The sequence below is a fragment of the Streptomyces sp. NPDC007095 genome, assembly GCF_040634475.1.
In the GTDB taxonomy this organism is placed as follows: domain Bacteria; phylum Actinomycetota; class Actinomycetes; order Streptomycetales; family Streptomycetaceae; genus Streptomyces.
This window is the reverse complement of the sequence record NZ_JBEYFS010000064.1, coordinates 1-54446: the sequence shown is the minus strand read 5'-3', so window position 1 is coordinate 54446 and position 54446 is coordinate 1. Positions and strand designations below refer to the sequence as shown.

The following is a 54446-nucleotide window of genomic DNA, read 5'->3' as shown; positions in this document are numbered from 1 at the left end:
GCGGGGTGGCCGCTGCCGCGTCCAGGAGCCACAGGGTGCGGGAGCGGCCGTGGGCTCCGGCCGCCGGGGCCTGCACCTCGCCCGCGCCCGAGAGGGCGATCGCCGCGGCCTGCGCCTTGTCCTCGCCGGCCGCCAGCAACCAGACCTCACGGGCGGAGCGGATCGCGGGCAGGGTGAGCGTGACCCGGGTCGGCGGGGGCTTGGGGGCGCCGTGCACGCCCACCACCGTCCGCTCCGTCTCACGGACCGCGGGCAGCTCCGGGAAGAGCGAGGCCACGTGGGTGTCCGGGCCGACGCCCAGCATCAGGACGTCGAACGAGGGCACGGAACCGTGGTTCTCGGGGCCCGCGGACTTCGCGAGCTCGGCCGCGTACGCCTCCGCCGCCGCGTCCACGTCGGCACCGTAGGGACCGTCGGACGCGGGCATCGGATGCACCCGCGCGGGGTCCACCGGCACCGAGTCCAGCAGCGCCGCACGGGCCTGGGTGTCGTTGCGGTCCGGATCGCCCTCGGGCAGGAACCGCTCGTCACCCCACCACAGGTCGATACGGCCCCAGTCGACGGCGTCCCGGGCGGGCGCGGCCGCGAGCGCCGCGAGGAGCCCGTTGCCGTTGCGCCCGCCGGTGAGGACCACCGAGGCGTAGCCGCGCGAGGCCTGCGCGTCCACGACCTTGGTGATCAGCCGGGCCGCGGCGGCCTGGGCCATCAGCTCCTTGTCGCGGTGCACGACGAGCTGCGGAGTGTTCACTTGGCGGCCGCCTTCTTCGCAGGGGCCTTCGCAGGGGCCTTCTTCGCGGGCGCCTTGGCGGCGGCGGTCTTGGCGGCCGCCTTCGCCGTGGCCGGCTCCTCCCCGACGGCGTCGGCCGCCGCCCCGTTCAGCCGGTCCACTCCGTACCGCAGCGCCGACGCGTAGGTGTCGTCCGGGTCGAGCCGGCGCAGCTCCTCCGCGATCAGCTCCGAGGTGTCGCGGCGCTTGAGCGCCACCGCACGGTCGGGCTGGCCCTCGATGGAGAGGGTCGCCAGGGTGCCGTCGGCGCGGTCCAGCGTGATCGGGCCGCAGCTCGTTTCCATACGGACGGCGGTGAGGCCGGGGCCGGAGGACTTGGACCGCTTGACGGGGACGTCCAGCCGGTCCGCGAGCCACATGGCGAGCAGCTCCACGCTCGGGTTGAACTCCTCGCCCTCCACCTCGACCGCGTTCACGTCACAGATGACCTGGTCGAGGGCGGCGGCCAGCATCGAGCGCCAGGGCGTGATGCGGGTCCAGGAGAGGTCGGTGTCCCCGGGGGTGTAGGCGTCGGCACGAGCGTTGAGCTCGCGTACGGGCGCCTCGGCGGCGTAGGTGTCGGTGACGCGGCGCTGGGCCAGCTTTCCGAGCGGGTCGTTGGCCGGGTCGAGCGGCGCGCTCACCGGCCACCAGACGACGACCGGCGCGTCCGGCAGCAGCAGCGGCAGGACGACCGAGTCGGCGTGGTCGGCGACCTCGCCGTACAGCCGCAGCACGACCGTCTCGCCGGTGCCCGCGTCCGCGCCGACCCGCACCTCGGCGTCGAGGCGCGACTTCGTGCGGTCGCGGGGCGAGCGGGAGACGCGCTTGATGACCACGAGGGTGCGCGAGGGGTGCTCGCGGGAGGCCTCGTTGGCGGCCTTCAGGGCGTCGTAGGCGTTCTCCTCGTCGGTGACGATGACGAGGGTGAGCACCATGCCGACGGCGGGGGTGCCGATGGCGCGGCGCCCCTGCACCAGCGCCTTGTTGATCTTGCTGGCCGTGGTGTCCGTGAGGTCTATCTTCATGGGCGACGCCAGCTCCGTCCGTCTCGCTCGAGCATTTCGTCGGCCTCGACGGGGCCCCACGTGCCCGAGGGGTACTGCGCGGGCTTGCCGTGCTTGTCCCAGTACTGCTCGATCGGGTCGAGGATCTTCCAGGACAGCTCGACCTCCTCGGTGCGCGGGAAGAGGTTCGAGTCGCCCAGCAGGACGTCCAGGATCAGGCGCTCGTACGCCTCCGGGCTCGACTCCGTGAAGGACTCGCCGTAGGCGAAGTCCATGGAGACGTCCCGGATCTCCATCGAGGTGCCGGGCACCTTGGAGCCGAAGCGGACCGTGATGCCCTCGTCGGGCTGGACGCGGATGACGATCGCGTTCTGGCCCAGTTCCTCCGTCGCCGTGTGGTCGAAGGGGGAGTGCGGGGCGCGCTGGAAGACCACGGCGATCTCGGTGACGCGGCGGCCCAGACGCTTGCCGGTACGCAGGTAGAAGGGGACGCCCGCCCAGCGGCGGTTGTCCACCTCGACCTTGATCGCGGCATAGGTGTCGGTCTTCGACTTGGGGTCGATGCCGTCTTCCTGGAGATAGCCGACGGCCTTCTCGCCGCCCTGCCAGCCGGCCGCGTACTGCCCGCGGACGGTGTCGCGGCCCAGGTCCCGGGGGATCCGGACCGCGCCGAGGACCTTGGTCTTCTCGGCGGCGAGGGCGTCCGCGTCGAAGGAGGCGGGCTCCTCCATGGCGGTCAGGGCCATCAGCTGCAGGAGGTGGTTCTGGATGACGTCCCGGGCGGCGCCGATGCCGTCGTAGTAGCCGGCACGGCCGCCGATGCCGATGTCCTCGGCCATGGTGATCTGGATGTGGTCGACGAAGGACCGGTTCCAGATCGGCTCGAACATCGTGTTGGCGAAGCGGAGCGCCAGAATGTTCTGGACGGTTTCCTTGCCGAGGTAGTGGTCGATGCGGAAGACCTGGTCCGAGGAGAAGACCTCGTGCACGATCGCGTTGAGCTCCTCGGCCGACTTCAGGTCGTGGCCGAAGGGCTTCTCGATGACCGCGCGCCGCCAGGAGCCGTTCGACTGGTCCGCCAGGTGGTGCTTCTTCAGCTGCTGGATGACCACCGGGAAGGCGGACGGCGGCACGGAGAGGTAGAAGGCGAAGTTGCCGCCCGTGCCCTGTGCCTTGTCCAGCTCGTCGATCGTGGCGCGCAGCCGCTCGAACGAGTCGTCGTCGTCGAAGGTGCCCTGGACGAAGCGCATCCCCTGGATGAGCTGCTGCCAGACCTCCTCGCGGAACTCCGTACGGGCGTGTTCCTTGACGGCGTCGTGGACCTCCTGGGCGAAGTCCTCGTTCTTCCACTCGCGGCGGGCGAAGCCGACGAGCGAGAAGCCCGGCGGCAGCAGCCCGCGGTTGGCGAGGTCGTACACGGCGGGCATCAGCTTTTTACGTGACAAATCGCCCGTGACGCCGAAGATGACCAGGCCCGACGGCCCCGCGATACGCGGGAGCCGTCGGTCTGCGGGGTCACGCAGCGGGTTGCTGCTTGACAAGGTTTCAGCCCTCCGAAGGGGCGAGGCGCTTGAGCTCCGCCTCTGTGGACTTGAGCAGGTCGTTCCAGGACGCCGCGAACTTCTCGACGCCCTCGTCCTCCAGGAGCTGGACCACGTCGTCGTACGAGATCCCGAGCTTCTCGACCGCGTCGAGTTCGGCGCGGGACTGCTCGTACGTACCGGCGATGGTGTTGCCGGTGATGTCGCCGTGGTCCTCGGTGGCCTGCAGGGTGGCCTCCGGCATGGTGTTCACCGTGTTCGGCGCCACCAGATCGTCGACGTACAGGGTGTCCTTGTACGCCGGGTCCTTGACGCCGGTCGACGCCCACAGCGGGCGCTGCTTGTTGGCCTGCGCCTTGTCGAGGGCGGCCCAGCGGTCGGAGGAGAAGACCTCCTCGTACGCCTCGTAGGCGAGCCGGGCGTTGGCGAGAGCCGCCTTGCCGCGGGCTGCCTTGGCCTCGGGGGTGCCCAGGGCGTCGAGCCGCTTGTCGATCTCGGTGTCCACGCGGGACACGAAGAAGGACGCCACCGAGTGGATCTTGGAAAGGTCCAGGCCCGCGGCCTTCGCCTTCTCCAGACCCGCCAGGTAGGCGTCCATGACCTCGCGGTAGCGCTCCAGCGAGAAGATCAGCGTGACGTTGACGCTGATGCCCCTGCCGATGACCTCGGTGATCGCGGGCAGGCCCGCCTTCGTCGCCGGGATCTTGATGAGCGTGTTCGGGCGGTCCACCAGCCAGGCCAGCTGCTTGGCCTCGGCGATGGTCGCCGCGGTGTTGTGGGCCAGGCGCGGGTCGACCTCGATGGAGACCCGGCCGTCCTGGCCCTGCGTCGCGTCGAAGACCGGGCGCAGGATGTCGGCGGCGTCACGGACGTCCGCCGTCGTGATCATGCGGATGGCCTCGTCGACGGTGACCTTGCGGGCGGCGAGATCGGTGAGCTGCTGCTCGTAGCCGTCGCCGCTGCTGATCGCCTTCTGGAAGATCGACGGGTTGGTGGTGACGCCCACGACGTGCTGCTGGTCGATCAGTTCGGCGAGGTTGCCGGACGTGATCCGCTTGCGCGACAGGTCGTCCAGCCAGATCGCGACGCCTTCCTCGGAGAGGCGCTTGAGTGCGTCTGTCATGGAAATTGCATCTCCTACGTGTCGTATATCAGCGTCAGCGCTGGGCTGCGGCGATCGATTCCCGGGCGGCGTCGGCGACGTTCTCGGCAGTGAAGCCGAATTCACGGAAGAGGACCTTGCCGTCGGCCGAAGCACCGAAGTGCTCCAGCGAAACAATGCGTCCCGCGTCCCCGACGAACCGGTGCCAGGTCAGACCGATACCGGCCTCGATCGAGACGCGCGCCTTCACCGACGGCGGCAGGACGCTGTCCCGGTACCCCTGGTCCTGCTCCTCGAACCACTCCACGCACGGCATGGACACGACCCGCGTCGGGACGCCCGCGGCCTGGAGCTGCTCGCGCGCCTCCACCGCCACGTGCACCTCGGAACCGGTGGCGATGAGGATGACCTCCGGCTCGCCGCCCTCGGCCTCGAAGCGGACGTAACCGCCCTTGACCGTGTTCTCGTCGGCCTCGTACGTCGGCACGCCCTGACGGGTCAGCGCGAGGCCGTGCGGAGCGCCCTTGCCGAAGACCTTCGTGTAGCGCCTCAGGATCTCGCGCCAGGCGATCGCGGTCTCGTTGGCGTCCGCGGGACGGACGACGTTGAGGCCGGGGATGGCACGCAGCGAGGCCAGGTGCTCGACCGGCTGGTGGGTCGGGCCGTCCTCACCGAGACCGATGGAGTCGTGCGTCCACACGTACGTCACCGGCAGGTGCATCAGCGCGGACAGACGCACGGCGTTGCGCATGTAGTCGGAGAACACCAGGAAGGTGCCGCCGTAGACACGGGTGTTGCCGTGCAGCGTGATGCCGTTCATCTCCGCGGCCATGGAGTGCTCGCGGATGCCGAAGTGGATCGTGCGGCCGTACGGGTCGGCCTCCGGCAGCGGGTTGTCGGCCGGCAGGAACGAGGAGTTCGGGTCGATCGTCGTGTTGTTCGAGCCCGCGAGGTCGGCGGAGCCGCCCCACAGCTCGGGGATGACCGCACCGAGAGCCTGCAGCACCTTGCCGGACGCGGCACGGGTGGCGACACCCTTGCCCGCCTCGAACGCCGGGAGCTTCTCCTCCCAGCCGGCCGGCAGCTCGCACGCGGCGATCCGGTCGAACTCGGCGGCACGCTCGGGCTGAGCGGTGCGCCACTCCTGGAAGCCCTTCTCCCACTCGGCCTTCGCCTCACGACCGCGGTCGAGAGCCTGGCGGGTGTGCGCGAGAACCTCGGCGGCGACATCGAAGGACTTCTCCGGGTCGAAGCCCAGGACGCGCTTGGTGGCCGCGACCTCGTCCTCGCCGAGCGCCGAGCCGTGCGCGGCCTCGGTGTTCTGCGCGTGCGGAGCGGGCCAGGCGATGATCGAGCGCATCGCGATGAACGACGGCTTGTCCGTCACCTTCTTCGCGGCCTCGATGGCGTTGTAGACGGCGTGCGGGTCGATGTCGCCGTCCGGCTTCGGAGCGACGCGCTGCACGTGCCAGCCGTACGCCTCGTACCGCTTGACGGTCTCCTCGGAGACCGCCGTCTCGGTGTCGCCCTCGATCGAGATGTGGTTGTCGTCCCACAGCAGGACCAGGTTGCCGAGCTTCTGGTGACCGGCCAGGGAGGACGCCTCGTGCGAGATGCCCTCCTGCAGGCAGCCGTCACCGGCGATCGCGTAGATGAAGTGGTCGAAGGGGGACTCGCCCTGCGCCGTGTCCGGGTCGAACAGACCGCGCTCGTAGCGGGCGGCCATCGCCATGCCCACCGCGTTCGCGACACCCTGCCCGAGCGGGCCGGTCGTCGTCTCCACACCCGGAGTGTGTCCGTACTCCGGGTGGCCCGGAGTACGGGAGCCCCACGTCCGGAAGGACTCCAGATCATCCAGCTCCAGGCCGAACCCGGCCAGGTAGAGCTGCGTGTAGAGGGTCAGGGACGAGTGGCCCGCGGACAGCACGAAGCGGTCACGTCCGGTCCAGTCGGGATCCGCCGGGTCGTGCCGCATCACCTTCTGAAAGAGGGTGTACGCGGCAGGCGCCAGACTCATGGCCGTACCGGGATGGCCGTTTCCGACCTTCTGTACGGCATCGGCGGCCAGGACGCGGGCGGTGTCGACGGCCCGCTGGTCCAACTCGGTCCACTCGAGGTCTGTGGTGGTCGGCTTGGTGCTCACCCTGGGTCAGGGCTCCTCTCCACATGTCACGCATGTCGAATGCCGGTGCACTGGGCGCCCACCGGCCGTTGTCGAGCCTACCCCCGTAGGTACGCGCGTTTTTTCGAGTCATTCCAGACTGCCGGGACTCTCCGGGATCCGCCTCCCGACTGGTCCGATCCGTGTTCGGCAACTGAATACGGAGCCGCTCGTAAGAGTGCTCAATCGAGCTCCGTCACGCCCGTTGTGCAGGCTCTCTTCCCTCGCTGGTGCGGCCGCTCCCAACACGACCCCACCCCCGCGAAGGCCGAGGTATAGGCAACGTCTACAGTGGCGTGGTACGCGCGAGCCTTTACGGGGAGTTCACACCCGGGGCTTGCTGGGATGTCTCTGTCAGGGGTGTGCGTGACGGCCGTCGAATCCCGTCCAGCGGGGGTGCTCGGGACGAGCAGCAGCCCAAGCCACCGGCCGTTCGGGGCCCGTGTCAAGGCGTTCGTGGCGCTGACCAAGCCGCGAATCATCGAACTGTTGCTGATCACCACCGTTCCGGTGATGTTCCTGGCCCAGCAGGGTGTACCCGACCTCAAGCTGGTCCTGCTCACCTGCCTCGGAGGTTTTCTGTCGGCGGGCGGCGCCAACGCGCTGAACATGTACATCGACCGCGACATCGACGCTCTGATGGAGCGCACCTCGCAGCGCCCGCTGGTCACCGGCATGGTCAGTCCACGCGAGTGCCTCGCCTTCGGGATCACGCTGGCGGTCGTCTCGACCCTGCTGTTCGGACTGACCGTCAACTGGCTGTCCGCCTGGCTGTCACTCGGAGCGCTCCTTTTCTACGTCGTCGTTTACACGATGATCCTCAAGCGGCGCACCTCCCAGAACATTGTCTGGGGCGGCATCGCCGGCTGCCTTCCGGTGCTCATCGGCTGGTCGTCCGTCACCAACTCCATGTCGTGGGCGCCGGTCATCCTCTTCCTCGTCATGTTCTTCTGGACGCCGCCGCACTACTGGCCGCTGTCCATGAAGGTGAAGGACGACTACGCGCGCGTGGGCGTGCCGATGCTCCCGGTCGTCGCCTCCAACAAGGTGGTCGCCCGCCAGATCGTCATCTACAGCTGGGTGATGGTCGCGGTCTCGCTGCTGCTCACCCCGCTCGGCTACACGGGCTGGTTCTACACGCTGGTCGCGCTCGGCGCGGGCGGGTTCTGGCTGTGGGAGGCGCACGGTCTGCAGAACCGCGCCAAGGCCGAGGTGACCGGCGGGAAGCTCAAGGAGATGCGGCTGTTCCACTGGTCCATCACCTATGTGTCGCTCCTGTTCGTGGCGGTCGCGGTGGACCCCTTCCTGCGCTAGGACGGCTCCCTGCTCCTTGACGGGCGGGGTACGTGGGCTAAGCCACGTACCCCGCCCGTCGCCGTTTGATCTACCCGTCGGTAGCATCCTGGCCATGGCAGACACGCAGCAGGTTGACGAGACCACCGGCGCCGCCCAGGACGTCAAGGCCGAGCGCAAGGCGGCCAAGCTCGCCCAGCGGATCAACGCCTTCGCCAAGGAGCACGGCGGGACCGAGGGGCACGTCGAGTACATCGGACAGCGCGGCGCCCGGATCGTCCTCGTCGGTGCGGACGGTGCCTGGGGGGACGTGGTGGCGCCGACCTACACGATTGCCGAAGAGGCCGTGAAGAAGGCCGGGATCACTGTTCACGAGGCGTTCGACGGTGAGTTCGCGGCGAAGGTCAGGACGGGGCCGTACGAGTGGAAGAGGATGGCAGGGATCCAGCTTGGGGCGCCGAGTAACGGCTGACAGTATCTGTTATCTGTCACCTGATAGTTGATATCCGTCATCTGATATCCGCCGGCTGATATCCGTCAGCTGTTGTACGGCTTGCGCTTCACCAACACCTGACGCCCGCCTCACCCGTTAGGACCTGAAGAACGCAACGGTCCAGTCGCGGGGAGTCCGGATGATCGAAACGCCGTCCCTGGTGGACCAGTACTGCCACGGCGTACTGAGGACGGAGCTGGGCCTCGGCACCTTCGAGGCCCACCTCGCCAGAACCGAGGGCCCCCCGGCCCCCGGCACCACCTTCTTCGACACCCAGACCGGCTTCGCGGTACGCCGTTGGTGCCCGCCCCTGCTCGGCCTGGAACCGCACTGTCCGCCTGCCCGCTATCTGGCCAGGCGTCGCGAACTCGGCGTCCTGGAGTCGGGGCGCAGACTCCTGCGTGGTAGCGGCATCACGACGTATCTCGTCGACACGGGGCTGCCCGGGGACCTGACGGGACCGGGCGAGATGGCCTCGACCGGCGCGGCCCACGCCCATGAGATCGTCCGCCTGGAGCTGTTGGCGGAACAGGTCGCGGACACCTCGGGCACCGTCGAGTCCTTCCTCGCCAATCTCGCCGAGTCCGTCCACGGAGCCGCCGCGAACGCTGTCGCCTTCACGTCGGTCGCGGGGGGACGGCACGGTCTGGCGCTCGCACCCGAGCCGCCGGGACCCGGAGAGGTGCGGGGCGCGGCGGGCCGCTGGCTGGCGGGCCGCCGGGTGGGCGGGACGCTGAGCGACCCGGTCCTGCTGCGGCACTTACTGTGGATCGCGGTCGCCTCGGGCCTGCCTCTCCAGCTCCACGCTGGCCTGGGCGAACCCGGTCTGCGCATCGACCGCACCGACCCCGTCCTGCTCACCGACTTCGCCCGTGCCACGGCGGGGCTCGGCACGGATCTCGTCCTCCTGCACGGCTACCCGTACCACCGTCACGCGGCGCACCTCGCCGGGGTCTTCCCGCACGTCTACGCAGACCTGGGTGCGGCCCTGGTGCGTACGGGAGCCCGGGCGGCGGCCGTCCTCTCCGAGATCCTGGAGCTGGCCCCCTTCGGCAAGCTCCTGTTCTCCAGCGGGGCACACGGCCTGCCCGAACTGCACGTCGTCGGCGCCCGCCTGTTCCGCGAGGCGCTCGCCCGGGTGCTGGGCGCCTGGGTCGCCGAGGGCGCCTGGTCGCTGATGGACGCGCAGCGGGTGGCGGGACTGATCGCGGCGGGGAACGCGCGGCGGGTGTACGGAGTGGAGTGAGCCGGTGCCGGATTCCCTGCTACAACCGGCCTACGCGCGCGTGAGCGCCGATTCCGCGGCCGGCCCCGGCAGCTCCGCCGCGTTCTCAGGGCGTTCGCGCAGCGACAGCAGGACCCGCAGCACGCCGATCCACACCAGGCAGGAGCCGAACATGTGGAGGCCGACCAGGGCCTCGGGGAGGTCCGTGAAGTACTGGACGTAGCCGATGACGCCCTGACCGAGCAGGATCAGGAACAGGTCGCGGGTGCGGTCGAGCGGGCCCTTGGGGGCGTCGACGGCCTTGAGGACGAACCACAGGGCGAAGGTCAGCGTGACCACGATCCAGGCCAGCACGGCGTGCAGCTTGGCGACGCTCTCCCAGTTCACGGCCATGCGTTCGACCTCGCTGGAGTCGCCCGCGTGCGGACCCGCGCCGGTGACCACCGTGCCCACCGCGATCAGCAGGATGGCGGCGGCGACCAGGCACCACACGAGCTGCTGCACCGCCTTGCCGACCAGCGGGCGCGGCTCGGCGGAGCCCTCGCGGGTGCGCTGCCACATCACCGTGGCCACCGTGATGAGCGCCGTGGAGAGCAGGAAGTGCGCGGCGACCGTGTAGGGGTTGAGGCCGACCAGGACGACGACGCCGCCGAGGATCGCGTTGCTCATGACGATCCAGAACTGCGCCCAGCCGAGCCGGGTGAGGTCACGCCGCCACGGCTTCTCGGAGCGCGCGGCGATGATCGCCCAGCCGACCGCGGCGCACAGCACGTAGGTCAGCATCCGGTTGGTGAACTCGATGACTCCGTGGAAGCCCATCGCGCTCGTCGTGGTGAGCGAGTCGTCGGTGCACTTGGGCCAGGTCGGGCAGCCGAGGCCCGAGCCGGTCAGCCGGACGGCGCCGCCGGTGACCACGATGACCACCGACATGACGAGCGCGGCGAGGGCCGCTCGTTGCACCGTCCGGGAGGTCGGGGTCCAGCGTTCGGCGATGAGGGCGAGCGGGTTGCGCGCGAAGGCTACGGCGTCGGCTCGGGTCACGTTTGGCACGGGCCCCATCGTAGGCCGCCGCTTGTGCACGCCTTCACGAGGCCCCCGCACCTACGCAAATCGCCACCTCAGCCCGGGAGTCACTCCCAGCGGAAGAACCTGCCCGCCGCTCCCAGGCCCACGACCGCCCACACGGCCAGGATCCCGAGGTCGCCCCACGGCATGCCCGCCCCGTGCTGGAGCACGTCCCGCAGCCCGTCCGAGAGCGCCGAGATGGGCAGCAGGCCGAGCACGTTCTGGGCGCCCGCGGGGAACTTGTCCATCGGGACGATCACCCCGCCGCCCACCAGGAGCAGCAGGAAGACCAGGTTCGCGGCGGCGAGCGTCGCCTCCGCCTTGAGCGTGCCGGCCATCAGCAGGCCCAGGCCCGAGAAGGCGGCCGTGCCCAGGATCAGCAGGAGCAGGACGGCCAGTGGGTTGCCGTGCGGCGACCAGCCCAGCGAGAAGGCGATCACTGTCAGCAGGACGACCTGGAGGACCTCCGTCACCAGCACGGACGCCGTCTTCGCGGTCATCAGGCCCCAGCGGGGCAGCGGGGAGGCGGCGAGCCGCTTCAGGACCCCGTAGCGCCGTTCGAAGCCGGTGGCGATCGCCTGCCCGGTGAAGGCCGTCGACATCACGGCGAGCGCCAGGATGCCGGGGGCCAGGAAGTCGACCGACTTGCCCTTGCCGGTGTCGACGATGTCGACCGAGCTGAAAAGGGCCAGCAGGAGTGTCGGGATGATCACCGTGAGGAGGAGCTGTTCTCCGTTGCGGAGCAGCATCTTCGTCTCGAGCGCGGCCTGCGCGCCGATCATCCGGGGCAGCGGGGCCGCCCCCGGCTTCGGGGTGTAGGTACCGGCGGTGGTCACGAACGCAGCTCCTTGCCGGTCAGTTCCAGAAACACGTCTTCCAGGGTGTGGCGTTCGACGGAGATCTTCTCCGGCATCACGCCGTGCTGCGCGCACCAGGAGGTGACCGTCGCCAGCAGCTGCGGATCGATCTTGCCGCCCACCCGGTACGAGCCGGGCGTCAGCTCCGCGGCCGTACAGTCGGCCGGCAGGGCCTTCAGCAGGGAGCCGACGTCGAGCCCCGGACGGCCGGTGAACCGCAGGGTGTTCTCGGCGCCGCCGCGGCACAGCTCCTCGGGGGAGCCCTGCGCGATGACCTTGCCCGCGTCGATGATCGCGACGTCGTCGGCGAGCTGCTCGGCCTCGTCCATGTAGTGCGTGGTGAGGATGACCGAGACGCCGTCGGCGCGCAGATCGCGGACGAGGTCCCAGGTGGCGCGGCGGGCCTGCGGGTCGAGGCCCGCGGTGGGCTCGTCGAGGAAGACCAGTTCGGGGCGGCCGACCACGGCCATCGCGAGCGCGAGGCGCTGCTGCTGGCCGCCCGAGAGCCGCCGGTAGGTCGTGCGGCCGCAGCTGTCGAGGCCGAGCCGTTCGATGAGCGCGTCCACGTCCAGGGGGTGGGCGTGGAGCTTCGCCACATGGCGGAGCATCTCGTCGGCGCGGGCACCGGAGTAGACCCCGCCGGACTGGAGCATCACGCCGATGCGGGAGCGCAGTTGCCCGGACTGTCTCACCGGGTCGAGGCCCAGGACGCGTACCGTGCCGGAATCCGGCTTCCGGTACCCCTCGCAGGTCTCGACCGTGGTCGTCTTGCCCGCCCCGTTGGGGCCCAGTACGGCGGTGATGCCCGCCTCGGCCACCAGGTCGAGGCCGTCCACCGCGGTCTTGTCGCCGTACCGCTTCACCAGGGCCTGGACCTGGACCACGGGCTCGCTTCGCATGAGGCGCAAGTCTAGGGAGCCGGTCGGGTGATCGGTCGGGCGGGGTTCAGGAGGCGGCCCCGGGCATGACCCATTCCTCCCGGGGGCGGTGCAGCGCCAGCCAGCGCTCCGCGTACGCCACCGCGTCGGCCACCGGGAACAGCCGTACGTCGGCCGCGCCCACCCGGCCCCGTACGACGGGGCGGTCCCGTTCGAAGTCGGAGCCCAGTTCGTCGAAGCGGTCGGAGTCGACGGAGACCTCGGTGACGACCTCCCAGCGGGTCGCTCCCTGCGGGGTGCGCACCGGGCGTCCCACCTCGACGAGCGGGGACGGTATGCGGTATTCGGCCAGGTGGAAGCTGGTGCACGTGTCGTAGCCCGCGCCGAGCAGGAGCACCCGGGCACCGAGGGACTCCAGGCGGGCCAGTGGGCTGCGCTCACCGAGCCGGCAGTCGGGGGCGTGCCACTCGACGATCTCCGCCGCGCGGGGGCCGAGGGCCGCGAAGGAGGTCTGCGGATGGGCGCTGCGCAGGGCGCCGGGCCAGGTGCGGACGGTCTCGGGGACCACGCCGACCCCGCGGCTGGGTGTCACGAGGGGGTCGTACGCGGGCATCGTCGCCCGAATGGGCGACCACCACTCCTCGGGTACGGGCGGATTGCTCCACAGCGCCGGGTCGGAGAGGTCCCCGGACTGGGTGGGGACGACCAGGGTGCCGTCGGGACCGAGGGCGTCGAGCAGTCCCTGGACGACGGCGACGGCGCCGCCGTTGACCCAGCCGAGGGAGCTCAGGGAGGAGTGCGCGAGAAGCGTTTCTCCGGGCTGGACGCCCAGCTCCAGGAGCTGGGCGGCGAGGGTGTCCCGTGTGACGAGTGGGCCGGTCGGAGGGGGTGTCGGCATGGTTCCCGAGTCTTGCGGAGAGCCGGTCCCGAAGCCAGTGAATTGATCGATCAAAGATCGTTTCCGCAGGTCACCTTAGGTAGACCTAAGTGACGCAGCGCACCGCCCCCCTCCGGGGACGCGGCTTGTCAGTCTCTGAGGAATTACGCAACAATGGCGTTGTGAAAAACGTTGGCGAGGCTCGGGAGACCCCCACGGGGGCCCCTCAGGAGGAACTCGCGACCGGTGAGCGTTCGACGCGCAACCGTGTCGCGCGGTCCATCCTGGACCACGGCCCGTCGACCGTGGCCGACCTCGCGGGGCGGCTGGGGCTGACCCAGGCCGCCGTGCGCCGTCATCTCGACGCGCTGGTCGCCGACGACGTGGTGGAAGCACGGGAGCAGCGGGTCTACGGAGCGCGTACGCGCGGCCGCCCCGCCAAGGTGTTCGCCCTGACCGACTGCGGCCGGGACGCCTTCGACCAGTCCTACGACAAGCTCGCCGCGGACGCGATGCGCTGGATCGCGGCGCGCGAGGGCGGGGACGAGGCGGTCGTCGCCTTCGCCCGCGCCCGGATGGCCGCCCAGGCCGAGGCGTACCGCAAGGCCGTCGAGGCCGCCGCGCCGGAGCAGCGCGCCGAAGCGTTGGCCAAGGCCCTGAGTGCGGACGGGTACGCTGCTGCAGCGCGTAGCGCACCGGTCGGCGAGCAGCTCTGCCAGCACCACTGTCCGGTCGCTCATGTCGCCGAGCAGTTCCCGCAGCTGTGCGAGGCGGAGACCGAGATCTTCTCCCAGCTGCTCGGCACCCATGTTCAGCGGCTGGCCACCATCGCCCACGGCGACGGTGTGTGCACCACGTTCATCCCCAAGATTTCCAAGATTTCCGAATCCACCCATAACGCATCTGCAAGTACCGCCGGGAGGAACCCCGCATGACGCTCCCCATCGAGGAGACTGCCCACCCTGAGCTCGAGGGTCTGGGTACGTACGAATACGGCTGGGCCGACTCCGACGTGGCCGGTGCCTCTGCCAAGCGCGGTATCAACGAGGACGTCGTCCGCGACATCTCCGCGAAGAAGAACGAGCCGGAGTGGATGACCAAGCTCCGCCTCAAGGGCCTGCGCCTCTTCGAGAAGAAGCCCATGCCCAACTGGGGCTCGGACCTGTCCGGGATCGACTTCGACAACATCAAGTACTTCGTGCGCTCCACGGAGAAGCAGGCGGAGTCCTGGGAGGACCTGCCCGAGGACATCAAGAACACGTACGACAAGCTCGGCATCCCCGAGGCGGAGAAGCAGCGCCTCGTCGCCGGTGTCGCGGCCCAGTACGAGTCCGAGGTCGTCTACCACCAGATCCGCGAGGACCTGGAGGAGCAGGGCGTCATCTTCCTCGACACCGACACCGCCCTCAAGGAGCACCCGGAGCTCTTCAAGGAGTACTTCGGCACCGTCATCCCGGTCGGCGACAACAAGTTCGCGTCGCTGAACACCGCCGTGTGGTCCGGTGGCTCCTTCATCTACGTGCCGAAGGGCGTGCACGTCGAGATCCCGCTCCAGGCCTACTTCCGTATCAACACGGAGAACATGGGCCAGTTCGAGCGGACGCTGATCATCGTCGACGAGGACGCCTACGTCCACTACGTCGAGGGTTGTACGGCGCCGATCTACAAGTCGGACTCCCTGCACTCCGCGGTGGTCGAGATCATCGTGAAGAAGGGCGCCCGCTGCCGCTACACGACCATCCAGAACTGGTCGAACAACGTCTACAACCTGGTCACCAAGCGCGCCGTGGCGTACGAGGGCGCGACCATGGAGTGGATCGACGGCAACATCGGCTCCAAGGTCACCATGAAGTACCCGGCCGTCTACCTGATGGGCGAGCACGCCAAGGGCGAGACCCTCTCCATCGCCTTCGCGGGCGAGGGCCAGCACCAGGACGCCGGCTCCAAGATGGTCCACATGGCGCCGAACACGTCGTCGAACATCGTGTCGAAGTCCGTGGCGCGCGGTGGCGGTCGTACGTCCTACCGCGGTCTGGTCGAGATCGGCGAGGGCGCCCACGGCTCGAAGTCGAACGTGCTGTGCGACGCGCTGCTCGTCGACACCATCTCCCGCTCCGACACCTACCCGTACGTCGACGTCCGTGAGGACGACGTGTCCATGGGCCACGAGGCGACCGTCTCCAAGGTCTCCGAGGACCAGCTCTTCTACCTGATGAGCCGCGGTCTGACGGAGTTCGAGGCGATGGCGATGATCGTGCGCGGCTTTGTCGAGCCGATCGCCAAGGAACTGCCCATGGAGTACGCGCTTGAACTCAACCGGCTGATCGAGCTGCAGATGGAAGGCGCGGTCGGCTAAGACCCGCCGCCCGGAAACAGCTGGTGGCCCGCCCCTTCCGGCGGGCCCGAGGATCTCAACTGACGCAGGAAAGAGAGCAGACCGACAGCCATGGCTGAGGCTCAGAACATCCCGGTGGGGTCAACCACCGCCGGTCAGATCGCGGTGGCCGCCGAGTCGACCGTCGCCACGCGCATGAGCGCGCCCCCGTCCTTCGACGTGGCGGACTTCCCGGTCCCCCACGGCCGCGAGGAGGAGTGGCGGTTCACCCCGCTGGAGCGCCTGCGCGGGCTGCACGACGGGACCGCGGTCGCGAACGGCGACGGCCTGAAGGTCGACGTGGAGGCGCCCGCGGGCGTCGTCGTGGAGACCGTCGGCCGTGACGACGCGCGCCTCGGCAGGGCGGGCACCCCGGTGGACCGCGTCGCCGCCCAGGCGTACTCCGCGTTCGAGAAGGCCGGCGTGATCACCGTCCCCAAGGAGACGGTGCTCACCGAGCCCATCCGCGTCGCGGTGCACGGAGAGGGCGGCGTCGCCTACGGCCACCAGGTCGTGGAGCTCGGAGCCTTCGCCGAGGCCGTCGTCGTCATCGACCACACCGGTGACGCCGTGCTCGCCGCCAACGTCGACTACATCCTGGGCGACGGCGCCAAGCTCACCGTCGTCTCCGTCCAGGACTGGGACGACAAGGCCGTGCACGTGGGCCAGCACAACGCGCTGATCGGCCGGGACGCCACGTTCAAGTCCTTCGTGGTCACCTTCGGCGGCGACCTCGTGCGCCTGCACCCGCGCGTGGCCTACGCCGGCACCGGCGGTGAGGCCGAGCTGTTCGGTCTCTACTTCACGGACGCGGGCCAGCACCAGGAACACCGTCTGCTGGTCGACCACAACACCCCGCACTGCAAGTCGAACGTCGCCTACAAGGGCGCGCTCCAGGGCGACGGCGCGCACGCCGTGTGGATCGGTGACGTCCTCATCGAGGCCAAGGCCGAGGGCACGGACACGTACGAGATGAACCGCAACCTGGTTCTGACCGACGGCGCCCGCGTCGACTCCGTGCCGAACCTGGAGATCGAGACCGGCGAGATCGTCGGCGCCGGACACGCCTCCGCGACCGGCCGCTTCGACGACGAGCAGCTCTTCTACCTGATGGCCCGCGGCATCCCCGCCGACGAGGCCCGCCGACTGGTGGTCCGCGGGTTCTTCGCCGAGCTCGTGCAGCAGATCGGTGTCGACGACATCGAGCAGCGCCTTCTCGTGAAGATCGACGAGGAGCTGGAGGCGTCGGTCTGATGACCAGCACCTTCGTACGCGCCTGTGGGCTGAGCGAGCTGGAGGAGGACACCCCGAAGCGGGTGGAACTCGACGGCACGCCGGTCTCGGTCGTGAAGACCGAGGGGGAGGTGTTCGCGATCAACGACATCTGCTCGCACGCGAACGTCTCGCTCTCCGAGGGCGAGGTGGAGGACTGCCAGATCGAGTGCTGGCTGCACGGCTCCGCGTTCGACCTGCGCACCGGCAAGCCGTCCGGCCTTCCCGCGACGCGCCCCGTCCCCGTATACCCCGTAAAGATCGAAGGGGACGACGTACTCGTCTCCCTCACCCAGGAGTCCTGAGGAACCCATGGCAACGCTTGAAATCCACGACCTGCACGTCACCGTCGAGGCCGACAACGCCACGAAGGAGATCCTCAAGGGCGTCGACCTGACCGTGAAGCAGGGCGAGACGCACGCCATCATGGGCCCGAACGGCTCCGGCAAGTCGACCCTCGCCTACTCCCTCGCGGGCCACCCCAAGTACACGATCACCGGCGGCACCGTCACCCTCGACGGTGAGGACGTCCTGGAGATGTCCGTCGACGAGCGCGCCCGCGCGGGCCTGTTCCTGGCGATGCAGTACCCGGTCGAGATCCCCGGTGTCTCCGTCTCCAACTTCCTGCGCACCTCCGCCACGGCCGTCCGTGGCGAGGCCCCCAAGCTGCGCACCTGGGTGAAGGAGGTCAAGGAGACCATGGAGCGCCTCTCCATGGACCCCGCCTTCGCCGAGCGCAACGTGAACGAGGGCTTCTCCGGCGGTGAGAAGAAGCGCCACGAGATCCTCCAGCTGGAGCTGCTCAAGCCGAAGATCGCGATCCTCGACGAGACCGACTCCGGCCTGGACGTCGACGCCCTGCGCGTCGTCTCCGAGGGTGTCAACCGGGTCCGCGAGACCGGCGAGGTCGGCACCCTGCTGATCACGCACTACACGCGCATCCTGCGCTACATCAAGCCCGACTTCGTCCACGTCTTCTCCGGCGGCCGCATCGTCGAGTCCGGCGGCGCCGAGCTCGCCGACAAGCTGGAGAACGAGGGCTACGAGGCTTATGCGAAGCACGAAGTCGACACGAAGGGTGGCGCATCCGCGTGACACAGCTGCCGGGCCTCCTCGACACCGAGGCGATCCGCAAGGACTTCCCCATCCTGGACCGTCAGGTCCACGACGGCAGGAAGCTCGTGTACCTGGACAACGCGGCGACCTCGCAGAAGCCGCGCCAGGTGCTGGACGCCCTGAGTGAGTACTACGAGCGCTACAACGCCAACGTCCACCGCGGTGTGCATGTGCTCGCCGAGGAGGCCACGGCGCTGTACGAGGGCGCGCGCGACAAGGTCGCCGCGTTCATCAACGCGCCGAGCCGCGACGAGGTGATCTTCACCAAGAACGCCTCCGAGTCGCTCAACCTCGTGGCCAACATGCTCGGCTGGGCCGACGAGCCCTACCGGGTCGACCACGAGACCGAGATCGTCATCACCGAGATGGAGCACCACTCCAACATCGTGCCGTGGCAGCTGCTGGCGCAGCGCACGGGCGCGAAGCTGAAGTGGTTCGGTCTCACCGACGACGGCCGCCTCGACCTGTCGAACATCAACGAGATCATCACCGAGAAGACGAAGATCGTCTCCTTCGTGCTGGTGTCGAACATCCTGGGCACCGTCAACCCGGTCGAGGCCATAGTCCGCCGCGCCCAGGAGGTCGGCGCGCTGGTCTGCATCGACGCCTCGCAGGCCGCGCCGCACATGCCGCTGGACGTCCAGGCCCTCCAGGCCGACTTCGTGGCCTTCACCGGCCACAAGATGTGCGGCCCGACGGGCATCGGCGTGCTGTGGGGCCGCCAGGAGCTCCTGGAGGACCTGCCCCCGTTCCTCGGCGGCGGCGAGATGATCGAGACGGTGTCGATGCACTCGTCGACGTACGCCCCGGCGCCGCACAAGTTCGAGGCGGGCACCCCGCCGATCGCGCAGGCGGTCGGCCTCGGCGCGGCGATCGACTACCTGAACGCGATCGGCATGGACAAGATCCTCGCCCACGAGCACGCGCTCACCGAGTACGCGGTGAAGCGGCTCGGCGAGGTCCCCGACCTGCGGATCATCGGCCCGACCACGGCCGAGGACCGCGGCGCCGCGATCTCGTTCACCCTGGGTGACATCCACCCGCACGACGTGGGCCAGGTCCTGGACGAGCAGGGCATCGCGGTCCGGGTCGGACACCACTGCGCGCGCCCGGTCTGCCTGAGGTACGGAATTCCTGCGACCACGCGAGCGTCGTTCTATCTGTACTCCACGCCGGCCGAGATCGACGCGCTGGTGGACGGCCTGGAGCACGTCCGGAACTTCTTCGGCTGAGGGGCTGGCTGAGACGTGAAGCTTGATTCGATGTACCAGGAAGTCATCCTGGACCACTACAAGCACCCCCATGGGCGAGGCTTGCGGGATGGCGATGCCGAGGTGCATCACGTCAACCCGACGTGCGGCGACGAGATCACGCTGCGCGTGAAGTACGACGGCGAGCAGATCGCGGACATCTCGTACGAGGGCCAGGGCTGCTCCATCAGCCAGGCCTCGGCGTCCGTGCTGAACGAGCTCCTCGTCGGCAAGGACGTGTCCGAGGCGCAGAAGATCCAGGAGACCTTCCTGGAGCTCATGCAGTCCAAGGGCAGGATCGAGCCCGACGACGCGATGGAGGAGGTGCTGGAGGACGCGGTCGCGTTCGCCGGTGTCTCCAAGTACCCGGCCCGGGTCAAGTGCGCCCTCCTGAGCTGGATGGCGTGGAAGGACGCGACGGCCCAGGCTCTGGGCGAGAGCGCCGAGAGGAAGACGGCATGAGCGAGAACGAGACCCTGACGACGAAGCCGGCCTCGGAGGAAGAACTCCGTGAGGCGCTGTACGACGTCGTCGACCCCGAGCTGGGCATCGACGTCGTCAACCTCGGCCTGATCTACGGCATCCACATCGACGACGCGAACATCGCGACGATCGACATGACCCTGACGTCCGCGGCCTGCCCGCTGACCGACGTCATCGAGGACCAGGCCAAGTCCGCCACGGACGGCATCGTCAACGAGCTGCGCATCAACTGGGTCTGGATGCCGCCGTGGGGCCCGGACAAGATCACGGACGACGGACGTGAGCAGCTTCGGGCGCTCGGGTTCAACGTCTGAGTCCGCGCACACCTCCGCAAACGTCTGTGGCCCCCGGCAGCTCGCCGGGGGCCACAGGTGTTCCTGGGGTCAGGACCAGCCGTTCACCACACGGAACGCCGAGTCCGCGCGGAAGAGCTGACTGTTGTCGTCTCTGTCCAGACGGAGCTGGAAGTTGCGGTGGCGCAGATAGCGGCCCGGGTAGTTGATCGACTCCAGCATGACGGCGCCGGTGTACGGGGATGTCCGGGGACAGAAGGTGGCGTCCTTGCGGAAGAGGTCGGAGCCGTCGTTGCCGTCGGCGCGCAGAGAGAAGTTGCGGTGGCGCAGATAGGCGCCGTCGGCGGTGGTGAAGGAGTAGCAGTTGGCGTTGCCGAGCCCCGCCACCACCTTGAAGCTGGCGTCCCGCTTGGTCGCGCCCGAGCTGCCCGAATCCACCGGATCGAGCCGTACGAAGCCGTCGCTCAGATGCCAGTAGCGGTTCGGGTAGTTGACCGACTGGAGCGACTTCCGCGAGGAGACGGGCTTGGACTCGGGAGGCTTGCTGGACGAGGCGTTCTTCGACGGCTCGGTGGTGCCGGCGACGGGCTTGTCGTCGGACCCCTGTTCCGAGGGCCCCGGCGAGGCCGAGTCCGACGCGGTGGAGGTGGAGCCGGAGCGCCGCGGGGAGGACAGGGCGTTCTTGCCCGCCGGGGCCGTGGTGCTGCCGTCGGCCGAGCCGGAGACGCCGGGTATGAGCGGGACGTCCGTGTCGGAGGCGGTGTGGTTCGCCCGGTTCAGCGACGCGGCGTCAGTCTTGCTGTCCAGTACGGCGATCGCGGTCGCGGTGGCGATGAGCACCGCCACCGCGAGGCCGCCGGCCATCCACAGCCGTCGGGTTCCGGGCAACCGACCCTCGTCCGGGAACTCCCCGGACTCCCAGGGCACCGGCGGCTCGACGAAGGGAGGCAGTTCCCCCGGATAGGGAGTGCCTTGGGGGGTGGGGCGCCAGGCGGGTTCCTCCGAAGTGGGCACGGGCTGGTCGGCCCCGGGCTCGGGTTCGGGCTCTGGCGTTGTTTCTGGCATGCGCGTTCCTCCAGCGTCGCCCAAGGCGCACGCGGATTCGTCTACTGGTCTCAGCACAAGAGGGGGGCGCAGGCACACGGAACGGCGGTAGCCGTGGAAACCCGGTGCGCGACTGGTGAAACAGTAGTGGACTTGGTGACTTCTGAGCAGCCGTTTCCCCCACTGATCCCGTGGCCCCACGGGGATTCATGGGGGTTCATGGGAATTCATGGGCGTGGTGGCTTCACATTGCATTCTCAGTGCGATCCAAGTCCGGGCTCATCGGGGCGCGACAGCGTGAGGTCGTGTCCGCTTCTGTGCAACCCGCCCCCACACGTGCGGCGTTCGTCCTCGGCTGCCCCCGCTCGGGAACCACGCTTCTCCAGCTGATGCCGCACGCGCATCCACGGATCGCCCTGCCGCCCGAAACACTCCCCCAAAGCCTTAAGAGCATGGGGGACCCCCAACGTGCTTCCCGCCTACGAAGGACGGCTGGCCTTCGGCGATCTGGCGGAGCGCGACAACCGGGCCGGGCTCGCGCGCTGGATCACATGCCGCAAGGAGACCCGCTTCCATGAGCTCGGACTGGACGCCGGGCGAGTGGCCGAGCGGATCAACGACGGGCCGCCGGCCCTCGGTTCGGCCCTCGGGATCGCGCTCCGGGCCTGTACCGAGGAACACGGCAAGGTGCGCTGGGGCGACAAGCGGCCCGCGTACGCCCTGCACGTGGCGGAGATCCTGCGGCTGTTCCCCGACGCGCAGTCCGTCCACCTCGTACGGGACGGCCGGGACCGCGTCGCCTCGCTGCTGCGGATGCCCTGGTGGCACCGGGGATTCCATGAGGCCGTGGCCGCCTGGGCACAGGTCGTGGACACCACCCGCAAGTGCGCGCGCGAACTGGGCCCGGGCAGCTGGTACCGACTTCGCTTCGAGGACCTCGTGGCCGGTCCCGAGGGCCAACTCCGGGGTGTGTGCGGGTTCCTGGGCGAGGAGTACGCCCCCGGAGCGACCGAGCCGCACCGTGTCGCCGGGATGGCCGTACCCGCCCGCAAGACCTGGCACCGGTGCACCCACGGCGTGCTGGACACCGCCCGGGCGGACACCTGGACCACCGGACTGACGCCCGATCAAATACAACTGCGCGAGGCCGTATTGGGCGGACGGCTGACCTCGTACGGCCGCGAACTCGCCGGTGCCGTCCGCCCCGACCCCGCCGAACTGCTGCGCTACCGGCGGGTGGAGGTGCCGCGCCGGGCCACCCGCGCCGAGCGGCGGACGCTGGACCGCCTGGCGCGGGTGCGTGAACCGGGGCCGGTGGCCTGCCGGCCGGTCACGGGGTGAGCTGCGGCGAGGGGCTCGCGCTCTTTGCGTACGGGCGTACGCATCGATGCGTACACTCGTACACATGGGATACGTGCTGCTCTCCGGAGCCATCGCCTCCGAGGTGGCCGCCACGACCGCCATGAAGTACAGCGAGGGCTTCAGCAGGCTCTGGCCCTCGCTGGTGACCGTCCTCGGATACGTCATCGCCTTCGTGCTGCTCGCGCAGTGCCTGAAGACCGTCCAGGTCGGCACGGCCTACGCGATCTGGGCCGGCGCCGGCACCGCCGTCATCGCCGCGATCGGCATGGTGTTCCTCGGCGAGGCGCTCAGCTTCACCAAGGTCGCCGGGATACTGCTGATCATCGGCGGGGTCGTGGTGCTGAACCTCGGCGGGGCCCACTGATGGCGGCGCGCCGCTACGACCCCCAGCGGCGGCAGCGGATCATCGACGCGGCGATCCGGGTCGTGGGCGCCGAGGGACTCGCAGGGCTGAGCCATCGCACCGTGGCCGCCGAGGCCGATGTGCCCCTCGGCTCCACCACGTACCACTTCAAGACCCTCGACGAGCTCATGGTCGCCGCGCTGCGCCAGGCGAACGAGGGCTTCGCCAAGGTGATCGCCGCACGCGGCGCGCTGGAGGACCCCCGGGCCGACCTCGCCGGCGAACTCGCCGGGCTGATGGGCGAGTGGCTGGCGGGCGACCGTACGGGGGTGGAGCTGGAGTACGAGCTCTACCTCGCGGCGCTGCGCCGCCCCGCCCTGCGCCCCGTCGCCGCCGAATGGGTCCAGGACCTCGCCGAACCCCTCGCCCGTCGCACCGACCCCGTCACCGCGAGGGCGCTGGTCGCGCTGGTGGACGGGATCTGTCTGCAGGTGCTGCTGACGGGGGTGTCGTATGACGAGGGGTATGCGCGGGAGGTGTTGGGGCGGGTGATCGGCTGAGGGGGAGGGTTCGGTGCGGGGGATGTGCGAAGGGAGAACGGGGTCCCGCGAGGGGGCGTACGGGGCGCCCGGCAGGTGAGATGGCGGGTGTACCGGTTCGCTCGTGCGCCCCGCGCCGCGTTAGGTTTCACCCATGACCGACACGACTGCTACTCGCACCACCGGCGCCGTCGCCGCCGGCCTCGCCACCCTCACGGCCGACGGCACCGTCCTCGACACCTGGTTCCCCGCGCCCGAGCTGTCCGCCGAGCCCGGCCCGGCCGGCACCGAGCGGCTGTCCGCCGAGCGTGCCGTCGAGCTGCTCGGTGAAGGCGCCGCCAAAGCCATCGGGCCCGACGCCCGCCGGGGCGTCGAAGTGGTCGCGGTCCGCACGGTCATCGCCTCGCTGGACGAGAAGCCGATCGACGCGCACGACACCTACCTGCGCCTGCACCTGCTCTCGCACCGCCTCGTGCAGCCGCACGGCCAGAGCCTGGACGGCATCTTCGGTCATCTCGCCAACGTCGCCTGGACCTCGCTCGGCCCGGTCGCGGTGGACGACGTCGAGAAGGTGCGCCTCAACGCCCGCGCCGAGGGCCTGCACCTCCAGGTGACGTCCATCGACAAGTTCCCGCGCATGACGGACTACGTCGCCCCCAAGGGCGTCCGGATCGCCGACGCCGACCGCGTCCGGCTCGGCGCGCACCTCGCCGAGGGCACCACCGTCATGCACGAGGGCTTCGTGAACTTCAACGCGGGCACGCTCGGCACGTCGATGGTCGAGGGCCGCATCTCGGCCGGCGTCGTGGTCGGCGACGGCTCCGACATCGGCGGCGGCGCCTCCACCATGGGCACCCTGTCCGGCGGCGGCAACGTCCGCATCACCATCGGCGAGCGCTGCCTGATCGGCGCCGAGGCGGGCGTCGGTATCGCCCTCGGCGACGAGTGCGTGGTCGAGGCGGGGCTGTACGTCACCGCGGGCACCCGCGTGACCATGCCCGACGGGCAGATCGTCAAGGCCCGTGAGCTGTCCGGGGCGTCGAACATCCTCTTCCGCCGCAACTCGATGACCGGAACCGTCGAGGCGCGGCCGAACAACGCGGTGTGGGGCGGCCTGAACGAGGTTCTGCACAGCCACAACTGATCATCGGCGGCCATGACCTGCGGCCGCCTCATCGATCAATGCTCTGACCTGCTGCTGACCTGCTGCTGCCACTCACAGGCTCTGCAATCCAGCCTCCGACGGCTCCCGCGGCGGAGCCGCAGATGTCGCAGCCCCCGCGCCCCTACCGGGGCGCGGGGAGCCGCTTCATGAGCTCGTGAGGACGACGAGTTGCCGGGTCGCTCGGGTCATCGCGACATAGCGGTCGACCGCTCCTTCGACGCCCTCGCCGAACGTCTCCGGGTCGATGAGGACGACCAGGTCGAACTCGAGCCCCTTCGACAGCTCCGGGGTCAGTGAACGGACGCGGGACGTCGCCCGGAATGCGGGGTCGCCGATGACACAGGCGATGCCGTCCGTATGCGCGGCGAGCCAGGTGTCGAGGATCGAGCTCAGATCCGCGGTGGATCCGTGTACGACGGGAACGCCGCCGCTGCGGATGGAGGTCGGCACATTGGCGTCCGGGAGCACGGCCCGGATGACCGGCTCGGCCTCCGCCATGATTTCTTCCGGCGTCCGGTAGTTGATGCTCAGGGAGGCCGACTCGATACGGTCGAGCCCGATCCGCTCGAGCCGCTCCCGCCACGACTCCGTGAACCCGTGCCTTGCCTGGGCACGGTCCCCGACGATGGTGAAGCTCCGGGACGGGCAGCGGAGCAGCAGCATCTGCCACTCCGCGTCGGTCAGCTCCTGAGCCTCGTCCACGACGATGTGCGCGAACGGACCGGCGAGCAGGTCCGGTTCGGTGCCGGGCAGTGCGCTCTCGTCGACCAGGGTGTCCCGCAGGTCCTGTCCGTGCAGCATGCCCAGCGCGCCCTCGCTCTCGTCGATCACGACGTTCTGCAGCAGGCTGTCGATGACGTCGGCCCTGCGTGCTCGTTCGGCGGCGACGGCGGCTTCGTCACGACGCTTGCGCCGCGCCGCCTCCGGGTCGCCGAGCCGCTGCCGTGCCGCGTCCAGGAGCGGCAGGTCGGACACCGTCCAGGCCTGGGCGTCCTCGCGCCGCAGCCGCCGAACCTCGTCGACGCCGAGCCAGGGAGCGCACTTGCGCAGGTAGGCGGGTACCGACCACAGGTCCGAGACGAGGTCGGCCGCTTCGAGCAGCGGCCAGGCGCGGTTGAAGGCCGTGAGCAGGTCCCTGTTCCGCAGCAGCGACGTACGGAGCAGATCGGCCGAGACGTCGCCGTCATGCGCCGAGGCGTCGTCGTGCTTGTCCACCAGGATCGTGAGCACCTCCTCCCAGACCTGGTCGCGCGCCTCGTTGTGCGGAGTACCGGGCTCCGCCGCTTCGAACGCCATGGCCCAGTCGTCGGCGCTCAGCCAGATGTCGGACCAGTGGGTCGTGACCGTCATCCCCTTGGTGGGCGGCTCCTCGTAGAACCTCACGGCTGTCTCGATCGCCTTCACCAGATCGGCGGACGACTTCAGGCGAGCCACCTCCGGGTCGGCCTCGATCGTCGCGGCGGCTCCCTCGGCGACGAGATCCCGCAGGATGCAGGTCTGCACGCCCTCCTCTCCGAGGCTGGGCAGGACGTCGGCGACGTAGGCCAGATAGGGCCGGTGCGGACCGACGAACAGCACGCCGCCCCGGCGATGACCGAGGCGCGGGTCGGAGTAGAGGAGGTAGGCGGAGCGGTGCAGAGCGACGACGGTCTTGCCCGTACCCGGACCGCCGTCGACGACGAGAGCGCCGCGGGACCCCGCGCGGATGATGGCGTCCTGGTCGGCCTGGATGGTGCCGAGCACGTCGCGCATCCGCGGCGACCGGTCGCCGCCCAGGCTGGCGATGAAGGCGGACTGGTCGTCGAGCGCGGCGTGGCCGGCGAATCCGTCCGAGGTGAACACCTCGTCCCAGTAGTCGCCGATCCGGCCTCGGGTCCAGCGATACCTGCGGCGGCTCGCCAGACCCATCGGGTCGGCGTGGGTGGCTCCGAAGAACGGCTCGGCCGCGGGGGAGCGCCAGTCGAGCAGCAGCCGACGACCCGTAGTGTCCGTGAGGCCGAGCCGTCCGATGTACACGGGCTCTGAGTCGTCCGCGCCGACCATGTGCCCGAGGCACAGGTCCAGGCCGAAGCGACGCAGGGCGCGCAGGCGAGCGGTCAGCCGGTGGATCTCCACGTCCCGGTCCATCGCCTGCCGGCCCGCACCGCCGGGCGCCCTGCGCTCGGCGTCGAGGAGGTCGGTCAGCTCTGCGATCGACTGTTCGAGGCACTCCGCGATGGCCGCGAAGTGCTCTTCGTCGCCCGCGATCAGCGTCGGGTCGGCCTTGGCGGAGAGGCGGTCGGGAAGGTCGAACGCGCTGGTGGTCAGGGGGTTCACGTCGTTGGCTCCGAATGTTCCGAAGGTGAGGTCGCTCGTGACCCTTGCGCGCGGCAAGGCGTCCGGACCGGCGTGTGCGGGTTCTTGTGTCCGGGGTCCCGGCCGGACGGGTCCCGTAGGGTTCACGCGGATGTGCGCGGCTCCTCCCGGCTGATCATGTCGAGGAGAAGCTTCGCGGCCACCGTCGTCCCGTCGGTGCGGATCGTGGCGGCCACGGCGGTCGCCCGTGCGCGGGTCTCGGGGGCCAGGGCCGTGCCGAGCGCGGCCGACAGGGACTCGAAGGTCGGAGTCGGACCGCCGTGGGCCGCGCCGATGCCCAGCTCGGCGACCCGGGCTGCCCAGTACGGCTGGTCCACGATCTGGGGTACGACCACCTGGGGCGCGCCGGCCCGGGCGGCCGTCGTCGTCGTGCCCGCGCCGCCGTGGTGCACGACGGCGGCCACCCGGCCGAACAGCGCCTGCTGGTTGACCTCACCGACGACGAAACAGTCGTCGACGTCGTCGATCGGGGCCAGGCCGGCCCAGCCGCGGGCAAGGAGTACGCGGCGGCCCCGCGCGCGGCTCGCTTCGATGGCCACCCGGGCGATGTCCTTCGGGGCGTGCGCGGCCATGCTGCCGAAGCCCACGTACACCGGTGGTTCACCGGCGTCCAGGAACGCCTCCAACCCGGCCGGGAGCGGGCGTTCGTCCGGCAGGATCCACGCCCCGGTCTGTACGAGGCCGAGATCCGTCAGGTCCTGCCACGGGCCCAGGACGGGGTCCGCCGCCAGCCACGGCCGGTCGGTGACCGCGTAGTCACGGACGTTGTCCACCGGTGGCAGGCCGATCACCGCCCGGTGGCTGTTCTCCGCCTCGCCGTACAGCTCGTTCACGCGCTGGGCGTCCTGCTCCCACAGCACCTTGAGGTCGGTCTCCTCCCGCGGGGACGGCCGGCCCGGCCGCGACTGCGGAGGGAAGTGCTGCGACGGCAGTCCGAACGGATGGAAGCACGCGAACACGTAGCGGATGCCCAGTTTCTCGGCCACCGAGCGCGCGCCGGCCGGCATCAGGCCGGTCGCCAGCAGCGCGTCACACCCCTCGGCCGCCGCGGTGAGCGTCTCGTACCTCGCCGCGACCAGCTCGGGCGCGAGCCGGAACGCGGCCGTTGTCGACGGCGGCCTCTCGCCGGTCACCACCGAGCGCACCGACGGGCCGAGCGGCACCAGCGGCACGCCGACCCGAGCCAGCAGCGCCACGAATTCCTCGTCCGGAGGCGCGCACACCCGCACCTCCGCGCCGAGTTCCCGCAACCGCAACGCGAGTCCCGCCAGCGGTTCGACGTCCCCTCGCGATCCCCATGTCGACAACACCACACGCACTTTGCGACTCCCCGGTTCGGCAGATTCTGGCTTCGGCCGGTGATTCTGCGGCACGACGGGGGCCTTGCCGCAAGCCCCCCGGTGCGCTATAAGTTGAGAGTGGCAAGGAGTGGGTTATCACCTCCTTGCCTTTTCTCTTGCCGTCCGCTGCCGTCCGCTGTCGGCCCCTGTGGAATTGAGCGTGGCCCGGGCACCGGCAAGGACGACGTGCGCCCGGCGAACGTCCTGAACGAGAACGACATCATCGCCCACCCCGGCCAGACCCCACCGCGCGACCTGATCGCGGCCGGGGGAGTCGCGCTGGCCGCGTACTACACGGAGACGAACGTCAAGCTGTCGGCCACGCACCACACCGACGTCCGCACGTACTGGCTCCTCGACGCGCGCACCCGTAAGTACGTGAAGACGAAGTGGTCGTTCGTGGCGGTCGCCCCCGGTCTGCGGACCGCCGCCGTCCTGGAGCGGACACTGCCCGCCAGGCGGATCGGTCTGCTCGACCTGCTCACCGGCAAGGTGGAGCGCTGGATTCCGGTCGACCACACCGTCGGAGCGGTCGCGTTCTCGCCCGACGGCCGCAAACTCGTCGCGACGACCTACAAGAAGAACCCCGATCTGCATGTCACGCCGAAGGACGGTCAGGGCAGCCCCTGGCCGAACTTCCAGGAGCCGGGCCGGACCGGCTTCTACGTCGTCGATGTCGCTTCCGGTAAGGCGGCGGCCTGGAACGCGGTGTCGCCCGGCGACGGCAGCGGCCTCAACGACCGCCAGGACTTCGGCTTCAGCCACGACGGAAAGCTGGTCTACACCGGGTTCACCACGACACCGGGCCAGTACTTCTACGACTTCCGGGGCTACCAGGTTCAGGCACCCGCGAACGAGAAGCACCTGCTCTGGTACGTCGACGCGCGGCTGTCCCCGGACGGCAGGCACGCCGCGGGCGACTTCGCGGGCGGCGCGCAGAACACCGCCTCCGCGATCCTGGACCCCGTCACCGGCAGGCGGATCACAACCGTGCGCGGGCAGGAACTGCTCGCCTGGGCCGACAACAAGCGCCTGATCGCCTGGGACATCACGCCCGGCTCGAACGAGTTCCACAACCGGCTCGTGGTCGTCGCCCTGGGCAGCGGCAAGGAGGTAGCGCTGAGCGGCTTCCGCGGCGGCAACGACGGCGCCGCCGGGCGCTGGACACCGGTGTTCGCCCGGCGCTGATCAGGCGGCCGCCAACTCCTCGTACGCCGCCAGCAGTCCGTCGGTCACCTCCCGGCCGGCGGGCCGCAGCGGCGCACGGACCGGACCCGCGGGCAGGCCGAGCCGGCCGAGCAGGGCCTTGGCCGTGACCGTGCCGGGCAGTCCTGACGACATCATCAACTCGACGATCGGGACGGCGCGTTGTTGCCGACGGGCCGCCTCCGCCGTGTCCCCCGCCTCGAACGCGTCGAGGATCGCGCGGAAGGGGCCGGGGGCCGCGTTCGCCACCGTGCTGATGTACCCGGTCCCGCCGACCGCCCGCAGTGCGAGCACCTGCTCGTCACAGCCCGCGTAGTACGCCAACTCCGTGCGGGCCAGCACCTTCTGGGTGCCGAGGAGGTCGTACGCGCAGTCCTTGACGGCCACGATCCGGGGGTGCTCGGCGAGCCGGATCAGGGTGTCGGGCTCGATACGGGTGCCGGTGCGGCCGGGAATGTCGTACAGCGTGAGCGGCAGTCCGGTGGCGTCGGCGATCTCCCGGAAGTGCGCCTCGACGGCGTCCTGCGGAGGCCTGCTGTAGTACGGCGTCACGACCAACAGACCGTCCGCGCCCGCCTTTTCGGCCGCCAGGGCCAGTTCGACGGTGTGCCGCGTGTCGGCGGTGCCGACGCCCGCGACGATCGCGGCCCGTTCGCCGACCGCCTCGCGCACGGCGCGTACGAGCGCGGACTTCTCGGCGTCCGTCGTGGTCGGGGACTCGCCCGTGGTGCCGGACAGGACCAGACCGTCGCAGCCCGCGCGGACCAGCCGGTCGGCGAGCCGCCCCGCCCCGTCGAGGTCGAGCGCGCCCGCCTCGGTGAAGGGCGTGACCATCGCGCAGAGCGCACGGCCGAAGGGAGGAGCGGAGGAAGCGGCGGACGGAGGGGTGGAGGGGGCTGAGGTCGTCATGCGAGTAGTCTCGGCAGCTCCACTGTGAAGCTCCACTTAATTCTTCTACGAGATAAAGGAAAGCATTGCTACCAGGTGGCTGCTTTCGCGAGGCCCTGGTGCCAACCCGGCCCCTATGGGTCACCATGGCGAGGACGGAAGTCGACGGCAGATCGCGGGAGGCGTCATGAGGCTGGGCAAGGCACTCGCCACCGGAGTCGCGGAAGAGCGGACTCGCGTGGACGAAGACAATCTCCAACTTCCCGAGGAAATCGAGGAGCTGGAGGCGTCCGTGCCCGAAGAGGTCCCGGTCGCCCGATGAGGCTGCGGCTCCCCGAGGAACGACCGGCGGAGCCGCCGACCGGATACAAGATCGCCCACCCGGTGCTGTCCCAGGACGGCACCCGGGCCGGGTTCACCGGCGTCTCGCTGGGCGGCGCGGTGCCGTACGGAGTGCTGGACGAGGCGCGCTGCGTCTACGGGCTGAGGCACCGGTCGCCGCACCGTCGCTGCGACTGCGGCTTCCACTGCGTGCACGACCCGGCTGCGGCCGAGGCCATGCTCTGCACCGCCGAGCACCGGGCGGCCGTCCTTCTGGAGGTCTCCGTCCTCGGCGCCTACATCCGCTTCGAACAGGGGTTCCGCTACGCCCGCCAGCGGGTGCGGAGCGCGACGGTCGGTCCCTGCGCGTGCGGCGCGGTGGCCGCCGCGCTCGCGGACGCGGGCTGGGGGCGCCCCGGCTGGCGCGCCCTCGCGGCGGCCTGCGCGGGCTGCGTACGCGGTCGTACGTCCCTGTCGCTCGCCGGGTTCGCGCGGCTGGCCGGTGACGGGCTGCGGGTCCGCGCCGGGAGCGGGGCCGTGGTCGGGGATCTGCCCGCGGGGCTCGGGGTGTCCGAACTCGTCGCCGAGGCGGCACTGCTGCAGGCCAGGCTGGACTGGTTCCAGACCCAGCTGGCACGTCTCGACGAGGGCGGGCCGCAGGGCTGACGCGCGGCAGCCGATGAGTTCTCGCGGGGGTCGACGGGTACTCGCGGCCTCTTCTCCGACAACTTGACCCGTCTGGACAAAAAAAGTTTTCGGTGAGACGGTGGGGTCATGTTGGACGTGACCGTGATCGAGGATGCCGAGGCAGCCGCCGTCTCGCTCGACCCCATACGGGCCCGGCTGCTGGCCGAGCTCGCCGCCGGGCCCGCGTCGGCCGCCATGCTGGCCGGAAGGGTCGGGCTGCCGCGGCAGAAGGTGAACTACCACCTGAAGGCGCTGGAGCGGCACGGACTGGTCGAGCTCGCGGGCGAGCGCCGCAAGGGCAATGTCACCGAGCGGCTGATGCGCGCGACGGCGTCGTCTTACGTCATCTCGCCACTCGCCCTCGCCGCCGTGCAGCCCGACCCGGACCGCTTCCGGGACCAGCTCTCGGCCCGCTGGCTGCTCGCCGTCGGTGCCCGGCTGGTCCGGGACGTCGGTTCGCTGATCACCGGCGCGGCGAAGGCCCGCAAGCGGCTCGCCACCTACGCGCTCGACGGTGAGGTGACCTTCGCCTCCGCCGCCGACCGCGCCGCGTTCATCGAGGAGCTGACGCAAGGGGTCGGCGCGCTCATCCGCAAGTACCACGACGGGAACGCGGAGGGCGGGCGCGACCACCGGATCGTCGTCGCCGTCCACCCGACGCTCAAGCCGGAAGCCATCGCAAAGCCGGAAGCCATCGTCACGCCGGAAGTCGCCGCAAAGCCGGAAGCCATCGTCACGCCGGAAGCCGTCGCAAAGCCGGAAGTCATGGTCAGGCCGGAAGCCGTCGCAAAGCCGGAAGTCATGGTCAGGCCGGAAGTCGTCGCAAAGCCGGAAGTCATGGTCACGCCGGAAGTCGTCGCAAAGCCGGAAGTCATGGTCAGGCCGGAAGTCGTCGCAAAGCCGGAAGTCATGGTCAGGCCGGAAGTCGTCGCAAAGCCGGAAGTCATCGTCACGCCGGAAGTCACCGTCGAGGCGGCGGCCGCCGCGACGCCGGAGACCCCCCTCGCGGTGGCCCCGGCCCCGCCCGACCAGGACTGAACCACAGGAGAACCCCCACCATGTCCAAGGAATTCGAGATCGCCCGCGAGTTCGAGATCGCCCGCGAGTTCGAGGTCGACGCCACCCCGGAGCAGATGTGGGAGGCGATCACCACCGGTACCGGCGGCTGGCTGTGGCCGATGGAGTTCGAGCCGCGTCAGGGCGGGACCGGGCCCTTCGGCTCCACGCTCACCAACTGGGACCCGCCGCACCGCCTCACCAGCCTGGTCGAGGACGTCGAGGGCATCTCCCAGCAGACCCTCAACCAGATCGACGAGACCATCGAGCCGCGTGACGACGGCCGCCGGTCGTGGGTGCGGTACGTGCACAGCGGCATCTTCGTCGAGGACTGGGACAACCAGTACGACGGCGCGAGCAAGCACACGGACTTCTATCTGCACACCCTGCGCGAGTACGTGACGCACTTCGCGGGGCGCCCGGTCGCCTTCGCCACCTTCGACGGGCCCGGCGCGTCCACGGCGTCCGACGCCTTCGCCGCCGTCGGGCGGGCGCTCGGCCTCGCGGACGACATGGCCGAGGGCGCGCGGGTGCAGGCCCGCGGACCCGAGGGGCAGTTCCTCGACGCCGTGGTCGACTACCGCAACCAGTACTTCATCGGGCTGCGCACCGACAACGCCCTCATCCGCTTCTTCGGGCGCAACCACTGGGGCGCCCCGGTCGGCATGAGCGTCCACGACTTCGCGTCCGACGCCGACGCCAAGCACAACGAGGCCGCCTGGAAGGGCTGGCTGAACGCGACGTTCGCCGCCTGACCTCGGGCAAGGGAAGAGCCCGGCCCCCCGGACGACGGGGCCGGGCTCTTCCGGTTTCGGGGCTGTGGCCTCATCCACAGCCCCTACAGACCTACGGCCGGAACCGCAGTACCTGCGGGTCGTGGTCGCTGATCTGGTCGGAGAACTCCGAGTTGATGTGCACGCTGTCGTAGTCGAAGTCGCAGTCCTTGCGAATCGACGGGCTGACCAGGATCTGGTCCAGGACCTGCTGGTTGCCCTGGTAGTCGTACGTGTAACGCTCGCTCTTGGGCAGCGACTTGATCGCGGACCAGAGCTCGCCGTCACCCTCGAGGATCTTGGTGGTGTCCGAGAACTCGAAGTCGTTCATGTCACCGAGGGCGAGCACGTCGGCGTTCTTCTGCGCCTTGAGGATCTCGTTGACGAAGGAGTTCACCGCCGTCGCCTGCAGATGACGCTGGGTCTCCGAGCTGCGGGCCGGGGGCTGGTACCGCGCGGTCAGCCCCTGGTCGCCGCCCTTGGAGTTGAGGTGGTTGGCGATCACGAAGACCGTCTTGCCACGGAAGACGAACTCGCCGGCCAGCGGCTTGCGGCTGGACGTCCAGGCCGTGTTGGCCGGGTCGATCCGGCCGGGGGAGGCCGTCAGCTGGGCCTTGCCGTGCACCTCGGTGACACCGACGGCGGTCGTCGAGTCGCCGCCCGCGCGGTCCGTGAAGGAGACCCGCTCCGGGTTGAAGAGGAAGACCTGGCGGATGTTGCCGCCGGGCTCGCCGCCGTCCTGGTCGTTGACCGGGTTGATGGAACGCCAGTCGTACTTCGGGCCGCCCGCCGCGACGATCGCGTCTATCAGCTTGTTCACCGTCTGGTCAGCGGCGACCGTGCCGTCGTCCGTCGCGCCGTTGTTGTCCTGGATCTCCTCCAGGGACACGATGTCGGGCGACTGCAGGTTGTTCACGATCGCGGCCGCGTGGGCGGCGAACGTGCCGTCGCCCGGGTCCAGGTTCTCGACGTTGTACGTCGCCACGGCCAGCTCGCCGCGCGACTGCTTGCGGGTCGTCTCGCGCTGCAGGCCGCCCTTCTCCAGGGTGCCCAACTGGCTCGCGACGAGCGTGTAGCCGCCGAACTGGTTGTAGTCGAGCGGGCCCGCGGTGGTGCCGGCGAGCTGGTCGCCGACGTTCGCGACGGGGAAGTCGGCGGTCGAGCCGAGGGACTGGATCTGCAGGCGGCCGGTGTTCTGCGAGGTGTACGCGCCGTAGATCGTGCCGCCGCGGCGGGTGGGGTGCTCGTGCGGCTTCACCGTGACCCACAGCTCGCTGTACGCGTCGGTGGCGGTGACCACGCGGGTGTCGGCGACCTGGACGTTCATGCCCTCGAGGGACTCGTAGTAGTCCAGGGCGTACTTCGTCGGCTCCAGGGCGAGCGCGTTGATCGAGCCGCTCGCGGCCGTGTCACCGGCGGGGCTGTAGGCGGCCGGCACGGAACGGCTGTTGATGACCGTGGGCGCGGGGACCGCGTTGCCGGACGACAGCACCGTGATCGTCGGCTTGGTGATCTCCGTCAGCGACTGGTTGCCGCTGGAGGCGCCGCCGGGCACGTACTCCGAGACGGTGCCCGTGACGGTGACCGAGTCGCCGACGGCGACCTTCGGGGTGGAGCTGGTGAAGACGAAGACGCCCTCACTGGTGGCCGGGTTGTTGTCCGGGTTCGGGTCCTGGATCCAGAAACCCCGGGACGAGCCGTAGGTCCGCAGGGCCGTGACGATGCCCGCCACGTCCGTGACCTTCTGGCCCGCGTAGGGGGACGTCCGGGTGGTGCCCTGGATGTCGTGGATGTGGACGGTGTCCGCGTGGGCGGGTGCGGTCAGCACCACGGCGGAGACGGTGGAACAGACCGCGGCTACGGTCAGCGCGCCGATGCGCGCGGTTCTCTTGCTCGGCAAGGGAATCCCTCCGGGGACTTACATGAACGCCGGGACGAGGGTGGAACGTGTGGGGGTAGCGCGACCTGTGTGCGGGCCGGTGACGCGCGTAGAAGCTGGTGGGACGAGTACCCCTTTGAACTTCTACGCGCGTCAATCTCGTGTGTGGGAAGGGGAGTTGTCAAGGACGGAGTGATGTACAACTCCTGACAGGGACATGAACCGGGCGGCATGGGTGGAAATCCGTCTAGGCTGAGCCGTCGACGCGGTTTTCCGGTCTGGCGTCCGGACCCTCGGGTCCGGGGGCGGTCCACGGGGTGCGCGGGATGTCCTGCGGGACGATGTCCTTGTGGGCTCGGTGGCTTTCCTGCCGGGACGGATGGGTGCGCTGCCGGGCTCGGTGGACGTACCGCTGGGACGGGCGGATGCGCTGCCGGGCTCGGTGGACGTACCGCTGGGACGGGCGGATGCGCTGCCGGGCCCCGGTGGGTGATCTGCCGGACCCCGGTGGGTGTCACGCTTGTTCCGCTCGTCATGCTTGTTCCGCTTGTACTGCGTTTCGTGCTTGTCATGCTTGGTCGGTCCCGCCGGCCGGGTCGCCCGGTTCCGCTCGTTCGGGCCGTTCGATCCCGCTGTTCGGGTCCTGATTGTTCGGAGGAGAACCCAGCCGATGTCAGAGAGCTCCCCCTTGCCGCCGGTGCGGCTGACGTCCGAAGCGGAGCTGGCGCGGGACGCGCTCGCCACACCGCTGCTCTCCCGTGCCGCACGGCTGGCCCGCTGGGCCGGCCCGGACACGCGGGTCGGCGCCGGGGGCGAACTCGTCGAGGAACAGCTTCCCGGGGCGGCCGACGCGCTCGGGCTCACCGGCGACGACGCGGCGGCCCTCGTCGGCGAGGCCTGGCGGGTGGCCGTGGACACCGGGCTCGTCGAGATCGCGGACGAGGAGGAGGGCACGGTCGCCGCGGGCGCGGACCTCGCGCTGCTCACCTCCGGAGCGCCGCAGGACGTCCTCGGGGTGTGGCTCACCGCCCTGGAGACCGTACTGGCCGACGCGAGCGTGCCCGACCTCGACGAGCTCGTCGACGCGATGGACGGCGGCGGGGAGATCGACTTCCCCTCGCTGGACTGGGACCCCGAGGCCGAGGCCGAGTTCCTGGACGGAGTGCTCGGCAATCTGTACCTGCTGAGTGTGAGCGAGGGCGGGGCGGGCGAAGGCCCGGTGCCGCTGCCGGCCCTCGCCGCGTCCATGATCGTGCCCGACGGCATGGGGGAGCCCACCAACGACGTACTGGAGCAGGTGTCGGACGCGATGATGCGGCTCGACGACCAGTTCCGGCTGCTCGAACCCGTCGGTCTCGTCGACTTCCAGCCGGTCGACGAGACACTGATGGCGGACACCGACGAGGAGTCCTCGGCCGCCGACGACGACGTGTCGCGGTACGGGATGGTACGGCTGACACCCCTCGGCCTGTACGGGTTGCGGGCGCGGCTGCTGGAGTCCGGCCTCGCCGCCCCCGCGGTGGGCGACCTCGCGGACAAGGGCGCGGACGCGCTGCTGGACGGCACCGCCACCTTCCCGCCGACCGCCGCCCGGGCCGAGACCGAGCAGTGGCTCGCCCGACGCGAACCCCTCGCCGCCGCCCGGGAGTTGCTCGCCGCGGCGCGTGGCGGCGATACCGGGGCGCCGCTGCGCCGGCTGCACTGTCAGCAGGCGCTCTCGCTCGTCGGTCTGGAGGCCGAGCCCGCGCTGCGCGAGATCCTCGACGACGCCGAACTGGGCGGACTCGCCCGGGTCTGGCTCTCCGAACACGGCGCCGCCGACGTGCCCCCGCCGTCCGAGGCGATGATCTTCTGGCTCACCATCGACACGATCGCCGCGCAGCTCGCCGCCGAGGGCAACTCCGCCGAGCTGCAGGGACTGGTCGAGGGGCTTGCCCAGCAGCACGGCGGCTTCTTCGCCGCGGCCTGGCGCGTCGACCACCCGGCCACCCCGGACGTCCTGGAGGCGATGGGCCGCCTCCACCCCGACAAGAAGGTCGCCAAGGAGGCCCGCAAGGCCGCGTTCAAGGCACGCTCGCAGCAAGGGGGTTGAGCGCGGCGGGGCCGGTCGCGGGGGCTCCCTTGCCTCCCGGCCCCGGGAGGCATCGTTCGCCGATTGCGGGGGGCTTCGCCCGTTGCCCGGCCCTGGGGCGCCTCGTTCCCTGTTCCCGGGGGCTTCCCTTGTTCCTTGGCCCCAGGGGGTTTCGCCGGTTCCCTGGCCTTGGGAGGGGCGTCCGTTCCCGGTCCGGGGGCTTCCCCGGTCCCCCGCCTCGGGAGGGGCAATCGTTCCCGGTGACGGAGGGTTCCGCCCGTTCCCCTGCCCGGAGGACTTTTGGTCCCTGTGGCCGAGTCCTTACGGATTCATGGAACCGAGGGCGGTGAAGTCGCCCGGCGTTCAACCGCCGTTCAGGCGTGGGCGGGACGGTGTGGCCGCAATGCCCTAGGCCACCCTCCACGGTCATCCTCCACCGTCACGGGAGACACCCATGTCGCTCACCCGCAGGGACTTCGCCGGTCGATCCGCGCTGACCGGCGCCGGTATCGCCCTGACCGGCAGTGTCGGCGCCCTCGCCACCGCCCCGAACGCCCTCGCGTCCACCGGCACCGAGAGCATGGGGGAGGACGGCGAGCCGACGGACCGGCACGGCGGAGTCGGCTACGGACCGCTGGTCCCGGACCCGAAGGGCCTGCTCGCGCTGCCCGCCGGATTCTCCTACCGCGTCATCACCTACAGCGGCCGTACCAAGCTGGACTCGGGTGAGTTCACGCCGTCCAACCACGACGGCACCTCCACCTTCGACGGGCCGCGCGGCGCCACCCTCCTCGTCAACAACCACGAGCTCAAGGGCCCCCGCGCCAGCTGGAAGTACCCCGTGCCGCTCACCGAGGGCCTGGTCTACGACCCGGCCGCGTCCGGCGGCTGCACGGTCGTCGAGGTGCGCCACGACAAGGTCGCCGAGTGGGTCGGCGTCGCGGGCACCTCCACCAACTGCGCGGGCGGCAACACCCCTTGGGGCACCTGGCTCACCTGCGAGGAGACCGAGGACAAGGCCGGCCAGAACGGCATGACCAAGGACCACGGCTACGTCTTCGAGGTCGACCCCGTCGACCGCCGCCGCAACCGGAACCCCGAGCCGATCAAGGCACTCGGCCGGTACGCCCACGAGGCCGTCGTCGTCGACCCCAAGCGCGGCCGCCTCTACCTCACCGAGGACGCCTCGGGCCCCAACGGCCTCCTCTACCGGTGGACGCCCCCGCAGGGCTTCGAACACGGCCACGGACAGCTCGCCACCCTCGCCGACGACGCCGGCGCCCTCCAGGCCTTCAAGTGCTTCGACGCCGGCGGCCGGTTCATCGACGACCTCTCCCGCGCCACCAAGATCGGCACGGTGTACGGCGTGGACTGGGTCGACGTCCCGGACCGTGACGCGAAGACCGTCTCCGTCCGCAAGCAGTTCACCGACGGCCAGGTCACCCGCGCCCGCAAGCTCGAAGGCATGTGGTGGGGCGACGGCGGCACGTACATCGTCTCCTCGTACGCCCGCGAGGAGAGCCCCGTCCAGCACGACGGCGCCGTCTGGTTCTACGACCCCAAGCGCCGCACCCTGACCCTCAAGGTCCTGCTCGGCGTGAACCCCGACCCGTCCAAGGGCGGCGCCTTCGACGGCCCCGACAACATCACCGTCTCCCCCTACGGCGGCCTCGTCATCGCCGAGGACGGCGAGGGTGTCCAGCACCTCTTCGGCGCCACCGACAGCGGCCGTACCTACCCGATCGCCCGCAACGAACTGAACATCGGGACCGAAGCCGAGCCGGCCTACAGCGAGTTCACCGGCGTCACCTTCTCGCCCGACGGCAGGACCCTCTTCGCCAACGTCCAGGAGCCCGGCATCATGCTCGCCATCACCGGCCCCTGGAAGCGCCAGAAGCGCGGGTAGTTAATTCAATGGCTCGAACCGCGGCCGCCCTCCTAAAGTGGTGCACGTCCAGGTGCGAAGGCAGGACCTACTTCCACTGATAATGGGGCGGCCGCGGGTTCGAGTCCCGCCACCGGTACAACGCGCCGGTGTAGCTCAGGGGTTAGAGCACCTACGTCGGTTCCGCCGGCCTTGAACTCTGGACACCACAACTTCATGCACCTCCCGGTGCGCGGGCTGCGGCTACTTCTCTCTCAAAGAATCCACGCCGCCGCCGACTCGATCTCGGGAGGCGCAGCTCATGGTGGGTGCCCGGTGCGCAGGCAACGGTTACTTCATTGGATCGGACGGTTGCGGGTTCAAGTCCCGTCATCGACTTCGGGTCGGTGTAGCTCAATTGGGTAGAGCATCTGGCTAAGTCCGTCGCCGACCTCTGAACTCGGGCCCCCTCCATTTGCTGCGCCTCCCTCCGAAACACGACTTCATCGTCGCAGAACAAAGTCGTAGAAAGAATTCGGGGGAATTCATCATGGCGCGATTCAACACCAAGGCCGCCAAGGCGCAGCCCACTTCCCGTGTGACGTCGACCGGCCGCGTGCTGCGCACCCACCAGGGCGGCCGAGGCCAGGAGCGTGACGCGCGCTCCGAGCTCTTCCTCTTGGCGGTAACGCACTTCCTCGCGGACACGTTCTACGAGACCCGTGCTGATCGCGACGACCGGTTCGCCGCGCTCGTGCGTGAGCTCGCCGTCGCCGACCCCTCGTGGACGGCCGCCCTGCTCGGCTGGCTGCGCGGCGAGGGCAACCTGCGGACGGCCTCGCTCGTGGGCGCCGCCGAGTACGTGAAGGCACGCCTCGACGCAGGCGCCACCGACGGCCCGGCCAACCGCCAGGTCATCGCCTCCGTGCTGCGCCGCCCGGACGAGCCCGGCGAGCTGCTCGCCTACTGGACCTCCCGGTACGGCCGCAACGTGCCCAAGCCCGTCAAGCGGGGCATCGCCGACGCCGTACGCCGGCTCTACGGCGAGAAGTCGCTGCTGAAGTACGACACGGCCGCCAAGGGCTACCGCTTCGGCGACATCCTCAACCTGGTGCACGCGGCGCCCGATCCGGCGAAGCCGTGGCAGGGCGACCTGTTCCAGTACGCCCTCGACCGGCGGCACCACCCGGAGGCGGCCGTGGTTCCCAAGTCGCTGTCCGTCGTGGCGGCCCACCGCGATTTGATGGCGCTGCGGCCCGCCAAGCGGCGCAAGGTCGTGACCGGTGCGCACGGTGCGCGGCGCCTCGCGGACGCGGGGATGACCTGGGAGGCACTGGCCGGCTGGCTGCAGGGCCCGATGGACAAGGCGGCCTGGGAGGCCGTCATCCCGTCCATGGGCGCGATGGCGCTCGTACGCAACCTGCGGAACTTCGACGAGGCGGGAGTGAGCGACGAGGTGGCGGCGCAGGTCGCCGCCAGGATCAGCGACGCGGCGGAGGTGGCGCGCTCGCGGCAGTTCCCCTTCCGTTACCTCGCCGCGTACCAGCACGCGCCCTCGCTGCGCTGGTCGTACCCGCTGGAGCAGGCGCTCGGCCACTCGCTGGCGAACGTGCCCGCGCTGCCCGGACGCACTCTCGTGCTGGTCGACCGGTCCGGCTCGATGTTCTACTCGCGGCTGTCGGAGCGCTCGGAGCTCACCCGGGCCGACGCGGCGGCGATCTTCGGCACGGCGCTCGCGCTGCGGGCGGCGGACGCGGATCTCGTCGAGTTCGGCACCAGCAGCAACCAGGTGAAGTTCAAGAAGGGCGAGTCGGTGCTGAAGGTGCTGGAGCGCTTCGGCGACCTCGGCGGCACCAACACGAGCGAGGCGGTGCGCGCGCACTACAGGAAGCACGACCGGGTGCTCATCGTCACCGACGAGCAGGCCACCTACAGCCACTACGGCGACCCGACCGAGCAGGTCCCGGCGCACGTCCCGGTCTACACCTGGAACCTGGCCGGCTACCGGGCGGGCCACGGCCCGTCCGGAAAGGCGAACCGGCACACGTTCGGGGGGCTCTCGGACGCGGCTTTCCGGATGGTGCCGCTTCTGGAGTCGGCGCGGGACGCCGACTGGCCGTGGGCCGGATAGCCGATCGTGCGTGAGTGCGGCCCGTACTTCGGTACGGGCCGCACTCTTGTGCGCAGCGGGAACTGATATCTAACATTTCAGTTCATGGAGGCGATACGACCCGTGCGCCGGACCCTGCTGAGGGACCGCGCGTACGAAGCGATACGGGACGCCATCGTGGCCGGTGAGCTCGCACCGGGCGCGGTGGTGCGCGACGCCGGGCTCGCCGAGCTGCTCGGGCTGTCGCGGGCGCCGGTGCGCGAGGCCTTCTCCCGGCTGGTCGACGAGGGGCTGCTGGAGTCCAAGCCGCAGAGCTACACGCGGGTGACCCCCCTGGTGGCCGCCGATGTACGGGACGCGGCGGCCGTGGTCGGCGCCATGCACGAGCTCGCCGCGCGCACGGCGGTGCCCCGGCTCGAAGCGCCGCACATCGAGGTGATGCGCGAGGCCAATGTGCGCTTCGCGGACGCTGTGCGCGCCGGTGACGTGGACGCCGCTTTGATGGCCGACGACGAGTTGCACGACGTACTGGTACGGGTGAGCGGCAATCGTGCCGCCGCCGCCACCGTCGCCCGCTACACCCCGCTGATCCGCCGTCTGGAGCGGCGCCGCTTCGGTGAGGGCGGCAACTGCCGTTCGGCGGGCCTGCACGACGAGCTGATCGACGCCTGTGCCGAACGGGACGTGGCCGCCGCCGTCCGTGTCACCGCGGAGATCTGGGGCGCGCTCGAAGACCTGGCCGATGTCGAACCCTGATGCGGGAGGACCCATGTCCCTTTCCTCGTACGAGCGTTACCCCCTGCTCTTCGGGCCCTCGCCCGTGCATCCGCTGGAGCGCCTGACCGAGCACCTCGGCGGTGCCTCCCTGTGGGCCAAGCGGGAGGACTGCAACTCCGGTGTCGCATACGGCGGGAACAAGACCCGCAAGCTGGAGTACCTCGTCGCCGACGCGCTCGCCCAGGGCTGCGACACCCTCGTCTCGATCGGTGGCGTGCAGTCCAACCACACCCGCCAGGTCGCGGCCGTGGCCGCCCGCGCCGGACTCAAGTGCGTGCTCGTGCAGGAGAGTTGGGTGGAGTGGCCCGACTCCGTGTACGACAAGGTAGGAAACATCCTCATCAGCCGCCTCGCCGGGGCCGACGTACGGCTCGTGCGGGCCGGGTTCGGGATCGGCTTCAAGGAGAGCTGGGAGCAGGCGCTGCGGGAGGTCGAGGAGGGCGGCGGCAAGCCGTACGCCATTCCGGCGGGGGCGTCGGACCATCCGCTGGGGGGCCTGGGATTCGCCGGGTGGGCCTATGAAGTGACGGAGCAGGAAGCGGAGTTGGGCGTCTTCTTCGACACCGTCGTGGTGTGCTCGGTGACCGGGTCGACCCAGGCGGGCATGGTCGCCGGGTTCGCGGCCCTGGAGGAGGCGGGCGGGCGGCCGCGGCGCGTCCTTGGGATCGACGCGGCGGCGGCGCCCGCCCGCACCAGGGAGCAGATCGCGCGGATCGCACACGGTACCGGGCAGCTCATCGGTGTACGGAAGGAGTTGACGGAGGCGGACGTCGAGCTGGACGAGCGGTACCACGCGGGCACGTACGGGATTCCGGACGAGGCCACGCTGGAGGCGATGCGCCTCGCGGCGCGCACCGAGGGGATGGTCACCGACCCCGTCTACGAGGGCAAGTCGATGGCCGGGATGGTGGATCTGGTGGCGCGGGGGGAGATAGGGCGGGAGTCCACCGTGCTCTACGCCCATCTGGGCGGACAGCCCGCGTTGAACGCGTACAGCGCGTTGTTCTAGGTGCCGGGTTTCTTCAGGCGGTCGGTTCCTTCGGGTGGTGGGTTTCCTCAGGTGGTGTGCTTCGGCTTCGTACCTGTGATCACGAACGCCGACACCAGCAGGGCGGTCAGCGCGATCAGCGAGCCGATGCCGAACGCGCGGGCCGCACCCTCGGTGAGGATGTCGGACGGGGAGCCGTGCGCGCGCCGGGCCGCCGTGCCGAAGACCGTGACCAGGACGGAGAGGCCGAGGGTGCCGCCGAGCCACTGCAAGGTCTGCAGCAGGCCGGAGGCGGCGCCCGCCTCCCGTGGCTCGATGCCCGCGAGGATCGTCGCGTTGAGCGGCATGAAACTCAGGCCGACGCCCACGCCCATCAGCACCAGCGGGCCGAACAGGCCGGTGAGGTAGCCGTCGTCGGGTCGCAGCCGCCACAGCCACGCGGCCGCGACGACGAGCAGGGCCATGCCGGTGAGCAGCACCGGCTTGGCGCCGAGCCGCGCGAGCAGCCGGGGCACGAAGCGTACAACCGTGAACATCGCCAGGGTCATGGGCAGGAAGGCGAATCCCGCGCGGAGCGGGCTGTACCCCAGGACCTGCTGGCAGATCAGGGTGAGGAAGTGGAACGCGCCGAACATGCCCGCGGGCAGCAGCAGTACGCCCGCGTAGCCGCCCGCGCGGTTGCGGCTCGCGAACAGGTGCAGCGGCATGATCGGCTGGTCCGCGCGGGACTCGATCAAGGTGAAGCCCACCAGCAGGGCCGCCGCCGAGCTGAAGCCCAGCAGCGCCTGGGTGTCGGTCCAGCCCTCCTCCGAGACCCGGATGAACGCGTACACCAGTGATGTCATCCCGGCCGTGCCGACGAGTGCCCCCGCCGCGTCGAACCGGCCCGCGTGGCGCGGGGTCTCGGTGACGAAGCGGGGCAGCGCGACGGCGACCGCGATGCCGATCGGTACGTTGATCAGCAGGGCCCAGCGCCAGGATGCCCAGGAGGTGAGCATGCCGCCGAGGACCAGGCCGATGGAGGCGCCGATGCCCGCCACCGACGCGTAGATGCCCAGGGCGTGGTGACGGCGCGGGCCGTCGGGGAAGTTCGTGGTGATCAGGGCGAGGGTGCTGGGCGCGGTGAGGGCGGCGCCGACGCCCTGGAGGGCGCGGGCGGTGAGCAGCCAGGCGCTTTCCGAAGGTGTGTACGGGCAGCACGGACTGCCCGCGAGATAAGCGGGGACTGTCTCCGTTTAACCCTCGCTAAGATACGGAGGAGGTCCCCGGTTCGCAAGGAGTATCTGGATGACGCAGGTCAAGCCCATGCGCGCGGACGCTCGGCGCAACTATGAGCGGTTGCTGAAGGTGGCGGCCGAGGCGTTCGCCGAGCACGGGGAAGGTGCGTCGCTCGACGACATCGCCAAGCGGGCGGGCGTCGGGTCGGGCACGCTGTACCGGCATTTCCCCACGCGGCAGGCGCTGTTGGAGGCGGCTTACGTCGACCGGATCGAGGCGCTCGGGGCGCGGGCCGACGAGATCGCGAAGGAGCTGCCCCCGGGCGAGGCGCTGGCGGAGTGGCTCTACGAGCTGTGCGTCGGCACGATCCAGGTACGCGGAATGAAGGCCCTGTTGGGCTCGGCCGTCACGGACGGCAGCAGGGCCGCGCTCACGGCCTGCGGCACTTCCATGAAGGGGGCGGCGCAGCGGCTGGTCGAGGCGGCGCAGCGGGAGGGAACCCTGCGGCAGGACATCGAGCCGATCGAGGTTCTGCGGCTGGCCCACGGGGTTGCCACGGCCTCGGAGCTGGCGAACGGGCGGGGTGAGCAGATCCGCCGGTATCTGTCCCTGCTGACGGAGGGGCTGCGGCCGTAGCGTCGGGGGGTTCTCCGGCGGGGCGCTGTCCGGCGGTGCGCCGTCCCCCGCGTGGTGGGTGGGAGGGCGGCACGTCGAGCCCGTCGCCGCTGGATCGGACTGGGCCGGGCTGGGGAGCCGCTGCTCGATCCGAACTGGAGCGACGGGCTTGCGACGTACCGCCACGACCCCTTCGAAGGGTGGGCGGCTGCGGGTCAGAGGGACTGTGCCGCCGGCTTCACCATGCCGCGGACCGTGCGCGACTTCACGAAGTCGCCCATGGCCGTCATCTCCCACTCGCCGGAGAACTGTTTGATCATCTTGGCCATCATCACGCCGGTCTGGGCCTCGGCGTTGGTGAGGTCGAAGCGGACCAGCTCCTCGCCGGTGGCGGCGTCCAGCAGGCGGCAGTAGGCCTTGGCGACCTCGGTGAACTTCTGGCCGGAGAAGGAGTTGACCGTGAAGACGAGGCCGGTGACGTCCTGGGGGAGGCGGCCGAGGTCCACGACGATCACCTCGTCGTCTCCGCCGCCCTCGCCCGTGAGGTTGTCGCCGGAGTGCTTGATCGCGCCGTTGATGATGGACAGCTTGCCGAAGTAGCAGCTGTCGATGTGGTTGCGCTGCGGGCCGTACGCGATGACCGAGGCGTCCAGGTCGATGTCCTTGCCGCGGTACGCGGGCTCCCAGCCGAGGCCCATCTTGACCTGGGAGAGCAGCGGGCGGCCGCCCTTGACCAGGGAGACGGTCTGGTTCTTCTGGAGGCTGACGCGGCCCTTGTCGAGGTTGATCTTTCCGGCGCCGATCGGCGGTGCGGCGGGCGGGGCCGGGGGCGCGGCGGGTGCCGGGGGTGCCACCGGAGCCTGCATCGCCGGGGCGGGCGGAGCGACGGGGGCCGGCGCCTGCACCGGCGCCGGGGCTGGTTCCTCCACCGTGACGCCGAAGTCCGTGGCGATGCCCGCCAGGCCGTTCGCGTATCCCTGGCCCACGGCGCGGGCCTTCCAGGCGCCGTTGCGGAGGTAGACCTCCACGATCACCAGAGCCGTTTCGGTGCCCAGCCGGGGCGGGGTGAAGGAGGCCAGTACGGCGTTGTCGTCCGCGTTGCGGATGGTGGCGGTGGGCTCGATGCCCTGGAAGGTCTGGCCGGCCGCGTCCGGGCTCGCGGTGACGACGATCTTCTCGATGCCCGGGGGGACCGCGGTCGTGTCGACCGTGATCGCGTCCGGGGACGTGCCGCCGCCCGAGCGGTACGTCACGCCGGGCCCCGTCGGTTGGTTGTAGAAGATGAAGTCGTCGTCGGAGCGCACCTTGCCGTCGGCGGTGAGCAGCAGGCCCGATACGTCGAGCCGCACCGGGGCGGTGACGTCCACCGTCACGCGGGTGACGGGCAGAGGGATGTTCGAGCCGGGGGTCATAGCTGTCATGCCAGACCTAACGACCGACCCCGCTTTACCGTTCCCTTACCCAAGGATCAGTTGGTTCGGCCGGGTGAACTGTACGTATCCCCCCGTGGCGGCAGCGTCGACGCCGCTGGTCAGAGTTCGTCGACGTCGAGGACGGCCTGGGCGAACGCCTCCGGTGCTTCCTGCGGCACGTTGTGGCCGATGCCCCGCAGCGTCCGGTGGTCGTAGGGGCCGGTGAACTTGGCCCGGTACGCCGCGCCGTCGCCGGCCGGAGTGAAGGGGTCCAGCTCCCCGTCGAGGGCGATGGCGGGCACCGCGATGCCGGGCCCGGCGGCGAGCCGCGCCTCGATCCTGTCGTAGCGGGGGTCGCCTTCGGCCAGTCCCAGCCGCCAGCGATAGTTGTGGATCACGATGCTGACGTAGTCCGGGTTGTCGAAGGCCGCGGCGGTGCGGTCGAAGGTGGCGTCGTCGAAGGCCCACGTCGGGGAGACGTTGCGCCAGATGAGCTTCGCGAAGTCGTGCCGGTGTTCCTGGAGGCCCGCCTCCCCCCTCTCCGTGGCGAAGTAGTACTGGTACCACCACGCCCATTCGGCCGCCGGGGGCAGCGGCAGCTTGTTCTTGTCCCGGTTGGTGATGAGGTAGCCGGTCACGGAGACCAGGGCCTTGCAGCGCTTCGGCCAGAGCGCGGCGATGATGTCGGCGGTCCGCGATCCCCAGTCGAAGCCTGCGAACACGGCCTTCTCGATCCTCAGGGCGTCCATCAGGGCGATGATGTCGAGGGCGATCGCCGACTGCTGCGCGTTGCGGAAGGCGCGGGGTGAGAGAAAGCTCGTGGTGCCGTGTCCACGCAGGTAGGGAACGATGACCCGGTAGCCCTGGGCCGCAAGCAGGGGTGCCACATCGACGTAGCTGTGGATGTCGTACGGCCATCCGTGCAGGAGGATGACGGCCGGTCCGTGGGCCGGGCCGGCTTCGGCGTAGCCGATGCTGAGCTCGCCGGCCTTGACCTGCTTCAGCGCCGGGAAGGAGCCGTCGCCCGTGCCCGGCGTCGGAGCCGTCGCCGGCTTTTCGGCGCTGGGCACGGAGGGCAGGGCAGCTGCCACCGAGGGGCGGCTCAGGCCGATCAGCGATGCGGCGGCCACTCCCGCCGCACCCGTGCCGGTGACCTTGCCGAAGGTGCGCCTGTCGATCATTGTGAACCGTTCTGTCCGTGTCGGCCGGCCGGGCGCTGCACGCCCGGCCGAGGGCTCTGAGCAGCCATGGTTGTGCTCTGGCGCCTTCGGGGCCTCGGTATCCGTCCGCGGGTGTCCTGCGGGTTTCCCGCACCCGCCGCTTCAGGACCCGGCCCGATCGCTGCGCCGATCCCCTGGGGCCGGACCGGCCGGCCTCACGCAGTACCTTTGCTCCCATGGATGCCGACGGCGCTGAACAGGGGGTGGAGGCTCTGTCACGCCTCAGCGTGGTGATCGCCGACGATCACCCTGTGGTCCGTGCGGGCATGCGGGTGCTGTTGTCCCAGGACGAGTCCTTCGAGATCGTCGCCGAGAGCTCCACGGTCCCGGAGACCGTGCGGACCGTGACGGAGCACCGACCGTCCGTGCTGGTCCTGGACCTCACCATGGCCGGAGAATCCAGCCTGCCCTCGATCCCCGACCTCCTCGCGGCGTCACCCGGTACGCGAATCCTGATCCTCACGATGCAGGAGGATCCCGCGTTCGCCCGCGCGTCCCTGCGGATCGGTGCGGCCGGATATCTGCTCAAGGAAGCGGCGGCGGAGGAACTGGTCGGTGCGGCTCGCCAGGTCGCGAAGGGAGCCACCTACCTCCAGCCCGCCATGGGCGCCCGACTGGCCATCGGGGACTCCGGCGCTCCCGGCGCCGACGGGGATGCCTCTCTGACAGCGCGCGAGCTTCAGGTTCTCTCGCTGCTCGCCGTGGGCCACACCAACCAGGAGATCGCGCGACGTCTCTACGTTTCCGTTCGGACGGTGGAGACCCACCGCGCCAGGATTCGGGACAAGCTCGGGACCGAGACACGGGCGGAACTCATCGCCGCGGCTCGCGAGCGCGGACTGCTGGGATGAACAACGGGCTGCGAGCCAGGGCCGGCCCGATCATGGAGGCCACCGGCGCCGCGCTGCTCGTCATCGCCTTCGCGATCGAGGTCCTCCAGCAGGAGCCTCGCTGGGAGATGAGGCTCTCCCTCGGCGCGGCCGTCGTCCTCATCACCTCGGCGGCACTGAACACCGCCGTCCGACGGGCATGGCTGGCGGCCCTGGGCGGGCTCGCGCTCATACTCGCCGTGTCGCAACTGGTTCGCATGACCAAGGAGCCGCTTCTCAACGGCCTGAACATCGTGCCTCTCCTGCTGATCGGCTGCGCCGCCATGCTGGGCCGCAGTGCGGTGGCGCGCCGTCGTGATCTCGCGCGGGAGCGGGCTCGGGCCCGCAGCGACGGCGAGGAACGAGAACGTCGGCGCTGGGCCCGCGAGTTGCACGACGAGACCCTTCAGGAACTGGTCGCTGTTCAGATGATTCTGTCCGCCGCCGTCGGCACCGGCCGGTCCGCGGCCACGGACGAGTCCATCAACCAGGCGCGGAGCCTGATCGCGAACCAGATCACGTCCTTGCGGCACCTGATCGTGGAGATGCGGCCCTACGCCCTCGATCAGCTCGGACTCGTGCCCGCTCTTGAGACGCTGTGCCGGCGCACCGAGGAAACCTTCGGGCTGGAGGCGCGACTGCGCGTCGGAGCGGAGTGGAACAGGCTCGGGGGCGAACTGTCGCCGGAGGCCCAGGCCCACATCTACCGCATCGTGCAGGAAGCGGTGAACAACGCGGTCAAGCACGCCCAGGCGAGCCACCTTCTCGTGGAACTCGACGGCGACGACCACGCGATCAGCGTGACGGTCAGGGACGACGGCCGCGGGATGGCCCAGCAGCCTTCCGCACCGGCCGACCGGCCCGCGCTCCGCACGGTGGTCTCCACAGGTACCGGGCTGCCGGCCATGCGCGAGCGCGGCCACCTGTTGAACGGACACCTCAGTGTCGGTTCCGCTCCTGGCGAGGGAGCCTGCGTGACCCTCCGGATCCCCCGCCGGGCCGGGCGACGCTCCAGGTGATGGTCCGCGGGTGTCGTTACGGGACCACCACGATCTTTCGGCCCACGCCGGCGGCGAACTGCTCCAGGGCCCGGGGGTAGCTGGTCAGGGGGATGCGGTCGCTGATGAAGATCTCGGGGTCGAGGACGCCTCCGGCGAACAGTTCCGCCGCCCGCTCGAAGCTGTGCAGCACCGCCATGGAGCCGGTGATGGTGATCTCCTGGTTGTAGATGCGGTACGGGTCGATCGTCACGCGGGTCGCGTAGTCGGCGACCCCGAACTGCAGGAACGTGCCCGCCTTGGCCACCCGGTCCAGGCCGTCCTGGATGGCCGCCGCGTTGCCGGTCGCGTCGACGACGACGTCCCAGCCCTGCGGCCGGTCCAGCTCGTCCGCGTTCGCCGCCGACCCCGAGACACCGAGCGTCCGTGCCGTCTCCAGCCGGGCCGGGTTCAGGTCCACCACGTCGACGCTCGCCGCGCCGGTCCGCTTGGCCAGCTCCAGCATCATCAGGCCCATTGTCCCGGAGCCGTAGATCAGGACATGGGCGCCGAGCCGGGACCGCAGGACGTCGTAGCCGCGCACCGCGCAGGACAGCGGCTCCACGAGTGCGGCGTCCTGGGTGCGTACGTGCTCGGGCAGCTTGACGCAGTTCGCCACCGGGGCCACCGCGTACTGCGCGGCCCCGCCCGCCGTGGTGACGCCGATCGCGGCCCAGCGTTCGCAGAGGTTGTTGTGGCCCGTACGGCACTGTCGGCACTCGTAGCAGTACAGCGAGGGGTCGACGGCCACCCGGTCGCCGACCGCGAGCTCGGTGACCTGGGTGCCGACCCCGACCACCTCGCCCGCGAACTCGTGGCCCGGCACGATCGGCAGCTTGGGCGCGAACTCGCCCTGGAGGATGTGCAGGTCCGTGCCGCACAGGCCGCAGGCGGCGACCTCGACGACGACCTCGCGGGGGCCCGGCGTCGGGTCCGGGACCTCGGTGACGACGGCGCGGCCCACGGACTCGATGACGGCGGCCTTCATTTGACGGCTCCCAGGGAGAGGCCCTGGACCAGTTTGTCCTGGGCGGCGAACCCCGCGGCGAGCACCGGCAGGGAGATGACGAGCGAGGCGGCGCACACCTTGGCCAGGAACAGGCCCTGGCTGGTGATGAAGCCGGTCAGGAAGACGGGGGCCGTCTCGGCGACCACACCCGTCAGCACGCGGGCGAACAGCAGTTCGTTCCAGCTGAAGATGAAGCAGATCAGGGCCGTGGCCGCGATGCCGGGGAGGGCTATGGGGGCCACGACGCGGGCCAGGATCGTCGGCAGTTTCGCGCCGTCGATCTGGGCCGCCTCGATCACCGCCACCGGTACCTCGGCGAGGAACGACTGCATCATCCACACCGCGATCGGCAGGTTCATGGAGGTGTAGAGGATGACCAGGAGCCAGATGTTGTCCAGCATTCCGGTGTTCTTGGCGAAGAGGTAGATCGGGAGGAGTCCGGCTACGACCGGCAGCATCTTCGTCGACAGGAAGAAGAACAGGACGTCCGTCCACTTCTTCACCGGGCGGATGGAGAGTGCGTACGCCGCCGGGAAGGCCAGCAGGAGGACGCAGAGTGTGGAGACCGCCGAGGCCACCGTCGAGTTGATCAGCGCGGGCCAGGGGCTCGCGCCGCCGCCCGTGCCGAAGAAGTCGCGGTAGCCGTCGAGGGTGAGGGCGGCGCCGAAGGACGGCGGGTTGGTCGCCGCGTCCGACTCCGAGTGGAACGACGTCAGGGCCATCCACGCGATGGGCAGGAAGAACAGCACACCGAGCAGCCAGGCCAGCAGGCCCAGGCCCGTCCCCCGGGCACGCCGGGGTCGTACGCGGATCGTGGTGGCGCTCATGCGCGGGACACCTCCTCGCGGAACAGGGACGAGACCACGCGCAGCGCGAAGGTCGCGATGATGATCGAACCGATGACGACCAGGACGCCCGCGGCGGAGGCGAGGCCGTTCTCGTGGGCCTGGTAGAAGCTCTGGTAGACGGTGTAGGGGAGGTTCGCCGTCCCCAGGCCGCCGGACGTGAGGGTGAAGACCGCGTCGAAGTTCTGGACGATGTAGATCGAGCCCAGCAGGGCGCCCAGTTCGAGATAGCGGCGCAGGTGGGGGAGGGTGAGGTGGCGGAAGACCTGCCAGTCGCTCGCGCCGTCCACCCGCGCGGCCTCGATCTGCTGGTGGTCGCGGCTCTGCAGGCCGGCCAGGAGGATCAGCATCATGAACGGCGTCCACTGCCAGACCAGGGAGGCCTCGACCGCCAGCAGCGGGGTGTTGGAAATCCAGTCGGGCTGGGGGCCGCCCACGTAGTGCAGCAGTCCGTTGAGCAGGCCGTACTCCGGGTTGTAGAGCACGTGCTTCCAGAGCAGCGCCGCGGCGACCGGGACCACCAGGAAGGGGGCGATGAGGAGGGTTCTGACGATGCCCCGGCCGCGGAACCTGCGGTCCAGGAGCAGGGCCAGACCCAGGCCGATGACCAGGCTGGCGACGACCACGGCCGCCGTCAGGAGGATCGTCGTCCAGACGGAGTGGCGCAGGTCGGGGTCGGTGAGGACGTCCGAGTAGTTGGAGAGGCCGGTGAAGCGGCGGGCCTTGGGGTAGAGCGCGTTCCAGTCGAAGAAGGAGATCACCAGCGTGGCCACGAAGGGGAGCTGGGTCACGGCGATCATGAAGATCAGGGCGGGGAGCAGCGGGGCGCGGGTGGCCCAGGCGCGCAGCCGGTTGGACGGCTTTCCCAGGGTGCGTACGGGAGTGGCGGCCACGGGGGCCGTTGTCGTGGCGGTCATCGTCCCTCGTACTCCTTGGAGATCTTCTCGGCGAGTTTCTGGGACTTCTTCAGGGCCGAGTCGACGGACTGGCGTCCGGCGATGGCCGCGCTGATCTCCTGCGAGACCTTGGTGCCGAGGTCGGTGAACTCGGGGATGCCGACGAACTGGATGCCGGGGGCGGGGCGCGGCTGCACCCCCGGGTCGCGCGGCCGGGCACCCTCGATGGCCTCGCGGGTCATCTCCTGGAAGGCGGCGGCCTCCTTGGTGTACGCGGCGTTCGTGTAGGTGGAGGCGCGCTTGCCGGCCGGCACGTCGGACCAGCCGATGGTGTTCCCGACCAGCTGCTCGTACTGCTTGCTGGAGGCCCAGGAGATGAACTTCCAGGCCTTGTCGGAGTTGTGGGAGGCCTTCTGCAGGCCCCAGGCCCAGGTGTAGAGCCAGCCGGAGGACTTGGTCTTCTCGACGGGTGCGGGTACGTAGCCGATCTTGCCCTTGACCGGGGAGCCGGACGCCTCCAGGGAGCCCGCCGCGGAGGTGGCGTCGTACCACATGGCGGTCTTGCCCTGGGTCATGTTGTTGAGGCACTCGGCGAAGCCGGACTGGGCGGCGCCGGACTCGCCGTGCTTGCGGACGAGGTCCACGTAGAACTTCGTCGCCTTCTCGAACTCGGGGGAGTCGAGGCGGGCCTTCCAGTCCTTGTCGAACCAGGTGCCGCCGAAGGTGTTCACGACGGTGGTGAGGGGCGCCATGAGCTCGCCCCAGCCGGGCAGGCCGCGCAGACAGATGCCCTTCATGCCGGACCGGGCGCCGTCGGCCTCGGCGGCCAGCTGTCCCACCTGATCCCAGGTGGGGTGGCCGGGCATCGTCAGGCCCTTCTGGGCGAAGACGTCCTTGCGGTACATCAGGAAGGACGACTCGCCGTAGAACGGCTGCCCGTAGAGCTTGCCGTCGGCGGCCGTCAGGGACTGCCGCATGGGGGCGAGGATGTCCTGCTCGTCGTAGCCGCTGTCCTGGCGTACATAGGAGTCCATGTCGTGCAGCCAGCCGTTGCGGGCGTAGATCGGTATCTCGTAGTTGGAGAGCGTGGCGACGTCGTACTGGCCGGCCTGGTTGGCGAAGTCCTGGCTGATCTTGTCGCGGACGTCGTTCTCCGGCAGCACGGTGAAGTTCACCTTGATGCCGGTCTCCTTGGTGAAGTGCGCCTTGGTGAGCTTCTGCAGCTCCACCATCTGCGGGTTGTTGACCATCAGGACGTTGATGGAGTCGCCGCCCGACCCCGACCCGCCCGCTCCGACCCAACAGCCGGAGAGCAGCGGGGCGAGCAGCGTCCCTGCGGCGGCCGCGGCGAGTGCGCGCGGCCTCCGTCGGCTCTGGGTTCGCATGGATCGCTCCTGGACGTATAGGGAGATAAAGGGCGTTCTTGGGTGTGACTGTGCCCTTGTAGTGGGTGAGTGGGGTTTTCAGACTCGGATGACCTGGGGGCCTTGCAAGGAGTACCGGTGTGCTTCCGACGTCGGAAGCAGCGTGCTCGTGACGATGGCTTCCAGGGCGGTGATCTCCGCGAAGCGGCAGAAGCTGACCGCCCCGAACTTGGTGTGCACGCCCGCGAAGACCGTGCGCCGGGAGGCCCTGACCGCCTGGGCCTTGACCTCGCTGACCGCCGGGTCGGGGGTGGTGAGGCCGTGTTCGCGGGAGATGCCGTTGGCACCGATGTACGCCAGGTCGATGACGAAGCCGGCGAGCATCTTCGTCGTCCAGTGGTCCACGGTCGCGAGCGTGCCCGGGCGGACCCGGCCGCCGAGCAGCAGGACGCTGGTGTGGTCGGCCTCGGCGAGCGCGCCCGCCGTGGCCAGGGAGGCGGTCACCACGGTCAGTGGCCGGTCCTTGGGAAGCGCCTCGGCGATGAGCTGCGGGGTGAACCCCTCGTCGATGAACACGGTCTCGGCGTCCCCGAGCAGCTCGGCCGCGGCGCTCGCGATCCGGCGCTTCTCGGGCACATGGCTGGTGGCCCGGAAGGCGAGCGTCGTCTCGAACCCGGCGCTCTCCACGGGATAGGCGCCGCCGTGGGTGCGGCGGACCAGGCCGTGGTCCTCCAGGGCGCGCAGGTCGCGCCGTACGGTCTCCTTGGCGACGCCCAGTTCGGCGGCGAGCGCGGTGACGTCGACCGCGCCGGTACGGCGGGCGGCCCTGACGATCTCCCGCTGACGTTCTTCCGCGGTCATGGCCGACACCTGCTCCCTGCGTCCTGTGCGTACTGCCCGTTCGGGCCCGGTGTGGGCCTTGGGGGAAGTTCTACAGCGGGTGCGCGGCACTGACCAGGCCTGTTGCGTGACCGATGATGCCCGGCTGTGACTGTTTGGCGCGGCGGGCGCCCGTGCCGGACCTGGGGCGCAGCGGTGGGCGGGGTGGGATCGGGCAGGGTTGGTGCCCGAACATGGCGGCGGGGGGGGGCGCGGGGGGGCGGGCCCCCCGCACACCGCCCCCCCCCCCCGCGGAGGGAG

General features: G+C 70.1%; 50 protein-coding genes and 2 pseudogenes. 30 read left to right on the top strand and 22 right to left on the bottom strand.

Going from position 1 to position 54446, the window contains the following annotated elements; all coding sequences use genetic code 11:
- The 5 genes from pgl to tkt all read right to left on the bottom strand — a co-directional run.
- On the bottom strand, positions 1-748 hold a 748-nt coding region (pgl, locus tag ABZ656_RS22755), incomplete at its 3' end, for a 6-phosphogluconolactonase (RefSeq protein WP_360270090.1).
- Positions 745-1794 (bottom strand): glucose-6-phosphate dehydrogenase assembly protein OpcA, encoded by a 1050-nt coding sequence (gene opcA / locus ABZ656_RS22750; protein WP_360270088.1) that lies wholly within the window; start codon positions 1792-1794, stop codon positions 745-747. The genes pgl and opcA, both read right to left, overlap by 4 nt.
- Positions 1791-3314, bottom strand: a complete 1524-nt coding sequence (zwf, locus tag ABZ656_RS22745) for a glucose-6-phosphate dehydrogenase (protein ID WP_101405810.1) — start codon at positions 3312-3314, stop codon at positions 1791-1793. Before zwf ends, opcA begins: the two co-directional genes overlap by 4 nt.
- Positions 3315-3318: 4 nt before the next feature.
- Positions 3319-4437, bottom strand: coding sequence for a transaldolase (gene tal, locus ABZ656_RS22740; RefSeq protein WP_101405811.1), 1119 nt, complete (start codon positions 4435-4437; stop codon positions 3319-3321).
- Between the two features lie 34 nt (positions 4438-4471).
- Positions 4472-6559, bottom strand: a complete 2088-nt coding sequence (tkt, locus tag ABZ656_RS22735) for a transketolase (protein ID WP_101405812.1) — start codon at positions 6557-6559, stop codon at positions 4472-4474.
- Positions 6560-6937: 378 nt separating this feature from the next.
- Between tkt and ABZ656_RS22730 the strand changes: the two genes are divergently transcribed.
- From ABZ656_RS22730 to ABZ656_RS22720, 3 genes are all read left to right on the top strand, one after another.
- The gene (locus ABZ656_RS22730; protein ID WP_168500946.1) at positions 6938-7891 is read left to right on the top strand and encodes a heme o synthase; all 954 of its coding nucleotides are present in this window, start codon (positions 6938-6940) and stop codon (positions 7889-7891) included.
- A 94-nt stretch (positions 7892-7985) separates the two neighbouring features.
- Positions 7986-8342 carry a hypothetical protein gene (locus ABZ656_RS22725; protein ID WP_101405814.1) on the top strand — a complete coding sequence of 119 codons (357 nt, stop codon included), beginning with the start codon at positions 7986-7988 and terminating at the stop codon, positions 8340-8342.
- A gap of 160 nt (positions 8343-8502) precedes the next feature.
- Positions 8503-9609 carry an amidohydrolase family protein gene (locus tag ABZ656_RS22720; protein ID WP_360270084.1) on the top strand — a complete coding sequence of 369 codons (1107 nt, stop codon included), beginning with the start codon at positions 8503-8505 and terminating at the stop codon, positions 9607-9609.
- Between the two features lie 30 nt (positions 9610-9639).
- On the opposite strand, the gene ABZ656_RS22715 is transcribed toward ABZ656_RS22720, so the two are convergent.
- The 4 genes from ABZ656_RS22715 to ABZ656_RS22700 form a co-directional block, all read right to left on the bottom strand.
- Positions 9640-10647: a COX15/CtaA family protein gene (locus ABZ656_RS22715; RefSeq protein WP_101405816.1), complete on the bottom strand. Its 1008-nt coding sequence runs from the start codon at positions 10645-10647 to the stop codon at positions 9640-9642.
- Positions 10648-10718: 71 nt separating this feature from the next.
- The gene (locus tag ABZ656_RS22710) at positions 10719-11435 is read right to left on the bottom strand and encodes an ABC transporter permease (RefSeq protein ID WP_360270094.1); all 717 of its coding nucleotides are present in this window, start codon (positions 11433-11435) and stop codon (positions 10719-10721) included.
- A gap of 50 nt (positions 11436-11485) precedes the next feature.
- Positions 11486-12409 carry an ABC transporter ATP-binding protein gene (locus tag ABZ656_RS22705; RefSeq protein ID WP_101405817.1) on the bottom strand — a complete coding sequence of 308 codons (924 nt, stop codon included), beginning with the start codon at positions 12407-12409 and terminating at the stop codon, positions 11486-11488.
- A gap of 46 nt (positions 12410-12455) precedes the next feature.
- Positions 12456-13286, bottom strand: a complete 831-nt coding sequence (locus tag ABZ656_RS22700) for an AAC(3) family N-acetyltransferase (RefSeq protein WP_101405818.1) — start codon at positions 13284-13286, stop codon at positions 12456-12458.
- 161 nt (positions 13287-13447) lie between these two features.
- Here ABZ656_RS22700 and ABZ656_RS22695 point away from each other — a divergent pair, with 161 nt between their 5' ends.
- From ABZ656_RS22695 to ABZ656_RS22660, 8 genes are all read left to right on the top strand, one after another.
- On the top strand, positions 13448-14200 hold the full coding sequence (locus tag ABZ656_RS22695) for a metalloregulator ArsR/SmtB family transcription factor (RefSeq protein ID WP_101405819.1): 753 nt from the start codon (positions 13448-13450) through the stop codon (positions 14198-14200).
- Positions 14197-15621, top strand: coding sequence for a Fe-S cluster assembly protein SufB (sufB, locus tag ABZ656_RS22690; RefSeq protein ID WP_101405820.1), 1425 nt, complete (start codon positions 14197-14199; stop codon positions 15619-15621). Before ABZ656_RS22695 ends, sufB begins: the two co-directional genes overlap by 4 nt.
- Positions 15622-15711: 90 nt before the next feature.
- Entirely contained in the window at positions 15712-16893 is a 1182-nt protein-coding gene (gene sufD / locus ABZ656_RS22685) for a Fe-S cluster assembly protein SufD (protein WP_101405821.1), read from the top strand.
- A complete protein-coding gene (locus tag ABZ656_RS22680; protein ID WP_101405822.1) occupies positions 16893-17216 on the top strand; it encodes a bifunctional 3-phenylpropionate/cinnamic acid dioxygenase ferredoxin subunit in 324 nt (107 codons plus the stop codon). The genes sufD and ABZ656_RS22680 overlap by 1 nt, the downstream gene beginning before the upstream one ends.
- 7 nt (positions 17217-17223) lie before the next feature.
- The gene (sufC, locus tag ABZ656_RS22675; protein WP_101405823.1) at positions 17224-18006 is read left to right on the top strand and encodes a Fe-S cluster assembly ATPase SufC; all 783 of its coding nucleotides are present in this window, start codon (positions 17224-17226) and stop codon (positions 18004-18006) included.
- Positions 18003-19259 (top strand): cysteine desulfurase, encoded by a 1257-nt coding sequence (locus tag ABZ656_RS22670; protein WP_054235894.1) that lies wholly within the window; start codon positions 18003-18005, stop codon positions 19257-19259. Before sufC ends, ABZ656_RS22670 begins: the two co-directional genes overlap by 4 nt.
- 15 nt (positions 19260-19274) lie before the next feature.
- Complete coding sequence (gene sufU / locus ABZ656_RS22665; protein WP_054235893.1) at positions 19275-19739, top strand: Fe-S cluster assembly sulfur transfer protein SufU; 465 nt, start codon at positions 19275-19277, stop codon at positions 19737-19739.
- Complete coding sequence (locus tag ABZ656_RS22660) at positions 19736-20074, top strand: metal-sulfur cluster assembly factor (protein WP_101405825.1); 339 nt, start codon at positions 19736-19738, stop codon at positions 20072-20074. The genes sufU and ABZ656_RS22660 overlap by 4 nt, the downstream gene beginning before the upstream one ends.
- A gap of 69 nt (positions 20075-20143) precedes the next feature.
- Here the strand turns inward: ABZ656_RS22660 and ABZ656_RS22655 are convergent, their stop codons facing one another.
- A complete protein-coding gene (locus tag ABZ656_RS22655) occupies positions 20144-21118 on the bottom strand; it encodes an AbfB domain-containing protein (RefSeq protein WP_360270079.1) in 975 nt (324 codons plus the stop codon).
- A gap of 188 nt (positions 21119-21306) precedes the next feature.
- Here ABZ656_RS22655 and ABZ656_RS22650 point away from each other — a divergent pair, with 188 nt between their 5' ends.
- The 5 genes from ABZ656_RS22650 (at position 21307) to dapD (ending at position 24485) form a co-directional block, all read left to right on the top strand.
- Positions 21307-21675: a sulfotransferase gene (locus tag ABZ656_RS22650; protein WP_360270077.1), complete on the top strand. Its 369-nt coding sequence runs from the start codon at positions 21307-21309 to the stop codon at positions 21673-21675.
- On the top strand, positions 21566-22438 hold the full coding sequence (locus ABZ656_RS22645; RefSeq protein WP_360270075.1) for a sulfotransferase: 873 nt from the start codon (positions 21566-21568) through the stop codon (positions 22436-22438). Before ABZ656_RS22650 ends, ABZ656_RS22645 begins: the two co-directional genes overlap by 110 nt.
- Positions 22439-22502: 64 nt before the next feature.
- Entirely contained in the window at positions 22503-22823 is a 321-nt protein-coding gene (locus ABZ656_RS22640) for a multidrug efflux SMR transporter (protein WP_101405827.1), read from the top strand.
- On the top strand, positions 22823-23362 hold the full coding sequence (locus tag ABZ656_RS22635) for a TetR family transcriptional regulator (protein ID WP_101405828.1): 540 nt from the start codon (positions 22823-22825) through the stop codon (positions 23360-23362). Before ABZ656_RS22640 ends, ABZ656_RS22635 begins: the two co-directional genes overlap by 1 nt.
- 133 nt (positions 23363-23495) lie before the next feature.
- Positions 23496-24485, top strand: coding sequence for a 2,3,4,5-tetrahydropyridine-2,6-dicarboxylate N-succinyltransferase (gene dapD, locus ABZ656_RS22630; protein WP_101405829.1), 990 nt, complete (start codon positions 23496-23498; stop codon positions 24483-24485).
- Positions 24486-24650: 165 nt separating this feature from the next.
- On the opposite strand, the gene helR is transcribed toward dapD, so the two are convergent.
- Together helR and ABZ656_RS22620 are read right to left on the bottom strand one after the other, a co-directional pair.
- The gene (helR, locus tag ABZ656_RS22625) at positions 24651-26822 is read right to left on the bottom strand and encodes an RNA polymerase recycling motor ATPase HelR (RefSeq protein WP_360270073.1); all 2172 of its coding nucleotides are present in this window, start codon (positions 26820-26822) and stop codon (positions 24651-24653) included.
- Positions 26823-26944: 122 nt separating this feature from the next.
- Entirely contained in the window at positions 26945-28180 is a 1236-nt protein-coding gene (locus tag ABZ656_RS22620) for a glycosyltransferase (protein WP_360270071.1), read from the bottom strand.
- 207 nt (positions 28181-28387) lie between these two features.
- Between ABZ656_RS22620 and ABZ656_RS22615 the strand changes: the two genes are divergently transcribed.
- Positions 28388-29389 carry a hypothetical protein gene (locus tag ABZ656_RS22615; protein ID WP_101405831.1) on the top strand — a complete coding sequence of 334 codons (1002 nt, stop codon included), beginning with the start codon at positions 28388-28390 and terminating at the stop codon, positions 29387-29389.
- Here ABZ656_RS22615 and dapA read toward each other — a convergent pair whose 3' ends face one another.
- A complete protein-coding gene (dapA, locus tag ABZ656_RS22610; protein ID WP_180362568.1) occupies positions 29390-30316 on the bottom strand; it encodes a 4-hydroxy-tetrahydrodipicolinate synthase in 927 nt (308 codons plus the stop codon). It abuts the gene before it with no gap.
- Positions 30317-30482: 166 nt separating this feature from the next.
- Between dapA and ABZ656_RS22605 the strand changes: the two genes are divergently transcribed.
- The 4 genes and pseudogenes from ABZ656_RS22605 to ABZ656_RS22590 all read left to right on the top strand — a co-directional run bounded on the left by ABZ656_RS22605 (position 30483) and on the right by ABZ656_RS22590 (position 33114).
- Positions 30483-30617 (top strand): hypothetical protein, encoded by a 135-nt coding sequence (locus tag ABZ656_RS22605; RefSeq protein WP_360270068.1) that lies wholly within the window; start codon positions 30483-30485, stop codon positions 30615-30617.
- On the top strand, positions 30614-31282 hold the full coding sequence (locus tag ABZ656_RS22600) for a hypothetical protein (RefSeq protein WP_101405833.1): 669 nt from the start codon (positions 30614-30616) through the stop codon (positions 31280-31282). Before ABZ656_RS22605 ends, ABZ656_RS22600 begins: the two co-directional genes overlap by 4 nt.
- Positions 31283-31390: 108 nt before the next feature.
- A pseudogene (locus ABZ656_RS22595) lies at positions 31391-31969 on the top strand (helix-turn-helix domain-containing protein); the annotation flags it as partial.
- 410 nt (positions 31970-32379) lie between these two features.
- A complete protein-coding gene (locus tag ABZ656_RS22590) occupies positions 32380-33114 on the top strand; it encodes an SRPBCC domain-containing protein (RefSeq protein WP_360270092.1) in 735 nt (244 codons plus the stop codon).
- A 91-nt stretch (positions 33115-33205) separates the two neighbouring features.
- Here the strand turns inward: ABZ656_RS22590 and ABZ656_RS22585 are convergent, their stop codons facing one another.
- Complete coding sequence (locus ABZ656_RS22585) at positions 33206-35032, bottom strand: endonuclease/exonuclease/phosphatase family protein (RefSeq protein WP_101405835.1); 1827 nt, start codon at positions 35030-35032, stop codon at positions 33206-33208.
- 328 nt (positions 35033-35360) lie between these two features.
- Here ABZ656_RS22585 and ABZ656_RS22580 point away from each other — a divergent pair, with 328 nt between their 5' ends.
- From ABZ656_RS22580 to ABZ656_RS22555, 6 genes are all read left to right on the top strand, one after another.
- On the top strand, positions 35361-35504 hold the full coding sequence (locus ABZ656_RS22580; RefSeq protein WP_360270066.1) for a hypothetical protein: 144 nt from the start codon (positions 35361-35363) through the stop codon (positions 35502-35504).
- A gap of 177 nt (positions 35505-35681) precedes the next feature.
- Complete coding sequence (locus ABZ656_RS22575) at positions 35682-37103, top strand: hypothetical protein (RefSeq protein ID WP_360270064.1); 1422 nt, start codon at positions 35682-35684, stop codon at positions 37101-37103.
- Positions 37104-37536: 433 nt separating this feature from the next.
- Positions 37537-38988 (top strand): alkaline phosphatase PhoX, encoded by a 1452-nt coding sequence (locus tag ABZ656_RS22570; protein ID WP_360270062.1) that lies wholly within the window; start codon positions 37537-37539, stop codon positions 38986-38988.
- A 508-nt stretch (positions 38989-39496) separates the two neighbouring features.
- Positions 39497-41077, top strand: a complete 1581-nt coding sequence (locus ABZ656_RS22565) for a TROVE domain-containing protein (RefSeq protein ID WP_360270060.1) — start codon at positions 39497-39499, stop codon at positions 41075-41077.
- Between the two features lie 84 nt (positions 41078-41161).
- A complete protein-coding gene (locus ABZ656_RS22560; RefSeq protein WP_101405839.1) occupies positions 41162-41812 on the top strand; it encodes a GntR family transcriptional regulator in 651 nt (216 codons plus the stop codon).
- Between the two features lie 13 nt (positions 41813-41825).
- On the top strand, positions 41826-42842 hold the full coding sequence (locus ABZ656_RS22555) for a 1-aminocyclopropane-1-carboxylate deaminase (protein WP_360270057.1): 1017 nt from the start codon (positions 41826-41828) through the stop codon (positions 42840-42842).
- Between the two features lie 47 nt (positions 42843-42889).
- Here the strand turns inward: ABZ656_RS22555 and ABZ656_RS22550 are convergent.
- Positions 42890-44005: pseudogene (locus tag ABZ656_RS22550) on the bottom strand (MFS transporter); the annotation flags it as partial.
- 103 nt (positions 44006-44108) lie between these two features.
- Between ABZ656_RS22550 and ABZ656_RS22545 the strand changes: the two are divergent.
- Positions 44109-44675 (top strand): TetR/AcrR family transcriptional regulator, encoded by a 567-nt coding sequence (locus ABZ656_RS22545; RefSeq protein ID WP_101405841.1) that lies wholly within the window; start codon positions 44109-44111, stop codon positions 44673-44675.
- Positions 44676-44869: 194 nt separating this feature from the next.
- On the opposite strand, the gene ABZ656_RS22540 is transcribed toward ABZ656_RS22545, so the two are convergent.
- Both ABZ656_RS22540 and ABZ656_RS22535 read right to left on the bottom strand, forming a co-directional pair.
- Entirely contained in the window at positions 44870-46066 is a 1197-nt protein-coding gene (locus tag ABZ656_RS22540) for a TerD family protein (protein ID WP_101405842.1), read from the bottom strand.
- 119 nt (positions 46067-46185) lie between these two features.
- A complete protein-coding gene (locus ABZ656_RS22535) occupies positions 46186-47247 on the bottom strand; it encodes an alpha/beta hydrolase (protein WP_360270055.1) in 1062 nt (353 codons plus the stop codon).
- 215 nt (positions 47248-47462) lie between these two features.
- Here ABZ656_RS22535 and ABZ656_RS22530 point away from each other — a divergent pair, with 215 nt between their 5' ends.
- The gene (locus ABZ656_RS22530; protein ID WP_101405844.1) at positions 47463-48137 is read left to right on the top strand and encodes a response regulator transcription factor; all 675 of its coding nucleotides are present in this window, start codon (positions 47463-47465) and stop codon (positions 48135-48137) included.
- Complete coding sequence (locus ABZ656_RS22525) at positions 48134-49174, top strand: ATP-binding protein (protein ID WP_360270052.1); 1041 nt, start codon at positions 48134-48136, stop codon at positions 49172-49174. The genes ABZ656_RS22530 and ABZ656_RS22525 overlap by 4 nt, the downstream gene beginning before the upstream one ends.
- A 16-nt stretch (positions 49175-49190) precedes the next feature.
- Here ABZ656_RS22525 and ABZ656_RS22520 read toward each other — a convergent pair whose 3' ends face one another.
- The 5 genes from ABZ656_RS22520 to ABZ656_RS22500 all read right to left on the bottom strand — a co-directional run bounded on the left by ABZ656_RS22520 (position 49191) and on the right by ABZ656_RS22500 (position 54176).
- Entirely contained in the window at positions 49191-50180 is a 990-nt protein-coding gene (locus ABZ656_RS22520; protein WP_101405846.1) for a zinc-dependent alcohol dehydrogenase family protein, read from the bottom strand.
- Positions 50177-51028, bottom strand: a complete 852-nt coding sequence (locus ABZ656_RS22515; protein ID WP_101405847.1) for a carbohydrate ABC transporter permease — start codon at positions 51026-51028, stop codon at positions 50177-50179. The genes ABZ656_RS22520 and ABZ656_RS22515 overlap by 4 nt, the downstream gene beginning before the upstream one ends.
- Complete coding sequence (locus tag ABZ656_RS22510; RefSeq protein WP_101405848.1) at positions 51025-51963, bottom strand: sugar ABC transporter permease; 939 nt, start codon at positions 51961-51963, stop codon at positions 51025-51027. Before ABZ656_RS22510 ends, ABZ656_RS22515 begins: the two co-directional genes overlap by 4 nt.
- Positions 51960-53327, bottom strand: a complete 1368-nt coding sequence (locus tag ABZ656_RS22505) for a sugar ABC transporter substrate-binding protein (protein WP_101405849.1) — start codon at positions 53325-53327, stop codon at positions 51960-51962. Before ABZ656_RS22505 ends, ABZ656_RS22510 begins: the two co-directional genes overlap by 4 nt.
- A 78-nt stretch (positions 53328-53405) precedes the next feature.
- Positions 53406-54176 carry a DeoR/GlpR family DNA-binding transcription regulator gene (locus ABZ656_RS22500; protein WP_101405850.1) on the bottom strand — a complete coding sequence of 257 codons (771 nt, stop codon included), beginning with the start codon at positions 54174-54176 and terminating at the stop codon, positions 53406-53408.
- Positions 54177-54446: the final 270 nt, after the last annotated feature.

Coding starts and splice junctions, on each gene's coding strand:
- dapD (WP_101405829.1), top strand. CDS start 23,496: ATGACCGACACGACTGCTACTCGCACCACCGGCGCCGTCGCCGCCGGC.
- ABZ656_RS22560 (WP_101405839.1), top strand. CDS start 41,162: ATGGAGGCGATACGACCCGTGCGCCGGACCCTGCTGAGGGACCGCGCG.
- ABZ656_RS22650 (WP_360270077.1), top strand. CDS start 21,307: ATGGGGGTTCATGGGAATTCATGGGCGTGGTGGCTTCACATTGCATTC.
- ABZ656_RS22555 (WP_360270057.1), top strand. CDS start 41,826: ATGTCCCTTTCCTCGTACGAGCGTTACCCCCTGCTCTTCGGGCCCTCG.
- ABZ656_RS22535 (WP_360270055.1), bottom strand. CDS start 47,247: ATGATCGACAGGCGCACCTTCGGCAAGGTCACCGGCACGGGTGCGGCG.
- ABZ656_RS22660 (WP_101405825.1), top strand. CDS start 19,736: ATGAGCGAGAACGAGACCCTGACGACGAAGCCGGCCTCGGAGGAAGAA.
- ABZ656_RS22705 (WP_101405817.1), bottom strand. CDS start 12,409: ATGCGAAGCGAGCCCGTGGTCCAGGTCCAGGCCCTGGTGAAGCGGTAC.
- ABZ656_RS22545 (WP_101405841.1), top strand. CDS start 44,109: ATGACGCAGGTCAAGCCCATGCGCGCGGACGCTCGGCGCAACTATGAG.
- ABZ656_RS22515 (WP_101405847.1), bottom strand. CDS start 51,028: ATGAGCGCCACCACGATCCGCGTACGACCCCGGCGTGCCCGGGGGACG.
- ABZ656_RS22505 (WP_101405849.1), bottom strand. CDS start 53,327: ATGCGAACCCAGAGCCGACGGAGGCCGCGCGCACTCGCCGCGGCCGCC.
- ABZ656_RS22680 (WP_101405822.1), top strand. CDS start 16,893: ATGACCAGCACCTTCGTACGCGCCTGTGGGCTGAGCGAGCTGGAGGAG.
- ABZ656_RS22725 (WP_101405814.1), top strand. CDS start 7,986: ATGGCAGACACGCAGCAGGTTGACGAGACCACCGGCGCCGCCCAGGAC.
- ABZ656_RS22575 (WP_360270064.1), top strand. CDS start 35,682: ATGTCAGAGAGCTCCCCCTTGCCGCCGGTGCGGCTGACGTCCGAAGCG.
- tal (WP_101405811.1), bottom strand. CDS start 4,437: ATGACAGACGCACTCAAGCGCCTCTCCGAGGAAGGCGTCGCGATCTGG.
- sufD (WP_101405821.1), top strand. CDS start 15,712: ATGGCTGAGGCTCAGAACATCCCGGTGGGGTCAACCACCGCCGGTCAG.
- ABZ656_RS22700 (WP_101405818.1), bottom strand. CDS start 13,286: ATGCCGACACCCCCTCCGACCGGCCCACTCGTCACACGGGACACCCTC.
- ABZ656_RS22520 (WP_101405846.1), bottom strand. CDS start 50,180: ATGAAGGCCGCCGTCATCGAGTCCGTGGGCCGCGCCGTCGTCACCGAG.
- ABZ656_RS22655 (WP_360270079.1), bottom strand. CDS start 21,118: ATGCCAGAAACAACGCCAGAGCCCGAACCCGAGCCCGGGGCCGACCAG.
- sufC (WP_101405823.1), top strand. CDS start 17,224: ATGGCAACGCTTGAAATCCACGACCTGCACGTCACCGTCGAGGCCGAC.
- sufB (WP_101405820.1), top strand. CDS start 14,197: ATGACGCTCCCCATCGAGGAGACTGCCCACCCTGAGCTCGAGGGTCTG.
- ABZ656_RS22530 (WP_101405844.1), top strand. CDS start 47,463: ATGGATGCCGACGGCGCTGAACAGGGGGTGGAGGCTCTGTCACGCCTC.
- ABZ656_RS22720 (WP_360270084.1), top strand. CDS start 8,503: ATGATCGAAACGCCGTCCCTGGTGGACCAGTACTGCCACGGCGTACTG.
- dapA (WP_180362568.1), bottom strand. CDS start 30,316: ATGACGACCTCAGCCCCCTCCACCCCTCCGTCCGCCGCTTCCTCCGCT.
- ABZ656_RS22605 (WP_360270068.1), top strand. CDS start 30,483: ATGAGGCTGGGCAAGGCACTCGCCACCGGAGTCGCGGAAGAGCGGACT.
- ABZ656_RS22710 (WP_360270094.1), bottom strand. CDS start 11,435: ATGATCGGCGCGCAGGCCGCGCTCGAGACGAAGATGCTGCTCCGCAAC.
- ABZ656_RS22565 (WP_360270060.1), top strand. CDS start 39,497: ATGGCGCGATTCAACACCAAGGCCGCCAAGGCGCAGCCCACTTCCCGT.
- ABZ656_RS22570 (WP_360270062.1), top strand. CDS start 37,537: ATGTCGCTCACCCGCAGGGACTTCGCCGGTCGATCCGCGCTGACCGGC.
- ABZ656_RS22510 (WP_101405848.1), bottom strand. CDS start 51,963: ATGACCGCCACGACAACGGCCCCCGTGGCCGCCACTCCCGTACGCACC.
- ABZ656_RS22715 (WP_101405816.1), bottom strand. CDS start 10,647: ATGGGGCCCGTGCCAAACGTGACCCGAGCCGACGCCGTAGCCTTCGCG.
- ABZ656_RS22635 (WP_101405828.1), top strand. CDS start 22,823: ATGGCGGCGCGCCGCTACGACCCCCAGCGGCGGCAGCGGATCATCGAC.
- ABZ656_RS22525 (WP_360270052.1), top strand. CDS start 48,134: ATGAACAACGGGCTGCGAGCCAGGGCCGGCCCGATCATGGAGGCCACC.
- ABZ656_RS22600 (WP_101405833.1), top strand. CDS start 30,614: ATGAGGCTGCGGCTCCCCGAGGAACGACCGGCGGAGCCGCCGACCGGA.
- ABZ656_RS22640 (WP_101405827.1), top strand. CDS start 22,503: ATGGGATACGTGCTGCTCTCCGGAGCCATCGCCTCCGAGGTGGCCGCC.
- ABZ656_RS22540 (WP_101405842.1), bottom strand. CDS start 46,066: ATGACCCCCGGCTCGAACATCCCTCTGCCCGTCACCCGCGTGACGGTG.
- opcA (WP_360270088.1), bottom strand. CDS start 1,794: ATGAAGATAGACCTCACGGACACCACGGCCAGCAAGATCAACAAGGCG.